Genomic DNA, 56,083 nt, shown 5'->3' on the forward strand with positions numbered 1-56,083 from the left:
TCGCCGATGGTAGTGTGGGGTTTCCCCATGTGAGAGTAGGTCATCGTCAAGATTCATTTCGCAAAACCCCTATCTGCGCAGGCAGGTAGGGGTTTTGTCTTTCTGGCGGAAAAAAATTTCAGCCCCACCCAGATCCCCTGTGGGAGCGGGTTCACCCGCGAACACCGGCGCAGCCGGTGCCATCCACCGCGTCGCCTGCTTCGCGGCTAAAGCCGCTTCCACAAGAACCGCATAGCTCTGACAAGCAATCATGAAATGTGCGTCATTTATGCCTGAAGAATCACAGGGCAATGCTACGCTCGCGGAAATACTCAGCACGGATACCCATCATGGAAATGAACTGGCACCAGGCCCTGCAAGAGAGCCTGAGCTGGCTGGCAATCGCCTCGTTCATCAGCCTTGTCTGCTTCACTGCAGCCGCCACACTGGCCGTACGTTGTACGCGCTGGGGCAGCCAGTTCTGGCAGCTTGCCGGGCCTTATTTCAGTTTCAGGCGCAGTTGGCGGCCGTTGCTGGTGTTCGCCCTGCTGCTGGTATTGACGCTTTTCTCGGTGCGCCTGAACGTGCTGTTCTCGTTCTGGTACAACGGTTTCTACAGCGCCTTGCAGGGCCTTGACCAAGCCGCCTTCTGGTACCTGCTCGGCGTCTTTGCAGTATTGGCCACCATCCATGTGCTGCGTTCGCTGTTCACCTTCTATGTAAGCCAGGCGTTCAGCATCCAGTGGCGGGTCTGGCTGACCGAGCGCCTGACCCACGACTGGATGCACGGTGATGCCTACTACCGTGGTCAGTTCCTTGCCGAGCCGGTGGACAACCCCGACCAGCGTATCGAACTGGACGTCAACGCCTTTGTCAGCAACTCGGTGACCCTCGCCCTGGGCGCGGTCAGCGCGCTGGTGTCGCTGGTGGCGTTTACCGGGATCCTCTGGGGGCTGTCGGCACCGCTGGCTGTAGCCGGTGTGGAGATCCCCCGGGCAATGGTGTTTGCCGTGTACCTGTATGTCATCGTCGCCACCTGGATCGCCTTCCGTCTCGGGCGACCGCTGATCCGCCTGAACTTCCTCAACGAAAAACTCACCGCCAACTTCCGTTATGCGCTGATGCGCCTGCGCGAGAACGCCGAAAACATCGCCTTCTACCAGGGCGCGCAGGTCGAGCGTGGCACCTTGCTGGGCCGCTTTGGGGCGTTGATCGTGAATGCCTGGGCGCTGGTGTTCCGAAACCTGAAATTCAGTGGTTTCAACCTGGGCGTGAGCCAGGTTGCGGTGGTGTTCCCGTTCATTCTCCAGGCGCCGCGCTTCTTCAGTGGGGCGATCAAGCTGGGCGATGTCATGCAGACCTCCCAGGCCTTTGGCCAGGTGCAGGATTCGTTATCGTTCTTCCGCGAGTCGTATGATGCGTTTGCCCAGTACCGGGCCACTCTTGACCGTCTGACCGGGTTCCTCGATGCCAATCAGCAGGCGAGCGCTCTGCCGCGTGTCATCACCGACGAGCAGGCAAATGCCTTGGCGATCAGCCGCCTGCAGGTGCTGCGCCCTGACGGGCATGCCCTTATCGCCGATCTGGACCTTGACCTGCGCGCCGGCGAGGCGCTGTTGATCAAGGGGCCGTCGGGCAGTGGCAAAACCACGCTGCTACGTGCGCTGGCGGGCCTCTGGCCGTACGCCGAGGGTGAGGTCAGGCGACCGCTGGGCCACCAGGCGCTGTTCCTGTCGCAACGGCCGTACCTGCCGCTGGGCGATCTGCGCACCGTTATCGCCTATCCGGCGGCCAGCAAGCCTGAAGACGAAACTCGGATGCAGCAGGCCTTGCGCCAGGTCAACCTGGCCCACCTGGCCGAGCGGCTGGACGTCAGTTGCGACTGGTCACACATTCTCTCGGTCGGTGAACAGCAGCGTCTGGCGTTTGCCCGGGTGCTGTTCAATCGGCCTCAGGTGGTGTTCCTCGACGAGTCCACCTCGGCCATGGACGAAGGGCTCGAGCATGCTCTGTATTCGCTGTTGCGCACGGAAATGCCGGGGGCGTTGCTGGTCAGTGTCGGGCACCGCAGCACGCTGGCAGGGTTCCATACCCATCGGCTGGAGGTGGATGGGCATGGCGGCTGGTCGTTACTGGAACAGCAGCCAGCGCTGGCCTAGTTCGGCTTGCCGGTGATCGGGCCTGATCTGAGCAATGCGACCCCGACCAAGGTGCCGCCGGCACACGTTGCGCCAAGCAGGAATGTCGCCTGAAAGCCGACCCCGTCCCACAACAGCCCGGCCACCACGCTGGCCACCAGCAGCGCTACCCCGGTCAGCAGGTTGAACAGGCCGAAGGCCGTACCGCGCAGGTCGACGGGGGCGCTGTCGGCGATCATGGCGGCAAAGATGCCTTGGCTGAAGCCCAGGTGCAGACCCCAGGCGGCCACCCCCATGGCCAGCCCGGGCCAGCCCGGCAGCAGGGCCAGCAGCAGGTCGGCGACGACCAGCAGCCCCAGCCCGGTCATCAGCACGCCGCGGCGGCCTACGCGGTCCGAGAGCACCCCGGCGGGGTAGGCCGACAGCGAGTAGGCCAGGGCCATGAGCACCAGCACTGCCGGTGCCCACAGCGGCGCCAGGCCCATGTCCTGGGCGCGCAGCAGCAGAAACGCCTCGCTGAAGCGGGCGAGGGTGAACAGCGTGGCCAGGCCGATCAGCCGCCAGTAGGCCGGGCCCAGGCGAGCCAGCTCGTGCACTGCCAGCGGTGAGCGCACTGGCCGGGTGGTGGCCGGCGTTTCAGGTTCGCGCACGAAGGCGATGAGGATGTACACCGCCACGAACGCCGGGATCACCGCCACCCAGAACACCGTCTGGAAATGGCTCGCGGTCAGCCACATCAACAGGATCGCCAGCAACGGCCCAAGGAAGGCACCCACGGTGTCCAGCGCCTGGCGCAGGCCGAAGGCTGCACCACGCAGTTCAGCGGGCGTGACATCGGCCACCAGTGCGTCGCGCGGCGCCCCACGAATGCCTTTGCCGACCCGGTCGACGAAGCGTGCCGCGGTCAGCCACTCCAGCCCGGAGGCCATGGGGAACACTGGCTTGGTCAGCGCCCCCAGGCCATAGCCCAGCACCGTAAGCAGCTTGCGTTTGCCCAGCCGGTCGCTGAGGGCGCCGGAGCATACCTTGGTGATCGAGGCGGTCGCCTCGGCGATACCTTCGATAAAGCCCACCGCCACTACCGAGGTGCCGAGCACGGTGACCATGTACAGCGGCAGCAGGGCGTGAATCATTTCCGAGGAAATGTCCATGAACATCGACACGAAGCCCAGCGCCCAGACACTGTGAGGGATCTTCGCCAGGGGCCGGGGGGTGTTCGCGGGGCGGCTTTCTTCGTGGCTGCGCATCGGGGGGCTCGGCAGAGGGGCTACGTTCGAAACTGTAGGAGCCCTCAGGCAGGATGCAAATCGGACAGGTGGAGAGAGGCAGCCTCGACAACTCCATCATTGCAGCAAATGTCGTTGCAAACACACCGGCGACCCGGACATCGGTGGAGGCGACGTCGAGTTCGTGACGGGTTCGTCGCTTCAGCTCCCACCTCGAGCGCATCGACCTCAAGCCGTGCGGCTATCCCTGTGGGAGATGGCCCAGCCCTTTGGGCTGCGCTGTCGCATAGAGAACTGAATTCGCAAGCGGTCCGTGTATCCTGTGGGAGCGGCTTTAGCCGCGAAGAATCCAACGCGGTGCATGGCACCGGCTGCGCCGGTGTTCGCGGCTAAAGCCGCTCCCACAGGGACCCTGCTAATTCAACGAGTTATGTGCAGTTCTATGAGAGCTGGCTTGCCCGCGAACACCGGCGCAGTCGGTGCCATATTGTTGCGGCAAAAAGTGCCGCAGCATGCTAAACCTAGCGCCCCAACCCGCCCCGAGAGACACCCGGTGAAAGTCGTCCGCCTGACCCTGATCTGCCACGCCCTTACCCAGGCCCAGAAGACGGGGCGCCTGCACCGTGCCGACGACGGCATCCTGCCGTTGGGCCAGCAGCCTTTCGCCGACCTTTCCGGTGTGCCGGTGCTGACTGCACCAGAGCGGCGAGCCTGCGAGACGGCGGCGTGGTTTTCGGGGCCGGTGCAGGTCGAGCCGGCCTTGGCCGATTGCGACCTGGGGCGTTGGCAAGGGCTGACGCTGAAGCAATTGCAGGCCGAGCAACCGCAGGCGATGGCCGAATGGCTGCAGGCCCCGGCCAGTGATGTGCACGGCGGCGAGTCGTTCGCCGTGCTTTGCCAGCGCATCGCCGCCTGGTTGGCGGCCTTCGACAGGCCGGGGGAATGGCTGGCGGTTACCCACCCGATGGTCATGCGCGCCGCGCTGGTGCACGTACTTGGCTGCCCGATGAGCGCCAGTCAGCGGGTCGACGTGTTGCCGCTGTCGCGCCTGGAGCTGAGCTTTACCGGGCAGTGGCGCCTGCGCCTGGGCTGAAGGTCAGAACGCCAGCTTGTAGCCGATCAGCAGCAGCATCGCCGCCAGGCACGGACGCAGCACGCGGTCGGAAATCCGCCCGGTGAGGTGGCTGCCCAGGTAGATGCCTGGCAGCGAGCCCAGCAGCAGGTAGCCCAGCAGCGACCAGTCCATGTTGCCCATGCCGGCATGGCCCAGGCCCGCCACCAGGGTCAGTGGCACGGCGTGGGCGATTTCGGTACCGACCAGGCGGCGGGTGACCAGGAACGGGTACAGCAGGAACAGCGCCACGGTACCCAATGCGCCAGCGCCGATGGAGGTAAGGGTGACCATCACCCCCAGCACCACGCCGGTGAGCACGGTAAGGGTGTTCAGGCTGCGGTCGCTGAGGTGGTAGTGATCACCAGCATGGCGGCTGGCGAAGGCCTGCAGGCGCGATTTGAACAGGATGGCCAGCGCGGTCAGGATCAGTACCACCGCCAGGCCTTGCTTGATGACGGCGTTAAGCGCCGAGGTGTCGGTGTGCAGGGTGCTGAGGAACCACAGGGTCAGCGCCGCTGCGGGCACGCTGCCCAGGCTGAGCAGGCCGGTGATCTTCCAGTCGACGTTCTTGTTGCGCGCATGCACCCAGACGCCACTGGCCTTGGTGATGGCGGCATAGAGCAGGTCGGTGCCGACGGCCGTTGCCGGGCTGATGCCGAACCACAACAGGATCGGGGTCATCAGCGAGCCGCCACCGACGCCGGTCATGCCGACGATGAAACCCACGACCAGGCCTGCAATGGTGAAACCGAAAGAACCTACATCCATACGCTACTCGACTGCCCAACTTTGCCCGTTATCGGATGCAGCCAGCATATAGATTTTTTTATAGCCAAATAGACTTGTTCGTTATTAGGTTATAACCGGGTGCCGCCTGTCAGGGCCCTGTCGCCGGCAAGCCAGCCCACAGGGGCTGCACAGGCCTTGAGGTTGATGCGGTCGGGGTGGGAGCCGGCTTGCCGGCGATAGGGCCCTGGCAGGCAGCCCCGGTCAACGATCAGTCATCACCACCATCACATGCGCATCGCCGCCGTCGTCACTTTCCGACAGGTAGATATGCCCCACCTGGCTGTCGAAATACGCCGTCTCCTGCGGGCCGATGCTCACCGCTTCGCCGGTTTCGAACTCGATTCGGACGCGCCCGCTCAGCACCAACGCGAACTCTTGCCCGGGGTGGCGGATAAAATCGTCGAACTGGCCGCGTTCGCGAGCAATGATGCGAGCATAAGCCGGGGTCATGCGCCGTTCGGGGAAGTCGCCGGCGATTGGGTGATAGTCATAAGTGCCGGTCGAGTAGCCCGCCGCCGCCGGCAGTGAATCGACCACCACGGTCACCGGCACAGGCGCGGTGACCGTGCCGCTGGCGCGCAACAGCTGGGCAATGTCGACATTCAGCGCGCGGGCGGCGGCGGCGAGTTTTTCATAGCTGACCGAGACTTGCGCCAGCTCCATCTTCGACAAGGTGGACAGCGGTACGCCACTGGTTTCGGACAATTGCTTGAGGGTCATCTGGCGCGCCTTGCGCACCTGGCGCAGGCGCTGGCCGACTACGGCACGGTCCAGCAGGGGTAGGGCAGCGGGCATTCGGGGATCTCGGCATGCGGCGTTGGTCGGGCATCTTACCTTGGACCCTTGCGTATTGATAAATTCTCATATATTAGAATTCTCACAAATGATAATTTGCCAGGTAGGAGCGTGCATGACCCCGATCTACGACACCCTGATCATCGGCGCCGGCATTGCCGGTGCATCCCTGGGCTATCGCCTGGCCGGCCAGCAGACGGTGCTGCTGCTCGAGCGCGAGGCGCAGCCTGGCTACCATTCCACCGGGCGTTCGGCAGCCATGTTCATGGAGGCCTACGGCACCCCGCAGATCCAGGCGCTGACCCGCGCCAGCCGGGCTTTCTACGAAGCACCACCGCAGGGTTTCTGCGAGCACCCGCTGCTGGAACCGCGCGGCTGCCTGTACGTCGCCAGCCTGGAGCAGCGCGCGCTGCTCGAGCAGACCCATGCGCAGAACCTGGCCAATGGCACCGAGGTCAGCCTGCTCGACCGCGACGCTGCCCTGGCCCTGGTGCCGAGCCTGCGTAGCGAGACCCTGGCCGGCGCGGTGCTCGAAGCGGGCGCCATGGACCTGGACGTGCATGCCCTGCACCAGGGCTTCCTGCGCGGCTATCGCGCCGCTGGCGGTGAACTGCGCTGCAACGCCGAGCTGATCCAGGCCCGGTACCTGGATAACCTGTGGCAGGTGGAGCTGGGCGATGGCAGCCGCGTGCAGGCGCGCCAGCTGGTCAATGCCGCAGGCGCCTGGGCCGACCGCGTGGCCGAGCAGTGCGGTGTGGCGCGTATCGGCCTGCAACCCTGCCGGCGCAGTGCCTTTACCTTCCCCGGCCCGGCAGACCAGGACTTCGCCCGCTGGCCGGCGGTGATCGGCGTTGACGAAAGCTTCTATTTCAAGCCCGACGCCGGCCAACTGCTGGGGTCGCCGGCCAATGCCGACCCGGTCGAACCCCAGGATGCCGCGCCCGAAGAGCTCGACGTGGCGTTGGGCATCTACAACATCGAAGCCATGACCACCCTGGCGATCCGTCGGCCGAGCCACACCTGGGCCGGGCTGCGTTCGTTCGTCGCCGACGGCGACCTGGTGATCGGTTTCGATGCACACGCGCCAGCGTTCTTCTGGTTGGCGGCACAAGGTGGCTATGGCATCCAGTCGGCTGCGGGCGCCTCGCGCCTGGCCGCCGACCTGCTACTGGGCCAAACCCTGTGTTCCAGCCTTGTCAGTCAGGGGGTGGCGCCCGAGCGCCTGTCCCCGGCCCGTTTCCAGCAACCCTGAAAGGAGCATTCCATGAGCAATGATATCCAGCGTTTCCCCAGCAGCCTGCCATTCCCGTTCTCCCGCGCGGTGAAAGCCGGCGGCTTCCTGTTCCTCTCCGGCCAGGTGCCGATGAGTGCCGGCGGCGAAGTGGTGCGCGGTGACATCCAGACCCAGACCCGTGCCGCCTGCGAGCGCATCGCCGAAAGCCTGGCGGCCTGTGGCGCGCGTTTCGATCAGGTGGTCAAGGCCACGGTGTGGCTGTCGGACATGAGCCACTTCGCCGGCTTCAACGAGGTGTACAAGGAATTCTTCGGCGCAGCGCTGCCGGTGCGCTCGACCGTGGCCTCGGCATTGGCGCTGGGGGTGGATGTGGAGATCGAAGTGCAGGCGTTTGTCGGCGATTTGTGACCGAACAAAGAGCCCATGTGGGAGCGGCCCTGTGTTGCGAAAGGCCGCCCCTGAAAAAGCAATGCGATGCCAGTGACACAACAACAATAAATCCAGAGGTTCACATGCAAGAGCAGCTGAAGATTGCCGGCGCGTTTGTCGGCGTGATCGTGGGGGCGGGGTTCGCTTCGGGGCGGGAACTGTTGTTGTTCTTTGTCGATTTCGGTGTGTGGGGGCTGGTCGGTGCGCTGGTCAGTGCGGCCTTGTTCACCTTCCTCGGCATGGCCCTGGCGGGGCTGGGCAATCGCCAGCAGGCTACCTCGCACAAGGATGTGATCCAGGCCATCTGCGGCCGTCACCTGGGCCGGTTCGTCGACTGGCTGATCACCTTTTTCATGTTCGCCGTTACCGTGGTCATGCTGGCCGGTGGTGGCGCCTTGCTGGAGCAGCAGTTCGGCATCCCGGCGCTGTCGGGCAGCGTGCTGGTGACGCTGGTGGTGGTGGGCATCGTGTGCCTGGACGTGCGTAAGGTGATCCTCGCCATTGGCGCCATCACGCCGCTGCTGATTCTGGTGGCGTCGGCGATTGCTCTGTACGCAGTGTTCACCCGTGAGCAGAGTTTCGCCCAGCTTGACCAGCTGGCCAGCCAGCAACAGGCCGGCACCCGTCACTGGCTGCTGGGGGCGTTCTTGTACGTGTCGTACAACATCGTTGCCGGTGCGCCGATCCTGGCCATTCTGGGCGGTTCGGCCAAGGGTGAGAAAGCTGCGGTATGGGGTGGGCTGCTCGGTGGTGCAGCACTGGGTGGCCTGATGCTGGTGATGAGTGCCGGGCTGTTGTCGCGTCTGGACAGCGTGGCTGACCTGCCGATGCCGATGCTGTCGATTGCCAACGAAGTGTCACCGCTGCTGGGGCTGGTGATGTGCCTGGTCATCTTCGGCATGATCGTCAACACCGCGGTGGGTACGTTGTTTTCGTTCCTTTCACGGCTGATGCCAGCGGGCACGGCACAGTTTCGCTGGGGCTCGGTGGTGACCGGGGTGGTGGCGTTCGGCTGCAGCCTGGTGGGGTTCATCAGCCTGGTGGGCGAGGTGTACCCGTTGTTCGGCTATCTGGGCTTCGTGCTGATGGCGGCGGTGCTGCTGGCCTGGGTGCGGCGGGGCAGGGCGGTTAAAGCGGCGGTGGCATAGGGGCTGCTGTGCAGCCCAATCGCCGGCAAGCCAGCTCCCACAGGAATATCACATGGCTCAAGGGCATTGCTGTACTTGTGGACGCTGGCTTGCCGTTGATTGGGCCGCTACAGGCGGCAACGGGGATTGGCCGTTACCGCCTGTTTCCAGTGCTTAGATCCTGAAGCTGCCCACCAGCTGTTTCAGGCGCCCGGCCTGCTGGGCCAGTTGGTCGCAATGGCGCAGGGTCTCGTTGAGGTTCTCCACCCCTTGCTGGTTCAGGGCGTTGATCTGGGTGATGTCCAGGTTGAGGCTCTCGACCACGGCGGTCTGCTCTTCGGTAGCGGTAGCCACCGACTGGTTCATGCCATCGATCTCGCCAATGCGCTGGGTCACGCTGGCCAGGCGCTCGCCGGCCTGGTTGGCCACCTGCACGGTCTGCTCGCTGGAAACCTGGCTGGTGTTCATGGTGTGCACCGCTTCGCGCGAGCCCACCTGCAGGCTGGTGATCATGCGGTGGATTTCTTCCGCCGATTCCTGGGTACGGTGCGCCAGGTTGCGTACCTCGTCGGCCACCACGGCAAAGCCACGGCCGGCTTCACCGGCCCGGGCCGCTTCGATGGCGGCGTTCAGCGCCAGCAGGTTGGTCTGCTGCGAGATGCCCTTGATCACGTCGAGGATCTTGCCGATTTCGTCAGTGCTGGCGTTGAGCGTTTCGATTTGCGCGCAGGACTCGCTGATGCGCTGCGACAGGGCGGTCATGGCGCTGATCGCTTCTTCGACCACTTCACGGCCGCCGTGGGCCTGCTCGCTGGCACCGCTGGCATGCTGCGAGGCATCGGCAGCGTTGCGGGCAATTTCCTGGGTGGCGGCACCCAGCTCGTTGATCGCTGCGGCCACGCTGTTGGTGCGCATGCTCTGCTCTTCAGAGCCGATGATCGAGGCGTTCGAGGCGTGGATCACTTTCTCCGACAGGTCGTGCACCTGGCGAGTGGCCGAGGACACTTCGCTGATCGAGGCGTGAATGCGCTCGACGAAGCGGTTGAACGAACTGGCCAGCTCTCCGAACTCGTCCTTGTTCTGCACGGCCAGGCGACGGGTCAGGTCGCCTTCGCCCTCGGCAATGTCACGCATGGCGCGGCCCATGGTGGTCAGCGGGCTCATCAGCACCGGAATCAGCAGGCCAAGCAGGCCGGCGATAACGGCCACGGCGATCAGCATGGCGATGATCGCCGAGGTGCGGAACTGGCTGAGCGCGGCGTAGGCCTTGTCCTTGTCGATCGACAGGCCGATGTACCACTGTGCCGAAGGCAGGCCGGCCACCGGGGCGAAGGAGATGATGCGGTCCTGGCCATTGAGGGTGACATCCTGCATGCCGGCGGCGACCCGCAGGTTGCTGCCGGGGTAGATGTCCTTGAGGTTCTTCATTACCTGGTCTTTGTCGGGGCTGACGATCACCTGGCCATTGCTGTCGGCCAGGAAGGCGTGGCCGATGCCGCCGAAATCGACCGAGTTGATGATCTCGACCAGGGTGTCGAGGGTGACGTCACCGCCGACCACACCCATCAGTTCGCCATTGCCCTTGCTTTTCACAGGCGTGGCGATGGTTACCATCAGGCCACCGACAGCGCCTTGGTACGGGGCAGTCAGCACGGACTGCCCGGCGCTGGCCGCGGCGCCGTACCACGGGCGCTGACGTGGGTCGTAACCGGCGGGCATCTGCGCATTGGGGCGCTGGGTGAACGCACCGTTGGCCTGGCCCAGGTAGGTGAACAGGAAATTACGCGTGTAGGACGGCTGCTCGATCAGCCCGGCCAGGGTGTCGCCAGCGCCTTGCTGGGCGATGTCCTGGGCCAGGTTTTCCAGGACCAGAATGCGCCCGCTCATCCAGTTCTGCACACTGCTGGCGGTCAGTGCACCGGACTGCTGCACCGAAGCTTCGATGTTCTGGCGGATGGTGTTGCGTTGCAGGTAGTCGTTGTAGAGCGTGAACAGGGCAAATGCCAGGACCACGACGCCGCAGGCGCTGAGCAGGATCTTGTGGCGAAATTTCAGGTTCATGTTTCGAGACCTTGGGCCAATGAGGGGAGGGCGCAGCGCGCTCATGACGCATTGCGGAACCTATCGACCGGGATATCGGCTCAAGGGGTAAAAGATTGATGCTCTTACAGAAAATTCTTACGGTCGTTTCGACAGACGGTATTCACGGGCTACACAGCTGCTCTATCAATAGGCGTGCAGCCTGCTGCAACGGTTGTTGCTTGCGCCACAAGATGTGTACCGGCAACTGCAGTTCGTTGCGGGTGTTGCGAAAATCCAGGCGCACCAGGCGCCCGTTGGCCAGTAGTGGCGCGACCCGCGACAGCGGCAAGTCACCCCAGCCCAGGCCGGCTTCCACCATCTGCAGGGCGAGGTCGAAGCTGTCGGTAGACCAGTGCGTGGCGCCGATCAGCGGGCGTGGGTCGGCCAGCGGCAAATCACGGCTGCGCACCAGGATCTGGCGCACCCGGGTCAGGTCTTCGAGGTAGTGGATACGCCCCTCGCGCAAGGCCGGGTGGGCGGGAGACAGGGTGGCTACCAGCGACTCCATGCCGATGTGCTGGAAGCCGCGACGGGCATCGACCTGCAGCCCGGCAAAGGCCACGCAGAGGTCGGCGTGGCCGCTGTCCAGCAAGTGCACGGCCTCTTCCTGTGGGGCGCTGAGCAGGGCGATGTCCAGCAGTGGGTGGCGCTCACCGAGGCGAGCGATGGCCGCCAGCAGCGGGCGGTGGTCGATGTCCGGCACCACGGCCAGGGTCAGGCAGCTCTCCAGCCCCTGGGACAGTTCCAGGGCATGCACCTGCAGCAGCCCCAGTTGCTCGGCGATCAGCCGGGCATGGGGTTCCAGCGCCATGGCCTGCGCGGTCGGGCGGACTTCGCGCGGGCCGCGCTCGAACAAGGTGTAGCCCAGTTCGGCTTCGAGGTTGCCGATGGCCATGCTCACGGCCGAAGGTACCCGCTGCAGGGCGCGCGCGGCGGCGGAAAACGAACCGCGGTCGAGCACGGCGAGAAACAACTGGATATTGTCGCTGGAAAAGTTCATGGCAGCCTCCTGTCAGTGAATCTGACAGCTGCTGACTTTTTCTGTCAAGAAAGATGAAGCATGCTCGCGCCCCTTCGCTTTTGTCATTGGAGGTAACCCCGGGTGCAGGGACTCAAACGCAAACTGGTCTACGTGACTTTCTATGAACTGATCGGGCTGTGCATGTCGACCCTCGGGCTGGCCTACCTGTCGGACACCCAAGCGTCGCATACCGGGCCTTTGGCGGTGATGATCACCACCATCGCCATGCTCTGGAACCTGATCTACAACACCCTGTTCGAGTGCTGGGAGAGCCGCCAGGCCAAACGCGGGCGCAGCGTGGCGCGGCGGGTGGCGCATGCCATCGGTTTCCAGCTGACCCTGGTGGTATACCTGATCCCACTGATTGCCTGGTGGCTGGACATGACACTGCTGGAGGCGTTGCTGGTGGACATGGCGTTCATCGTGCTGGTGCCGTGCTACACCTTTGCCTACAACTGGGCGTTCGACCGGGTGTTCGGGTTGCCCTGCTCGGCAATGGCGACAGCCTGATTCAGCCTGTACCGGCCTCTTCGCGGGCTCGCCCGCTCTCATAGAACTGCACATAACTCGTTGAATTAGCAGGGCCCCTGTGGGAGCGGCTTTAGCCGCGAACACCGGCGCAGCCGGTGCCATGCACCGCGTTGGATTCTTCGCGGCTAAAGCCCCCACAGGATTTCCATAGTAATCAAGACCTGTGATACCCCTGCGGGCGAGCCCGCGAAGAGGCCGGTACAGAAAATAGCTAAGGCGGCAGGCGAATGATCAGAGGCTCCTGCTGTTGCTTCACCTGCGGCTCAACCGGTTGCTCCGACGGTCGCGGCGCACTGGCCAGCAAACTGTCCTCGACCTGCCCTGACAGGTAATACACCCCCGCCATGGCCCCACTCTGGCGATTCTCCATCAGCTCCTGCCATTCCTGGCTCAGCGCCACGTTGAGGATCACCCGCAACTGCTCGACCATCTGCGGGTGTTCGCGGTCGTGGGTCATGATCCCGTAACCGGCCGCCGCGATCGAAATCATCGCTCCCGCCACCTTGCCCACCGCCGACGCCACGGCACTGGCGACGCCGCGCGGGGCCAGGGTGGCGCCGAGCTTTTCGCTGGCCTGGTTGGCCACCGAATTCAGCCCGACATCGGTTTTGCCGGGGCCTTTGCTGGCCTGCTGGTGCAGGTGTTGGCGCATGGCTTGCCAGGCCGGTTGTTGGGCCAGCGATTTGGCCCGCAGCAGTTGATACAGGCTGGCATTGCGCGCATCCGGTGGCCCCAGGGCGATGGCGGGAATGCGGTTGAGGCGCTGGCTGAACTGCTCGGGGGGCGCGTTGTAGCGGCTGATGATGGCCGGCAGCTGCTGGCCGAGCAGTTGCAGGTACAGCTCGCAGGCACGGTCGCGGATGCCTTCGGGGTTGATCTGTTCGGCCACCGGTTCGATCACCCGTTTGTGGTACTGCTCCTGCAGGTACAGCGCCAGGCGTTTCTCCGCCGGCTCCCGGCCTTCGCCGCTGTCGATCTTGTACCAGGCCACCTTGAGGGTCAGCCACTGCTGGGTCCAGTAGCCGGTGAACCAGGGGATGAAGTCGCTTTCGGTGCGCTGCTGCACCTGTTCCTTCCACACCCGCATGGAGCGCCGGGCATAGTCGTTGGCCGAGCTGGCGGCGCCGACCGAGGCGTCGATCAGTTCCTGGTCGATGCGTTGCCAGGTGGCGGTGGTGAGCACCACGGGTGGCGGCGGGACAGGTGGGGGCTTGCCTGCGCAGCCGGCCAGGGCCAGCAGCAGGCACAGCAGCAGGAGGACTCGAGTGCTCACGCAACCGCCTCCCTGATAGAGGCTGGGGTGGTTCTCGGAGTATAGGGTGGGGTTGAGGGGGCTGCCGTGCAGCCCATCGACGCGGTTCGTCGCCACGACAAGCCAGCTCCCACAGGGACCGCGGTGACCTCAAGAGCAGCGCAGTATCTGTGGGCGCTGGCTTGCCGGCGATGGGCCGCGCAGCGGCCCTGGTCATTCCAGCTCGAGCTTTTCTTCCAGGCGGTCGAGGTGCTTGTGCATCAGCCCCAGCGCCGCCTCGGCATCACCGTGCTCCACGGCATCGATGATCGCCGCATGTTCCTCCCACGCGCAGTGGTCGCAGCACGGCGACTCGTAGCGGGCGATGATCAGCGAGGTCATCGGCACCAGGCCATTGAGAAACCGCGCCAGTGGCGCATTGGCGGCCACCTGTGCCAGTTTCAGGTGAAACTCGCCGCCCAGGCGGATCGCCGCACAACGCTCGCCGTTTTCATGGTGCTGGCGCTCACGCTCCACCAGTTGCCGCAACTGGCGAATCTGCACCGGCCGGGCGCGTTGCGCGGCCAGGGTGATCAGCGTGGTTTCGGCCAGACGCCGGGCGCTGAGCACCTGGCGTGCCTGCTCCGGGTCGGGCGCGGCCAAATGCGCAGTGTGGCTGGGGCGCTGCACCACCACCTGCTGGTCGGACAGGCGCCCGAGCACGCGGCGGATCACTGTACGGCTGACACCAAAGGCATGGCCCAGCGCCTGTTCGGGCAACAGGCTGCCAGGTGGCAGGCGCTGTTCGAGGATGGCATCGAACAGCCGCGGGTAGATCTGCTCGGCCGACAGGCGGGTTTCGCCGGCCGCGAGCAGGGCCGGCAAGTGAGGGGCGGCGTTCATGGTCGCTCTCCTGGGGTCATGGATGCGGGTGTTCGTCCGGGATGTTCAACGGGATGCCCATGCGCAAGCCTTCGGCGAGGATGTGCTGGCGCATCTGGGCACTGGCCTGGGCGCTGCTGCGTTCACGTATGGCGCGCACCACCGCTTCGTTTTCCTTCAGCCGTGCGGCCAGGTGCTCTGGCGAATTGCGCAGCATGTCGGCGCTCTGCTTGAGGGCATTGCCGGTCTGTTGCACCACGCTCTGGAAGATCGGGTTGGTGGTCAGGGCGAACAGCGCTTCATGGAAGGCGATGTAGGCCCTGACTCCGGCTTCGCTGTCATCTGCCTCCAGCGCTTCACGCATGTCCATCAGGGTCAGGCGCAACTGGCCGATGTCCTGGCTGTTGGCCGACTGCGCCACCAGGCCGACGATGAAGGGTTCAAGGGTGTAGCGCAGCTCCAGCACATCGGCCAGGCTGGCTGCGGCGCCGGTGTCCAGGCCCGGCTCCTGGCCGGCGGCATCGGCGTCCAGCACCAGTACGCCCTTGCCCGGCAGCGAGCGCACCAGGCCCAGGGTTTCCAGCACGGTCATCGCTTCGCGCAGGCTGGGGCGGCTGATGCCCAGCTGTTCGGCCAGCTCGCGCTGGCCTGGCAGCATGTCGCCGGTACGCCATTGGCCGCGGGCGAGGGCCTGGCGCAGTTTTTCCACCACTGAGTTGACGACGGTCGATGAGCTGATCACGGTGCGCTCCTGGAAGGGCCGGCATCAGTGCCGGCCACGTTCGCTCAGAATTCCTGTTGATGGGGGTTGGGCTGCTTGCGTGGCGTGGGGGCGAAGCCGGGCTTGCCGTCGAGCACGTTGTGCGCACGCTCCAGGTCGATGTCCTTCTCCCAGCGGGCGATGGCCACGGTGGCCACGCAGTTGCCGATCAGGTTGGTCAGCGCCCGGCCGATGCCCATGAACCAGTCCACCGCCAATACCAGCACCAGGCCGACCACCGGGATCGCCGGTACGGCGGTCAGGGTAGCGGCGAGGATCACCAGCGCCGAGCCTGGGATGCCGTGAGCGCCCTTGGAAGTCACCAGCGACACCAGCAGGATGGTCAGCAGGTCGGTCATTGCCAGTGGCGTGCCGGTGGCGTTGGCAATGAACACGATGGCCAGGGTCAGGTAGATGGAGAAACCATCGAGGTTGAACGAATAGCCGGTGGGGATCACCAGGCCGACGGTGGAACTGCCGATGCCCAGGTGCTCCAGCTTGCGCATGATCTGTGGCAGCACGGCGTCGGACGAGGCGGTGCCCAGCACGATGGTCAGCTCTTCACGCAGGTACTTGATCAGCGGCAGCAGCTTCAGGCCCGACAGGCGCATGACCGTACCCAGCACGATCAGTACGAAGCCGGCGCAGGTCAGGTAGAACAGCGCCACCAGCCCGCCCAGGTGTTGCAGCGATTCCAGGCCGTACTTGCTGGTGGTAAAGGCGATGGCGCCGAACACGCCGATGGGGGCCAGGCGCACGATCATGCCCATGATGCGGAAAATCACGTGGCTCAGTTCGTTGATCAGCCGCGAGATGCCGGCTGCGGAGTCACCCACCAGGTTCAGTGCGCTGCCGAACAGTACCGAGAACAGCAGCACCTGGAGAATGTTGTTGTCGGCGAAGGCGCCGATTACCGAGGTGGGGATCAGGTCCATGAAGAACGCCGTGGCGCCATGGATGTGCTGGCCGCGCTCGGCCAGGCTGCTGGCGTCGGCGCTGGACAGTTGGTCCAGGTGGATGTTGGCGCCGCTGCCGATGCCGCTGGTGAAGGCGAATACCAGGCCGATCACCAGCGCCAGGGTGGTCAGCACTTCGAAGTAGATCACCGACTTCAGGCCGATGCGCCCGACCTTTTTCAGGTCGCCGGCGCCCGAGATGCCGCTGACCACCACGCAGAACACGATCAGGCCGATGAGCATCTTGATCAGCTTGATGAAGCCATCGCCAAGGGGTTTGAGTTGCAGGGAAAGGTCGGGGAAGCTGAGACCGCAGGCGATGCCGAGGGCAAGGCCGAGCACGACTTGCAGGAAGATCGAACGCGAGCACCATTTGAGCATGGGAGGGATCTCTGATCGGTGTCCTTGCTTCGGTAGCCGCACGGGGCGAAAGAGCGCAGGACTTAATTATTGTGGTCTTACCGGTTTGTTCAGCGCCAAGCCATGAAAGCGCGGAAAATCCGACATTGCAAGGTTTTTTGGCCTTACCGGTCTGACCAGTTGTGGGGCAATCCGGCCGCCCGGGCTCTAGTTCGGTGCATGCGGCTGGATCGGCCGTTCGTAGGCGAACCGCCGCTGCCACAGGGACTGCGCACAAGAATCAGAACAGGCTTTGGCCAGTGCCTGGGGGAGCGCTGCAATCAGCTTGCCAAACGCCAAGCCGACTTCGATTTTTCGATAACGCCATGATTCATAAGGTTTATTTGCATTATATGGCTGACCTCGTAGAATCCGCGCCCGACCGGGAAGTCACTAAAGGGGCGATTGCAGGGTATTCACCCAGCAATCGCCCACAAGCAGGCTCCTGGCGTTTAAACGAATGGAGTCTCATAGTGCGTCTCAACCTTCCGGTCACCCCGGTCGAGCAACGTTTCCCACCTGATCAACGGCTGATTTCCGCTACCGACACCGCCAGCCTGATCACCTACTGCAACCCCGAGTTCGCCGCCATCAGCGGCTACAGCGAGGCCGAACTGATCGGCAGCCCGCACAATCTGGTGCGCCACCCGGACATGCCGCCGGCGGTGTACGAGTTGATGTGGCGCTACCTGAAGGCCGGCAGGAGCTGGATGGGCATCGTCAAGAACCGCTGCCGTAACGGTGACTACTACTGGGTCAATGCCTATGTCACGCCCATCCTCGAAGCCGGGCGGGTGGTTGGCTATGAGTCGGTGCGGGTCTGCCCCACGCTTGAGCAGGTGGCCCGCGCCGAAGCCCTGTATGCGCGCCTGCGCAATGGCCAGGCTGTGTTGTCGTGGCCACATCGATTGACGTTGCTGGCACAGGCCCTGGTCTTGCCGCTGGCGAGCGGGTTGCTGGCGCTGGGCGCCAACCTGCTGTGGCCAGGCCTGGTGGGGCAGGGGCTGACCGTGGGGCTGTTCGTGGCCTATGGCCTGTGGGCGCGCGATGCCGTCGGGCGGCAGATGCAGCAGGTTGTGCGGGGCGCCGCCAGCACATTCGCCGACCCGATCGCGGCCTTGACCTACAGCGACCTGCCCGGTACCGCCGGGCAACTGCAACTGATGCTGATCAGTGAGGAGGCGCGGCTGAAAACCGCGCTGACCCGGTTGAGTGACCTCGCGGCGCAAATGGCCGTGGCCGCCTATGATGCCGGGCAGTTGTCACGCAGTACCGAGGCGGCCTTGCTGGAGCAGCGTGTGGAAACCGACCTCAGCGCCACCGCCATGAACCAGATGGCAGCGTCCATCGGCGAAGTGGCCAGGCATGTCCAGCTAACCGCCGCCGAGGCCCATACCGCGCATCTGCTGGCCGAGCAGGGTCGCCAGGTGGCCGATGCCAGTGGCGCGGCGATTCGCACCCTGGCCGGTACCGTGGCCCAGATCAACCAGGCGGTCAGCCACCTGGCTGGTCAGACCGGTGCTATCGCCGAGGCCACCGGGATGATCCGCGGCATTGCCGAGCAGACCAACCTTTTGGCCCTCAACGCGGCCATCGAGGCGGCCCGCGCGGGCGAGCAGGGCCGCGGCTTTGCCGTGGTCGCCGACGAAGTGCGGGCACTGGCCGACAAGACCCGGCAGTCGACCTTGCACATCCAGGCCATCATCGATGCCCTGCGCAGTGGTGCCGAGGAAGCCGTGGCGATCGCCAGCCAGGGCATCGACGGCGCCGAACAGGGCGTTGCCCAGGTGCAGGAAGCCCGGCAGGCGCTGCATGGCATTCGTGACGCGGTGCAGCGCATCAGCGACATGAGCCAGCAGATGGCCACGGCCTCGCAGCAGCAGTCGGCAGTGGCCGCAGACGTTTCCCGGCAGATCAACGGCGTGGCCGGCATTGCCCAGCACAGCGCCCACAGCGCCAACGCTGCCGCTTCGCGCGGCGCCGAACTGGAAGAGGTGTGCGCCGGATTGCGCGCCCTTGTGGAGCGCTTCAACCGCTAAGGCAGGATGCTTTATGGATGATATCTATCGTGCGGCCGTGGACGCGGCCGCGATTTTTTCCGAAACCGACCTGCGTGGGACCATCACCTACGTCAACCAGCAGTTCTGCAGCATTTCGGGCTACAGCCGCGAGGAGCTGCTGGGCGCCAACCATCGCATCCTCAACTCCGGCCTGCACGAGCCGGAGTTTTTCGTCGGCATGTGGCGGGCGCTGGCCGCCGGCCGGGTATGGAAGGGCGAGATCTGCAACCGCGCCAAGGACGGCTCGCTGTACTGGGTCGACAGCACCATGGTGCCGCTGGTCGATCCGCTTACCGGCCTGGTGCGCAAGTACGTGTCGATCCGTTTCGACGTCACCGAAAAGCGCCAGTTGCTGCATACTTTGCAATGGCGGGTGGGTCACGACGTGCTCACCGGCCTGCCCAATCGCGCCTACTTGTCCGACCTGCTGAACCAGGCCCTGGCCTACTCGCGCCGTGAAGACATTCCGCTGGCGGTGTGCATGCTCGACCTGGATGGCTTCAAGGCGGTCAACGACGGCTACGGGCATGCCATGGGCGACCTGCTGCTGGTCGAGGTGGCGCAGCGGCTGAAGCACATCCTGCGCGATGGCGACGCGGTGGCCCGGCTCTCGGGAGACGAATTCGTGCTGATCCTGCGCGACGTCGACGAAGACCGCCAGGTGCATGCGGCGCTGCGCCGGGTGCTGCGGGCACTGGCGGCGCCCTACGTGGTGCGCGAACACCGTCTGTCGCTTAGCGCCAGTATCGGCGTGACCCTGTACCCGCAGGACGACGAAGACGCCGACACCCTGGTGCGCCATGCCGACCAGGCCATGTACGTGGCCAAGCAGCGTGGGCGCAACCGCTATCACCTGTTCGACGTGTCCCAGGAACAGGAGCTCAAGGCTACCCACCAGACCGTGGCGCGGGTGCGCCGGGCCCTGCGCAACGGTGAGCTGTGCCTGTATTACCAGCCCAAGGTCAACCTGCGCAGCGGCCAGGTGCTGGGTTTCGAGGGCTTGTTGCGCTGGCAGCGGCCAGGCCGTGGTCTGGTGCCGCCTGGTGATTTCCTGCCCTGGGTGGAGCAGACCGACCTGATCGTGGAAATTGGTGAGTGGGTGCTCGACCAGGCGCTGAACCAGCTGCAGGTGTGGCAGCGTCAGGGGCGGCCCTGGTCACTGAGCGTGAACATCGCCGCGCGGCATTTGCAGCGCAGTGACTTTGCCGAACGCCTGCAGCTGTTGCTGGCGGCGCACCCGGAGGTGGACCCGGCGCGGCTGGACCTGGAAATCGTCGAGTCGGTGGCCATCGACAACCTGCAGCATGTCAGCCGCTGCCTCGATGCCTGCCGCGCGCTGGGTGTGCGTTTCTCCCTGGACGACTTCGGCACCGGCTATTCGTCGCTGAGCTACCTGAAGCGCTTGCCGACCCAGACGATCAAGATCGACCAGTCGTTCGTGCGCGACATCCTGCATGACCAGGACGACCTGGCGCTGACCCGGGCGGTGATCGGCCTGGCGCGGGCGTTTGGCCGCGAGGTGATTGCCGAAGGGCTGGAGAGCGTCGAGCACGGCCGGGTGCTGATGGGCCTGGGCTGCGAGCTGGCGCAGGGTTACTGCATCGCCCGGCCTATGCCGGCCAGTGCGGTGGAAGCCTGGGCGCAGGCCTACCGGCAACCGGCGCAATGGCGCGACCCTTGATAGCGGTCCCACAGGTGCGCGAATGGCTTGTGAGCTCGGTTCTTTGCGTTGTCGCGCAGCTGAGGCCAGTACCGCCCAGGGCGATCATCGTTCACGCAGTCGCTTGTACAGCGTGGTGCGGCTGATCCCAAGCTCGCGCGCCACCGCCGAAAGGTTGCCGTTGGCTTGCTCCACCAGCGCGTGCAGGTCGGCCTCTTCGGGCGCGACCGGCACGGGCACTTGCGACTCGGCGAGAAATCCCGCAGGCAAGTGTTCCAGGCCGACAGGGCCATTACCCGCCAAGGTCAGCGCCACCTGCAGCACACTCACCAGTTCGCGCACATTACCTGGCCAAGGGTGCTGATCGAAAAGCTCGATAATGGCCGCAGGCAGCCGTGCAGGTTGCCCGGCTTCGCGGTAGCGCGCATGCACCTGCTCGATCAGTTGCCGGCGGTCACTGCGCTCGCGCAGCGGCGGCAACACCAGCGCCAGCCCGGCGATGCGGTAATACAGGTCCTGGCGAAAGCGCCCGGCACGCACCTCTTCAGCCAGGTCACGGTTGCTCGCCGACACCACGCGGATATCCACCGCCACCGGTTCGCCGCTGCCCAATGGCTGGATACTGCGCGACTGCAGCACGCGCAGCAGACGGGCCTGGGTGGGCAACGGCATGTCGCCGATTTCATCGAGGAACAGGATGCCGTGATGGGCCTTGCGGATCAGCCCCGGGTTGCCCTTGTGGTGGGCGCCGGTGAACGCGCCCTTGTCGTAGCCGAACAGCTCCGACTCCACCAGCTCGGCCGGGATCGCCGCGCAGTTGACCGCGACCAGCGGCTGGCTGGCGCGGCTGCTGGCTCGGTGCAGGGTGTCGACGAATACCTCCTTGCCGACGCCGGTTTCACCTTGCACCAGCACCGGGATGTCCTTTTCCAGCAGCAGGCCGGCCTGTGCCAGGGCCTTCTCCAGGCGTGGCTCAGCGCTGTTGGCGGCGCGGCGGCTGGAAGCCTCGCGTGGCGGCTGCCACTGGCAATGAAAGCGGTTGCGCCCGGTGGCTTGCAGGGCGAAGGGCTGTTGCCGGGGATGGCTGAGCAGCTGTTGCAGGGGCAACTGGAACAGTTGCTCGATATTCTGCCGCAGCGGATTGCCGCCGAGCAGGCTGTCGGCCCGGTGATTGGCGGCCAGCACCTGCCCGTGCTCATCGAACACCAGCAGGCCGGCCCATGGGCTGTCGAGGTTGTCGGAGGCGCTGTTGAAGATCAGCTGCGCGTGCTGGTCGGCATGCTCGGCAAGGATCAGGCGGTTCTCCAGGCTCTGGCTCATCATGCGCACCAGGCCTAGCGTCTGGCTGGCGGGCAGATAGCCGTCGCTGGCGACGTCGAGCACCCCGACCAGCTGCCGCGCAGCGTCGAACAGTGGCGCGGCGGCGCTGGACATATAGCGGTTCTGGCGCAGGAAGTGCTCGTCCTGGCCCACGTGGATCGCCTCGGCGCAGACCAGCGCGGTGCCAAGGGCATTGGTGCCGACACCGCGCTCGTGCCAGTGGGCACCGGCGCTGAAGCCATGCTGCTGGCGCGGCTCGATGAAACGCCGCGAGCCCCAGCTGTCGAGCAGGCAGCCGCTGGCATCGGCCAGCATCACCAGGTAGCTGGCATTGCCCAGCAGGTGCGCATGTTGCGGCAGCACCACTTCACCGGTCAGGCGCAGCAGGGCCTGGCGCCGCTCCAGCAGGGCGCTCAGTTCGGCACGGGTCAGGCAGTCGAAGTCCGGGGCGTGCTGGGGTTGCAGGCCGTGGTCGCGGCAGCGGGCCCAGGAGGCCTGGATCACTTGGGCATGCGTCGAAGCGGTTGCGGCCATGGGTCTGTCCTGTGTGATTGTTGTCATGGGGCCGACCGCTGTTCAGTGTTGTGCACGGTTGTTCAATGTCAAACCGGCAAGTGTTCAGTTGTTCAGTGCTTGTGTTCACTGGTGAACCTGCGCTTGGCCGGGGCTTCCTGCCAGGCCCCGGACCAGACAGTCGCGGTGCAACTGGCACGAAACTGGCTGTGCCCGGCAGACAATAACCACAAGAAGGCCACGCCATGACCCTGGTGCTGGAACAGGTCAGTCGCAGCGTCGACAACCAGGCCTGGATCGTCGATGCCTCACTGCGTTTCGAGCCGGGCTCGTTCAACGTACTGCTGGGCCGCACCCTGGCCGGCAAGACCAGCCTGATGCGCCTGATGGCCGGGCTCGATCGCCCGGACCGGGGGCGGGTGCTGATGGATGGCCAGGACGTGACTGGCGTACCGGTGCGCCAGCGCAATGTGTCGATGGTGTATCAGCAGTTCATCAATTACCCGACCCTCAGCGTTTACGAGAATATTGCGTCGCCGCTGCGCCAGGCACGCATGGCCGAGCCCCAGATTCGCCGGCGGGTGCAGGAAACCGCCGAGATGCTGCGCATCGAAGCCTACCTGCAGCGCCTGCCGCTGGAGCTGTCCGGTGGCCAGCAGCAACGCACGGCGATGGCTCGGGCGCTGGTCAAGGATGCCTCACTGATCCTGTTCGACGAGCCACTGGTCAACCTCGACTACAAGCTGCGCGAGGGCCTGCGCCAGGAACTGCGCGAACTGTTCGCGAAGCGCCACTGCATTGCCGTGTATGCCACCACCGAGCCCAACGAGGCACTGGCACTGGGCGGCACCACCACCCTCGTGCATGAGGGCCGTATCGTCCAGAGCGGGCCCACCGCCGAGGTCTACCAGCGCCCGGGCAGTGTGCTGGCTGCCGAGCTGTTTTCCGAACCACCGATCAACCTGGTACCTGGCCGTATCAGCGGCAACGACGTGAGCCTGGCCCAGGCCGTGCACTTTGCCCGCAATGCCGACTTGCAGCCGCTTGCCGAGGGTGACTACCGCTTTGGCGTACGGCCCAGCCACATCAGCCTGGTGCCGGCCCACGACGATGACCTGGAATTGTCGGTAATGGTGGAGCTCGCCGAGATCAGTGGTTCAGAGACCTTCCTGCATGTGCGCAACGAACACTGGCGCATGATCCTGCACCTGCCCGGGGTGCACGAATACCAGGTGGATACGCCGATCCGCGTGTTCATCCCCACCCACAAGCTGTTCGTGTTCGACAGCACCGGGGCGCTGGTGCAGGCCCCGGGGCTGCGCCAGGCAAGGAGAGGGTGATGGCCGAAATCCGCCTGCGCCAACTGGCGCACAGCTACAGCCGCCAGCCTGCCAGTGAGGCGGACTATGCCCTGCAGGCGCTGGAGCATGTGTGGGAGCAGGGCGGTGCCTACGCCTTGCTCGGGCCGTCGGGCTGCGGCAAGTCGACCTTGCTCAACATCATTTCCGGGCTGCTGACACCATCCCATGGCGAGGTGCTGTTCGACGGCAAGCCGGTCAACCAGCTGTCACCACAGGCGCGCAACATCGCCCAGGTGTTCCAGTTCCCGGTGGTGTACGACACCATGACGGTGTTCGACAACCTGGCGTTTCCCTTGCGCAACCAGGGGCTGGACGAAGCCCGGGTGCTGGCCCGGGTGGAGGAAATTGCCGAGGTGCTCGACCTGTCGGCAGTGCTGCGCAAGAAGGCGCGCAACCTCAGTGCCGACGAAAAGCAGAAGGTCTCCATGGGGCGTGGCCTGGTGCGCGATGATGTGTCGGCGATCCTGTTCGACGAGCCGCTGACGGTGATCGACCCGCACCTGAAGTGGAAGCTGCGGCGCAAGCTCAAGCAGATCCATGAGCAGTTCAACATCACCATGATCTACGTCACCCACGACCAGCTGGAGGCCTCGACGTTCGCCGACAAGATCGCGGTGATGCACGGCGGGCGCATTGTCCAGTTCGGTACCCCGCGCGAACTGTTCGAGCGGCCGCGGCATACCTTCGTCGGTTACTTCATCGGTAGCCCGGGGATGAACCTGATCGAGGTGCGCGCTGAAGCGCACGGGGTGGTGTTCGGCGATATTCACCTGGTGCTGCCCGGGTATCTGCGAGAGCACCTGCGCGAGCGTCTGGCGGCGACAGGCGGTGGTCGCCTGCAGGTGGGCATCCGCCCGGAATTCGTGCAGCTGTGGGACAGCCCGCTCGATGACGCCTACCCGGCACGGGTACTGGACGTCGAGGACCTGGGCACCTACCGCATCGTCACCCTCGAACTGGGCGGTGTCGCGCTCAAGGCGCGCCTGGGCGAGGACCGCCCGCTGCCGGTGGGCCAGGCCTGGGTCAGCCTGCCGGCGCAGTGGTTAATGCTGTACCTCGACGATGTGCTGCTGGAGGCCGGGCCATGAACAAGGTGCCGAACAACAAGGCCTGGTGGCTGGTGCTGCCGGTGTTCCTGCTGGTGGCATTCAGTGCGGTGGTGCCGATGATGACGGTGGTCAATTACTCGGTGCAGGACATTTTCGACCAGTCCAACCGCTACTTCGTCGGCGCCGACTGGTACCGCCAGGTGCTGCGCGACCCGGCGCTGCACGATGCGCTGCTGCGCCAGTTCATCTATTCCGCCTGCGTGCTGCTGATCGAGATTCCGCTGGGCATCGCCATTGCCCTGACCATGCCGACCAAGGGGCGCATAGCCTCGGTGTGCCTGATCGTCATGGCCATCCCCTTGCTGATTCCGTGGAACGTGGTCGGCACCATCTGGCAAATTTTCGGCCGTGCCGACATCGGCCTGCTCGGCGCCACCCTGGCCAAGCTCGGGGTCAGCTACAACTACGCCGGCGACCCGTTCGACGCTTGGCTGACCGTGCTGGTGATGGATGTGTGGCACTGGACGTCACTGGTGGCGCTGCTCTGTTATTCGGGGCTGCGCGCCATCCCCGATGTGTACTACCAGGCCGCGCGCATCGACCGCGCCTCGGGCTGGGCGGTGTTCCGCCATATCCAGTTGCCCAAGCTGAAGAACGTGCTGCTGATTGCGGTGATGCTGCGCTTCATGGACAGCTTCATGATCTACACCGAGCCTTTCGTGCTGACCGGTGGCGGGCCCGGCAACGCCACCACCTTCCTCAGCCAGACCCTCACGCGCATGGCCGTGGGGCAGTTCGACCTGGGCCCGGCGGCGGCGTTCTCGCTGGTGTACTTCCTGATCATTTTGCTGGTGTCGTGGCTGTTCTACACAGCCATGACCCACGCCGACAAGGACTAGGCCATGAGCACGCGCAAATCGCTGGCCCTGCTGTTGTACTTCTTCTTCCTGCTGGTGCCGATCTACTGGCTGCTGAACATGTCGTTCAAGAGCAATACCGAGATCCTCGGCGGCCTGACCCTGTGGCCACAGGCATTTACCCTCGACAACTACCGGGTGATCTTCACCGATGCCAGCTGGTACAGCGGCTACATCAATTCGCTGTACTACGTGTGCCTGAACACGCTGATTTCGCTGCTGGTGGCGCTGCCCGCGGCGTATGCCTTCTCGCGCTACCGCTTTCTCGGTGACCGGCACCTGTTCTTCTGGCTGCTGACCAACCGCATGGCGCCACCGGCGGTGTTCCTGCTGCCGTTCTTCCAGCTGTATTCATCGATCGGCCTGTTCGATACCCATATTGCCGTGGCCCTGGCCCACTGCCTGTTCAACGTACCGCTGGCGGTGTGGATCCTCGAAGGGTTCATGTCCGGTGTGCCGAAGGAAATCGACGAAACGGCTTACATCGACGGTTACAGCTTCCCGCGCTTCTTCGTGAAGATCTTCATTCCGCTGATTGGCTCCGGCATCGGCGTGACGGCATTTTTCTGTTTCATGTTCTCCTGGGTCGAGCTGCTGCTGGCGCGCACCCTGACCTCGGTGAATGCCAAGCCGATCGCCGCGGTGATGACCCGTACCGTATCGGCCTCGGGCATCGATTGGGGCGTGCTGGCGGCGGCGGGGGTACTGACCATCTTGCCGGGCATGCTGGTGATCTGGTTCGTGCGCAACCATGTGGCCAAGGGCTTCGCCCTGGGCCGGGTGTGAGGAGGGCAAGGCATGGAGTGGATGGCCTGGACCTTGCCGACGGCGCTGTTCTTCGCCGCCGTTGGCGTGCTGCTGCTGGGCATGACCCTGCTGGAATTGCGTCGCCCCTGCGTGGAACGACGCGGCTTCTTGCCACTGGTCACCAGCCGTGGCGACCGCTTGTTCATCGGCCTGCTGGCCAGCGCCTACCTGCATTTGCTGGTGGTTGGCGTCAGCGAGTGGCCATTGTCGGTGGCCTCGCTGCTGTCGCTGGCGTGGCTGGTGGTGGTGTTGCGCTGGGGCTGAGCGAGCGGCCCTGTGGGATAACTGAAACGGGAGATCACAATGTTCGACAACAAGTACAACAGGCGACATTTGACCCTGGCCGCGTTGCTGGTACTGGCCAGTGTGCAGGGCACCGCCTGGGCCGACCAGTACGAGGACGCGGCAAAGAAGTGGCTCGGCAGTGAGTTCAAGCCTTCGACCCTTACCCCTGAACAGCAGCTGGCCGAGTTGAAGTGGTTCATCAAGGCTGCCGAGCCGTTCCGTGGCATGAAGATCAACGTGGTGTCGGAAACCATCACCACCCATGAATACGAGTCCAAGGTGCTGGCCAAGGCCTTCAGCGAGATCACCGGTATCCAGCTGACCCACGACTTGCTACAGGAAGGCGACGTGGTGGAAAAGCTGCAGACACAGATGCAGTCGGACAAGAACATCTATGACGGCTGGGTCAACGACTCCGACCTGATCGGTACGCACTTTCGCTACGGCAAGGTGGAGTCGATCACCGACCTGATGGCCAATGAAGGCAAGGACTACACCTCACCGACCCTGGACCTGAAGGACTTCATCGGCATTTCCTTCACCACCGCGCCGGATGGCAAGGTCTACCAACTGCCTGATCAGCAGTTCGCCAACCTCTACTGGTTCCGTGCCGACTGGTTCGAGCGACCCGAGCTGAAGGCCAGGTTCAAGGAAAAGTACGGCTATGAGCTGGGCGTGCCGGTGAATTGGTCGGCCTACGAGGACATTGCCAAATTCTTCACCGAAGACGTCAAGGAGATCGACGGCAAGCGCGTCTATGGCCACATGGACTACGGCAAGAAAGACCCATCGCTGGGCTGGCGTTTCACCGACGCCTGGTTCTCCATGGCTGGCGGCGGCGACAAAGGCCTGCCCAATGGTTTGCCGGTGGACGAATGGGGCATCCGTGTGGAGGACTGCCACCCGGTGGGCTCCAGCGTGACCCGAGGCGGCGACACCAACGGCCCGGCCGCCGTCTATGCCACGCAGAAGTACGTCGACTGGATGCGTGCCTATGCACCCAAGGAAGCCCAGGGCATGACCTTCTCCGAAGCCGGCCCGGTGCCGGCCCAGGGCAACATTGCCCAGCAGATCTTCTGGTACACCGCGTTTACCGCCGACATGACCAAGCCGGGTTTGCCAGTGGTTAATGCCGACGGCACGCCGAAGTGGCGCATGGCGCCTTCGCCGAAGGGGCCGTACTGGGAGGAGGGAATGAAGCTGGGCTACCAGGACACCGGCTCGTGGACCTTCTTCAAGTCCACCCCCGAGAAGCAACGCCTGGCGGCCTGGCTGTACGCCCAGTTCGTCACCTCCAAGACCGTGTCGCTGAAAAAGACCATCGTCGGCCTTACGCCGATTCGTGAGTCGGACATCAACTCCCAGGCCATGACCGAGCTGGCGCCCAAGCTGGGCGGGCTGGTGGAGTTCTACCGCAGCCCGGCGCGGGTACAGTGGACGCCGACCGGTACCAACGTGCCGGACTACCCGCGGTTGGCGCAGTTGTGGTGGAGCCACATCGCCGAAGTGGCCAGTGGCGAGAAGACCCCACAGGAAGCGCTGGACGGCCTGGCCCGCGACCAGGACCGGATGATGGAGCGCTTGCAACGGTCCAACGCCCAGGCCACCTGCGCACCGAAGCTGAACCCGGAGAAGGACGCCCAGTACTGGTTCGACCAACCCGGGGCGCCGAAACCGAAACTGGCCAACGAAAAGCCCAGGGGCGAGACGGTCAGCTACAGCGAACTGCTGAAGTCGTGGGAGGCGGCCAGGAAGTGATCGGCTGAGCACCGCGCTGGCTTCTTCGCGGGTAAACCCGCTCCCACAGAGCGATCGCCATCTTCCGGGGCGGCGTGCATCCTGTGGGAGCGGGTTCACCCGCGAAGAGGCCGGGTCAGCCATCGACAAGATTCAGGTAAAAAAAACGGCACCTGCCAGAGGTGCCGTTTTCATGTCACGCGGTATTACTTGTGCAGCTCTTCCGCCGCATACAGCGTGTTTTCCAACAGGCATGCCCGGGTCATCGGCCCGACGCCGCCCGGCACCGGCGTGATCCAGCCGGCGCGCGGCAGGGCGGTCTCGTAGACCACGTCGCCGACCAGCTTGCCGTCTTCCTGACGGTTGATGCCCACGTCGATGACGATGGCACCTTCCTTGATCCACTCACCCTTGACCAGGCCTGGCTTGCCTGCGGCTACTACCACCAGGTCGGCGCGGCCGACGTGGCCGGCGAGGTCCTTGGTGAAGCGGTGGCAGACGGTCACGGTGCAGCCGGCCAGCAGCAGCTCCATGGCCATCGGGCGGCCAACGATGTTGGAGGCACCGACGATGACCGCGTTCATGCCGTACAGGTCCTGGCCGGTGCTTTCCAGCAGGGTCATGATGCCCTTCGGTGTGCACGGGCGCAGCAGCGGAATGCGCTGGGCCAGGCGGCCGATGTTGTAAGGGTGGAAGCCGTCCACGTCCTTGTCCGGGCGGATGCGCTCGAGCAGCAGCGAGGCGTCCAGGTGCGCCGGCAGCGGCAGTTGCAGCAGGATACCGTCGACGGCCGGATCGTCATTGAGGCGATCGATCAGCTCGGTCAGGGCCTGCTGCGAGGTTTCGCTGGGCAGGTCGAACGCCTGCGAAATGAAGCCGACCTCTTCGCAGTCCTTGCGCTTGTGCGAGACATAGACTTGGGAGGCGGGGTCGGTACCGACCAGGATCACTGCCAGGCCCGGCGTACGTAGGCCCTGCTGGCGACGCTCCACGACACGTTGAGCGATCTGCTGGCGCAGGCTGGCGGCGATCGCCTTGCCATCGATTAGGTGTGCAGTCATAGACGCGTGATTAACCATCGAGAAGGAAACAATTAAAGAGGGCGCATTCTCGCACGACACGGGCCAAGGGCAAAGGCGGGTGGTCGGGCAAATCCCCTAAGCCCTTAAATAATTTAAATTTTTTTGAGAAAGGTGTTGACGACTATCAGGCTCGCCTATAAGATTCGCCGCACTTGTCGGGCACAGCCTAGCACTGGTTGGCGAAGTCGGGCAGAATGAGTGGTTTGGCAGTTATCTGTTAACATCTCGTTCGGTTAGGCTTCAAGCTTAAGCGCCCGTAGCTCAGCTGGATAGAGCATCCGCCTTCTAAGCGGATGGTCGCAGGTTCGAGTCCTGCCGGGTGCGCCATTAGGCAGCTTTGGCAAGCAAGTAGGTTGTAATGCAATATGGTGGGCGTAGCTCAGTTGGTAGAGCGCTGGATTGTGATTCCAGTTGTCGTGGGTTCGATTCCCATCGTCCACCCCATATTCTTCAAAGGCGCCTCGATAGCATCTGGCGCCTTTGTTTTAAGCGTTACGCGGACGTGGTGAAATTGGTAGACACACTGGATTTAGGTTCCAGCGGCGCAAGCTGTAAGAGTTCGAGTCTCTTCGTCCGCACCATGCTTCTGTAGGGTTGTACCGCAACATCGCAAGACCGCAATATGGTGGGCGTAGCTCAGTTGGTAGAGCGCTGGATTGTGATTCCAGTTGTCGTGGGTTCGATTCCCATCGTCCACCCCATATTCTTGAAAGGCGCCTTGGTCGTGAGATCGGGCGCCTTTTTGTTTTTGGGGTTGTGTGGCTGCGGTGCGCATGCCTTGAGTGCTCTGCGCCTGGGAGATCGAGCGCCGCCCGCGCGGCGCTCGATTTCACAGCCGCTGAAAATGTCGTGGCTACCACCTGCCCGTCAAATCGTGCCCGTCGCCTTGCAATCCTCTGGTGACACCCCAATAAAAGCTGTTAGATTTCAGCTGGTTGAAACACTGGCCCATTTGGCCGGCAGAGGAACCGCCCGATGATCGCAAAAGAATCCCGTCAGGCCCTGGCGCTACAGCGCTTTGCCGAGGCCAGCCCGCAGCTGCTCGAAGAGATCCGCGAGCTGGATGCGCGCGAGCAGGCCCAGCAGATCGAATGGGCGTTCGAGGATGCGGCCGAGGAGCAGGGTATCCAGCCTTGGGAGCTGGCCCTGCAACTGATCGCCGAAACCCCGGAGCAGCTGCAGGCCATGCGCCTGGAGACGCACCGCGAGGTAGCCGAGGCGCTGGGGATGGCGTGGGAGGAGTACTGCCAGTTCAACGAGATCGACCCTGAATAAAGGAAGCGAGTTCGTGGCAGTTGTTTGACAAGGTATTTCGGCTGCAGGTCGCCCCGGGCGTCCTGCGGCCCCCATTGAAGCAGGCCCGGCGCTATGTCGTGCGGGCCTTGAAAGTTAATCGACCGGCGTGGTTTCCCGTCGTCCCGAGTGGGGTGACTTCTGCTGCGCGACTCACTAGAATGCTTGCCCTTGATTCTGGAGTCGGGCTAACGCCGGCTAACGTCTGTGCAACGAGGAATATCCATGCAAGTTTCTGTTGAAAACACTTCCGCTCTTGAGCGCCGCATGACCATCGCCGTTCCGGCCGAGCGCGTCGAGAACGAAGTCAACAAGCGTCTGCAGCAGACTGCCAAGCGCGCCAAGGTTGCCGGCTTCCGCCCAGGCAAAGTGCCGATGAGCGTGATCCGTCAGCGCTTCGAGGCCGATGCCCGTCAAGAGGCTTTCGGTGACCTGGTCCAGGCTTCCTTCTACGAAGCCATCGTCGAGCAGAAGCTGAACCCGGCTGGCGCCCCTGCGGTAGAGCCCAAGTCCTTCGAAAAGGGCAAGGACCTGGAATTCGTCGCCATCTTCGAAGTGTTCCCGGAGTTCACCGTTGGCGGTCTCGAGTCGATCAACGTCGAGCGCCTGAGCGCCGAAGTGGCTGACGCCGACCTGGACAACATGCTGGAAGTGCTGCGCAAGCAGAACACCCGCTTCGAGGCTGTCGAGCGTGCTGCGCAGAACGACGACCAGGTCAACATCGACTTCGTCGGCAAGGTCGACGGTGAAGTGTTCGCCGGTGGTTCGGCCAAGGGCACCCAGCTGGTACTGGGCTCCGGCCGCATGATCCCGGGCTTCGAAGACGGCCTGGTTGGCGCCAAGGCTGGCGAAGAGCGCGTTGTCAACGTGACCTTCCCAGAGGACTACCAGAACCTGGACCTGGCTGGCAAAGCCGCCGAGTTCACCATCACCGTCAACAGCGTTGCCGCTCCTGTGCTGCCAGAGCTGAACGAAGAGTTCTTCGCCCAGTTCGGTATCAAGGAATCGACTCTGGAAGGCTTCCGCGCCGAGGTTCGCAAGAACATGGAGCGTGAACTGCGCCAGGCCATCAAGGCCAAGGTGAAGAACCAGGTCATGGACGGTCTGCTGGCCGCCAACCCGATCGAAGTGCCGAAAGCCCTGCTGGAAAACGAAGTCAACCGTCTGCGCGTGCAGGCTGTTCAGCAGTTCGGTGGCAACATCAAGCCTGAGCAACTGCCGGCCGAACTGTTCGAAGAACAAGCCAAGCGCCGTGTGGTCCTGGGTCTGATCGTGGCCGAAGTGGTCAAGCAGTTCGAACTGAAGCCGGACGAAGGCAAGGTTCGCGAAATGATCGAAGAAATGGCTTCGGCTTACCAGGAGCCCGAGCAGGTCATCGGCTGGTACTACAAGAACGACCAGCAACTGAACGAAGTCCGTTCGGTTGTGCTGGAAGAACAAGTTGTAGATACTGTTCTGCAGAAAGCGACTGTGACCGACAAGTCGGTCTCGTACGAAGATGCCGTTAAACCAGCACAGGCTCCAGCCGCCGCTGAGTAACAGGCTTCTCTCGTAGGAAACCCCCACAAGCCAGCCTTCGAGCTGGCTTGTGCGTATTCAAGCCATGACTATTTGGGAGTGAGCGCAGGACATGTCCCGCAATTCTTATATTCAGCAGAGTTCTGACATCCAGGCCGCAGGCGGCCTGGTCCCGATGGTTATCGAGCAGTCCGCCCGTGGCGAACGTGCTTACGACATCTACTCGCGCCTGTTGAAGGAGCGTGTGATCTTCCTGGTTGGCCCGGTAGAGGACTACATGGCCAACCTCGTCGTGGCGCAACTGCTGTTCCTTGAAGCGGAAAACCCGGACAAGGATATCCATCTGTACATCAACTCGCCGGGCGGTTCCGTCACCGCCGGCATGTCGATCTACGACACCATGCAGTTCATCAAGCCGGACGTCTCGACCATCTGCATCGGCCAAGCCTGCAGCATGGGCGCCTTCCTGCTGGCTGCAGGTGCCAAGGGCAAGCGTCACTGCCTGCCGAACTCGCGCGTGATGATCCACCAGCCACTGGGCGGCTTCCAGGGTCAGGCCACCGATATCGAGATTCACGCCCAGGAAATCCTCAATATCAAGGCTCGTCTGAACGAACTGTTGGCCTACCACACCGGTCAGGAGCTCGAGACCATCAAGCGCGACACCGAACGTGACAACTTCATGAGCGCCTCGCGCGCGGCCGAGTACGGCCTGATCGACTCGGTCTACGACAAGCGGCAACTGGCCTCCTGAACCGGGGTGCCAGAGCAGGCGGGCGCGGAAAGCGCCTACCTGCGGACTTGAAAAAGCCCGCAATTGCCTTCATCTTGTGTTGCAAGCCTACCGGATTGGATCGATCGAATGACTGACACCCGTAACGGCGAGGACAGCGGCAAATTGCTTTATTGCTCCTTCTGCGGCAAAAGCCAGCACGAAGTGCGCAAACTGATTGCCGGGCCCTCGGTATTTATCTGCGACGAGTGCGTCGACCTGTGCAATGACATCATCCGTGAGGAGGTGCAGGAAGCCCAGGCCGAGAGCAGCGCGCACAAATTACCTTCGCCGAAAGAAATCAGCGGTATCCTGGACCAGTACGTCATTGGTCAGGAACGCGCGAAGAAGGTGCTTGCCGTAGCGGTGTACAACCACTACAAGCGCCTGAACCAGCGTGACAAGAAGGGTGACGAAGTCGAACTCGGCAAGAGCAACATCCTGCTCATCGGGCCGACCGGCTCGGGCAAGACCCTGCTCGCCGAAACCCTTGCACGCCTGTTGAACGTACCGTTCACCATTGCTGACGCCACCACCCTGACCGAAGCCGGTTACGTGGGTGAGGATGTCGAGAACATCATCCAGAAGCTGTTGCAGAAGTGCGACTACGACGTGGAAAAGGCCCAGATGGGCATCGTCTACATCGACGAGATCGACAAGATCTCGCGCAAGTCGGACAACCCGTCCATCACCCGTGATGTCTCGGGCGAGGGCGTGCAGCAGGCACTGCTGAAGCTGATCGAAGGCACCGTGGCCTCGGTTCCGCCGCAAGGCGGCCGCAAGCACCCGCAACAGGAATTCCTGCAGGTCGATACCCGCAACATCCTGTTCATCTGCGGTGGCGCCTTCTCGGGCCTGGAAAAGGTCATCCAGAACCGCTCCACCAAGGGGGGCATCGGTTTTGGCGCCGAAGTACGCAGCAAGGAAGAGGGCAAGAAGGTTGGCGAGTCCCTGCGTGAGGTCGAGCCGGACGATCTGGTCAAGTTTGGCCTGATCCCGGAATTCGTCGGCCGGCTGCCGGTACTGGCAACCCTCGACGAGCTGGACGAGGCTGCGCTGATGCAGATCCTCACCGAGCCGAAGAATGCCCTGACCAAGCAGTATGCCAAGCTGTTCGAAATGGAAAGCGTCGACCTCGAGTTCCGCAGCGATGCGCTCAAGGCCGTAGCGCGCAAGGCCCTGGAGCGCAAGACCGGCGCCCGTGGCCTGCGTTCGATCCTCGAAGGCGTGCTGCTCGACACCATGTACGAGATTCCTTCGAAGAAGGATGTCAGCAAGGTGGTGATCGACGAGAGCGTCATCGATGGCACCTCGCAGCCGCTGATGATCTACGAGAACAGCGAGCCGCAAGCCAAGGCCGCGCCGGACGCCTGATCCAGGCCATGGCCGGTTACGGTTGCAAGCAAGAAGGGGCCTACGGGCCCCTTTCTGCTTTTCCTGCGCTAGCGCTTGTAATTTCCCAAGCGTGCCCCCACATTAGGTCCAAGCATCATTTCCACCGGTTTCCGGCCATAAGGCCGCTGTAGAGGCGAAATCATGAAGACCACCCTCGACTTGCCTCTTTTGCCATTGCGCGATGTCGTTGTTTACCCGCACATGGTCATCCCGCTGTTCGTGGGGCGCGAAAAGTCCATCGAAGCCCTTGAGGCGGCGATGACGGGCGAAAAGCAGATCCTCCTGCTGGCCCAGAAAAACCCGGCCGACGATGACCCGGGCGAGGACGCCCTGTACCGCGTCGGTACCGTTGCCACCGTGCTGCAATTGCTGAAACTGCCCGATGGCACCGTCAAGGTGCTGGTCGAGGGCGAGCAGCGCGGCGCTGTCGAGCGTTTCAGCGAAGTAGAAGGGCACATCCGTGCCGAAGTTTCCCTGATCGACGAAGTCGAAGCCGCCGAGCGCGAGTCGGAAGTGTTCGTGCGCACGCTGCTGTCGCAGTTCGAGCAGTACGTGCAGTTGGGCAAGAAGGTCCCTGCCGAAGTGCTGTCTTCGCTAAACAGCATCGAAGAGCCAGGGCGCCTGGTCGATACCATGGCCGCACACATGGCCCTGAAGATCGAGCAGAAACAGGAAATTCTCGAAATCGTCGACCTGCCGGCCCGTGTCGAGCACGTACTGGCGCTGCTGGATGCCGAAATCGACCTGCTGCAGGTCGAAAAGCGCATTCGCGGTCGGGTCAAGAAGCAGATGGAGCGCAGCCAGCGCGAGTACTACCTGAATGAGCAGATGAAGGCCATTCAGAAAGAACTCGGCGATGGCGACGAAGGCCATAACGAAGTCGAAGAGCTGAAAAAGCGCATCGAAGCCGCTGGCCTACCCAAGGACGCGCTGGCCAAGGCCCAGGCCGAGCTGAACAAGCTCAAGCAGATGTCGCCGATGTCGGCCGAGGCCACCGTGGTCCGTTCCTACCTCGACTGGCTGGTGCAGGTGCCGTGGAAGGCCCAGAGCAAGGTGCGGCTGGACCTGGCCAAGGCCGAGGAAATCCTCGATGCCGACCACTATGGCCTGGAAGAGGTCAAGGAACGCATCCTCGAGTACCTTGCCGTGCAAAAGCGCGTCAAGAAAATCCGCGGCCCGGTACTGTGCCTGGTCGGCCCGCCCGGCGTCGGCAAGACCTCGCTGGCCGAGTCGATCGCCGCTGCCACCAACCGCAAGTTCGTGCGCATGGCCCTGGGTGGCGTGCGTGACGAGGCCGAGATCCGTGGTCACCGCCGTACCTACATCGGTTCCATGCCCGGCCGCCTGATCCAGAAGATGACCAAGGTGGGGGTGCGCAACCCGCTGTTCCTGCTGGACGAAATCGACAAGATGGGCAGCGACATGCGGGGTGACCCGGCCTCGGCACTGCTCGAAGTGCTCGACCCGGAGCAGAACCACAACTTCAACGATCACTACCTGGAGGTCGACTACGACCTCTCGGACGTGATGTTCCTGTGCACCTCGAACTCGATGAACATCCCGCCGGCGCTGCTCGACCGGATGGAAGTCATCCGCCTGCCGGGCTACACCGAGGACGAGAAGATCAACATCGCGGTCAAGTACCTGGTGCCCAAGCAGGTCAAGGCCAACGGTTTGAAGAAGGACGAGCTGGAAGTCGACGTCTCGGCGATCCGCGACATCATCCGCTTCTACACCCGCGAAGCCGGTGTGCGTGGCCTGGAGCGGCAAATCGCCAAGGTCTGCCGCAAGGTGGTCAAGGAGCATACCGGGCAGAAGCAGGTCAAGGTCAAGGTGGCCAGCGAGCAGTTGGAGCACCTGCTGGGCGTGCGCAAGTTCCGCTACGGCCTGGCCGAGCAGCAGGACCAGATCGGCCAGGTTACCGGCCTGGCCTGGACCCAGGTGGGCGGCGAACTGCTGACCATCGAAGCCGTGGTCATCCCCGGCAAGGGCCAGCTGATCAAGACCGGCTCGCTGGGCGATGTCATGGTCGAGTCGATCACCGCCGCGCAGACCGTGGTGCGCAGCCGTGCCCGCAGCCTGGGGATTGCCGCCGACTTCCATGAGAAGCACGACGTGCATATCCACATGCCTGAAGGCGCCACGCCAAAGGACGGCCCAAGTGCCGGTATCGGCATGTGCACCGCGCTGGTATCGGCGCTGACGCAGATTCCGGTGCGTGCCGACGTGGCCATGACCGGCGAAATCACCCTGCGTGGCCAGGTGTTGGCCATTGGCGGGTTGAAGGAAAAACTGCTGGCGGCACACCGTGGCGGGATCAAGACGGTGATCATTCCCGAGGAGAATGTTCGCGATCTGAAGGAGATTCCGGAAAATATCAAACAGGATCTGCAGATCAAACCGGTCAAATGGATTGACGAAGTCCTGCAAATTGCGCTGCAATACGCCCCGGAGCCCTTGCCAGATGTGGCTCCGGAGATTGTCGCGAAAGATGAAAAGCGCGACGGCGATGCTAAGGAAAGAATCAGCACGCACTAGTAGTTTTTGGCTGGGGGGCTTTCCTTGACAGTTTTTTCGGGGCCTTGCTATAAAGCGGCACGCTATTGTCATCAGGCCACCCAGCGCACGTTTCATAAGCTTTTCATTACATACTTAGAAACAAACTCAATTGAGAAATAAGGGGACTTAGAGTGAACAAGTCGGAACTGATTGACGCTATCGCCGCATCTGCTGACATCCCGAAAGCTGTAGCCGGCCGTGCGCTGGACGCAGTCATCGAATCCGTCACCGGCGCCCTGAAGCAAGGTGACGATGTGGTACTGGTCGGCTTCGGTACCTTCTCGGTCAAGGAGCGTGCAGAGCGCACCGGCCGCAACCCGCAAACCGGTAACGCGATCAAGATCGCTGCCGCCAAGGTTCCAGGCTTCAAGGCTGGCAAAGGCCTGAAAGACGCCGTCAACTAAGTCGTCTCTTTCAGCCGGACCCGGCCTGGCCAGGTCCGAGCACGGTGATGGCGGGGCGCAAACGTTCCCGCCTGACACGTTTGCTAAGAAAAGGCGCATCCTCGGATGCGCCTTTCTTTTATCAGGTTTCTACCCACGCTCCGCGGTTGTCGACGCAGTGGTACAGCCGTTTCTGGGGGACGCATGCTGCAAAATATCAGGGACAATTCACAAGGTTGGATTGCCAAGACCATCATCGGCCTTATCGTCGTGTTGATGGCGTTGACCGGCTTTGAAGCCATTTTCCAGGCCGCCACCCATAGCCAGGACGCCGCCAAGGTGAACGGCCAGACCATCAGCCAGAACGAGCTGAGCCAGGCGGCCGACATGCAGCGCCGTCAGCTGATGCAACAGTTGGGCAAGGATTTCGACCCGGCGCTGCTGGATGACAAATTGCTGCGCGAAGAGGCGCTGAAGGGCCTGATCAGCCGCAAGCTGCTGCTGCAAGGTGCCGAAGATGCCAAGTTCGCCTTCTCCGAGGCTGCACTGGATCAGGTGATCCTGCAGACGCCGGAATTCCAGGTGGATGGCAAGTTCAGTGCCGACCGTTTCGACCAGGTCATTCGCCAGATGGGCTATGGCCGCATGCAGTTCCGCGACATGCTCGCCGAGGAAATGCTCATTGGCCAGCTGCGCACCGGCCTGGCCGGCAGCAGCTTCGTCACCGACCCGCAGGTCGATGCCTTTGCCCGCCTTGAGAAACAGACCCGAGACTTCGCTTCCCTGACTTTCAAGGCCGACCCGGCCGCGGTCCAGGTCAGCGATGAAGAGGTCAAGGCGCACTACGAGCAGCATGCCAAGGAGTTCATGTCGCCAGACCAGGTGGTGATCGACTACATCGAGCTGAAGAAGTCGGTGTTCTTCGACCAGGTCAAGGTGACCGACGAAGAGCTCAAGGCTCAGTACGAGAAGGAAATCGCCAACCTCGCCGAGCAGCGCCATGCCGCGCACATCCTCATCGAGGTCAACGGCAAGGTCACCGACGCCCAGGCCAAGGCCCGCGCCGAAGAGATCGAGCAGCGCCTGGCCAAGGGTGAAGACTTCGCCGCGCTGGCCAAGGAGTTCTCCCAGGATCCGGGTTCGGCCAAAAGCGGTGGTGACCTTGGCTTCGCCGGCCCGGGCGTTTACGACCCGGCGTTCGAGGATGCGTTGTACAAGTTGCAGGATGGCCAGGTCTCGGCGCCGGTGCGCACCGAGTTCGGCTACCACCTGATCAAGCTGCTGGGTGTGCAGGCGCCGGAAGTGCCGAGCTTCGCCAGCCTGAAGGACAAGCTGACCCGTGACCTGAAGATCCCGCTGGTCGAGCAGCGTTACGTTGACGCCAGCAAGCAGCTGCAGGATGCCGCCTACGAGGCTTCCGACCTGGCCCAGCCGGCCCAGGACCTGAACCTGAAGGTGCAAACCTCCGTAGCCTTCGGCCGCGAGGGTGGTGAAGGCATCACAGCCAACCGTTCGGTAGTGCAGGCCGCATTCTCCGAAGAAGTGCTGGAGGGGGGGGCCAACAGCACCGCCATCGAGCTCGACCCGGAAACCACCGTGGTACTGCGCGTCAAGGAGCACCGCAAGCCAGAACAACTGCCGCTGGAAGCCGTGGCCAAGAACATCAGCGAACACCTGGCCAAAGAGAAGGCAACTGCCGAGCTCAAGGCCAAGGCGGACAAGCTGATTGCCGGTCTGCGCGACGGTTCCATCGCAGCAGGCAGCGTGCACGAAGGGCAGGGCTGGCAGGCCTATGAAGCAGTCACCCGTGGTGAGGACGGTATCGACCCGGCCGAGCTGCAGGCGCTGTTCCGTCTGGGCAAGCCGCAAGCCAAGGACAAGCCGGTATATGGTAGCGTGGTGCTGCGCGACGGTAGCCTCGTGGTACTGCAGCTCAAGGGTGTCAACGAAGGCGCTACTGCCACCGACGAAGAGAAGCAGCAGATCCGCCGCTACCTCGCGTCGCGTGCTGGCCAGCAGGACTTCGCGGCGTACCGCAAGCAGCTGGAAGCCAATGCGGACATCACCCGTTACTAAGGTGATTGCCGCATGAGAAACAGGCCGCTTTGAGCGGCCTGTTTCGTTTTTGTTGTCTGTGCCGGCCCCTTCGCGGGTAAACCCGCTCCCACAGGTCCAACACAGGTTTCAAGTACTGTGGTGAACTCTGTGGGGGCGGGTTTACCCGCGAAGAGGCCAGTGCAGGCAGCACAAGGCCTAACGCTTCACCCCTTCATAGTTATCCAGCGTATCCCGCGCGATCTCCCGCCCCAGGGCAATCAGCTCCGGCGCCTTGTAGAACTCGAAAAAGCGACACACCCGCTTGGGCACGTTGATCAGCACATCCGGCGGATAGCCGGCGATCTTGTACTGCGCCAACGAAGTCTGCATGACCTCGAAACTCTGGTTGATCAGGTCCAGCAGCGAAGCGGGCCCCACGTTGTCGATGATGAACGAGCCGGTCGCCGACTTCGGCGCGCCCTCGTGCTCCGGCGCCGCCGCCGGTTGCTGGCCTTCCGGGTCGGCGGCATCGGCCAGCCACGGGTTCGGCGGCGCCAGCCCTTCGGCGACGATTTCCTGCTCGATGCGGATCAGCTCTTCCGCCGGCTTGCGCCGGAACGGCAAGCGCGACCCCAGCGAACTCAGCAGGGCATCGAAACGCATCTTGAACGCCGCCGGGCGTTCGATCACCGGCAATTGGTATTGCTTCTGGTTGGTGGCGTTGAGGTTGACCGCAATGATCAGGTCGCAGTGGCTGGACACCACCGGCACGATCGGCAGCGGGTTGAGGATGCCGCCGTCAACCAGCATGCGGTTGCCTTGCACCACCGGCGTGAACAGGCTGGGGATGGCCGCCGAGGCGCGCATGGCCTGGTGCAGGCAGCCCTCCTGGAACCAGATTTCCTGCTGGTTGGTGAGATCCGTTGCAACCGCCGTGTAGGGGATGCGTAATTGCTCGATGTTGACCTCGCCGACGATCTTGCGGATTTGCCCGAATACCTTGTCACCGCGAATCGCGCCGAGGCGAAAGCTGACATCGACCAGGCGCAACACATCCAGGTAGTCGAGGCTTTCGATCCAGTTGCGGTAGTCTTCCAGTTTGCCGGCGGCATAGATGCCGCCAATCACCGCGCCCATGGAGCAGCCGGCGATGCAGGCGATGTCGTAGCCGCGGCGCTCGATTTCCTCGATCACGCCGATGTGTGCATACCCCCGGGCTCCGCCCGATCCCAGTACCAGTGCCACGCGTTTGCTCATGAACATTCCCCGGCCAGTGCAACCATGGCCCTACAATGCACCCATCGCTGCCTGTGCTTCAATGTACATCGCGCTGAGCTACTGTAATAAAACTGGCCAGGCAAAGCTGGCTGGCAGGGCACTTTTCAGCTGCCGGGGCGTCGAACAGCCACCGTTTTTTCCATTGAGGTATTACCGATGAAAGCCTGGATCTGCCTTCCACTGATTGCCTTGGCCCTTGCTGGCTGCGCGGGCAAGACGGCCTACCGCGAGAGTTGTGCGACCCAACTGGATGCCGCCTGGAAGGAGCTGGACCTGGCCAAGGCCGAGGGCTTTGCCGGTGCCGTGAGTTACTCCAAGGCGTTATCGCTGCTGACCGGGGCCAAGACCCAGCAGCAGTTCGAAGGTTATGAAAGCTGTACCAACAAAGCCGAAAAGGCGCGTTTTTACATTCGTGAGTCTCGCGCCGGGCGCTGACCAGGGAGCGTCTTTCAATGTCTGCCATGCTCGATCATGTGGTTGCCCGGATAGTGGCCTTGCAGGTGCGCCTGCTGGCCTGCCGCGAACGCCTGGCTGCCGACACCGACAGCGAGGCCTTGCACGACCTGCGCACCACCCTGCGGCGCCTGCGCAGCCTGCTGCGGCCGCTGCGTGGGCTGCCGGGGGTGGAGCAACTGGAGGAGGCTGCCAAGTCGTTGGGTACCCTGACCACGCCGTTGCGTGACCGCGAGGTGCTGGCGGCCGAACTGATCGGGCGCGGTTTTGCCGAGGCCGGGCAGCAGCGTCTGGAAGGGCGTGCCAGGACCTTCGCCAGTGTTGCCGCCAGCCCGCAGCTGGCGCGGGTGCTGGCGATTGTCGACGCGTTTCCGCTATTCCTGCGTGCAGCCGGCCGCGAGGGCCTGGTCAAGGCGCTGGAAAAACGTATCGACAAACGCTTGGTCAAACAGTGGCGCAAGTTGCACCAGGCGCTGCAGGACCCGGCCCACGACCGCCATCGCCTGCGTTTGCTGATCAAGCGTGCGCGCTACGGTGACGAGGCCTACCCGCAGCTCGACCATGCGGGCAAGCAGTTGCGGCGCTTGCTGAAGCAGGCCCAGGGCGACCTGGGCGACTGGCATGATCGCCTGCAATGGTTGCTGCAGGCGCGCGATCATGTCGACCTGGAATCGTGCAAGGTCGCCTGGGAGCAGGAGTTGCACGAGGCCGAGCGCCAGTCGGATGTGACGCTGGATGCCCTGCAGCAGGCGCTGGCGCGGCGAAAGCCCGAAAAATGACCGATATGCGGGCTGATCGGCAAGGGTTTGCTGGCTAGGATGGGCAGACCTTTTTTGCTGTAGGCAGGAGCCGGCCAATGAATTTCAATCAACTGCTCGACGCCGTGCGGGCCAACCCCGATGCTGTCAGCATTCCGCCCAGCTGGGCCCAGGGCCGCGCCGCCTTTGGCGGGCTGATGGCGGCGATGGTGTATGAGGCCATGCGCCAGAAAATCTCCGATGACCGCCCTGTGCGTTCGTTGGCCATCAGCTTTGTGGCGCCGGCTGCGGCGGATGTGCCAATCCGCTTCGACGTGGAGGTGCTACGTGAAGGCAAGGCAGTCAGCACCTTGCTGGGCCGCGCCGTTCAAGACGGCCAGGTGGTGACCCTGGTGCAGGGCAATTTCGGCGCTGGGCGGCCGTCAGTGGTCGATGTGCCGGCGTTGCCGGCCATGGAAATGAAAGCGCTCGAAGAGGCGGCCCCCGAGCTGCCCCATATCAAAGGCGTTACCCCGGCGTTCATGCAACATGTGGCCTTGCGCTGGGCGGTGGGTGGGTTGCCGTTCAGTGGCAATCAGTCGCGCCAGATGGGCGGCTGGGTGCGTTTGCGTGGGTTGCCCGAAGAACCGGTCAACGAGGCGCACCTGCTGGCGTTGGTTGATGCCTGGCCACCGAGCCTGATGCCATTTCTCAAGCAGCCCGCTGCCGGCAGTACGTTGACCTGGACCATCGAATTCATGCAGCCCACGGCGCAGTTGTCGACCCTGGACTGGTGTCGTTACTGCGTGGAAACCGAACATGCGCGGGATGGTTATGGGCATGCCGCCGCTGCGTTGCGCACGGCAAGTGGCGAGTTATTGGCCCTCAGTCGCCAGACGGTTACCGTATTCGCCTGACCGATTCTGCGAGCGCTGTGCGCTCCTATCGCGACACAAGGCCATCACCGTCGATGCTTGTGCCGCTCTCGCCAGGCCCTCCACCAGGCCCCGCTCATCACGAAGCGCGGAAAGGTGATGAACTGCTCGGTCAGCAAGCGTTGCACGGCGTCCTTGCGGTTGGCGAAGGGTTCGGGTTGCTCGGCTTCCAGGCGATGGCCCTGGCGCTGCAGGCCCAGGCCGGCGATCAACGCAATGATGCCAACGGCAATCTGGCCCGGATCCAGGCCGAACAGGCCGGACAGAATCAGCAATGCGCCAATAATGAACAATGGCACGGCGATCAGGTGCAGCACCAGGTTGGTCGGGTGGCGGTGGTTATGGTGGTAGCCGCGCCATTGCCAGGTGGGCAGGTTGGGCAGACGTTTGCTCATGGGCATTTCCTCTCGGTCATGCCCAAAGCTTAGTGCGACCCCGGGGTGGGGGCCAATCGAGGCTGGCTATGGTGACTATAGCTTGAGCTGGCCAATGGCCTTGTTCAGTTCGCCGGCCAGGGTCGCCAGTTCGCTGCTGGTGGTCGCCGAGCCCACGGTCTGCTGCACGGTCTGTTCGGTGACATCGCGGATGCTCACCACGGCGCGGTTCATTTCCTCGGCCACCTGGCTTTGCTGCTCGGCAGCCACGGCAATCTGGGTGTTGCTTTCGCGCATCTGCGCCACGGCACCGGTAATCTCGGCCAGTGCTTCGCCGGCCTCCTGGGCCTGCCTGACGCAGTCATCGGCCTTGTACGAGCTTTCCTGCATGAACTCCACCGCATCGCGGGTGCCCGACTGCAGGGCCGAGACCATGGTGGTGATCTCGTCGGTGGAGGTTTGCACGCGCTTGGCCAGGTTGCGCACTTCGTCAGCCACCACGGCAAAGCCGCGGCCCAGGTCGCCGGCGCGCGCTGCTTCGATGGCGGCATTGAGCGCCAGCAGGTTGGTCTGCTCGGCGATGCTGTGGATCACACTGACCACGCCGTTGATCTTCTGGCTGTCTTCGGCCAGCTGACGAATCATCTCGGCGGTTTGCTGCACGCCACTGGACAGCCCGGAAATCGAATCCTGAACCCGGCTGACCACCTCCTGGCCGCTACCGGCCAAGGTGTCGGCGGTTTGTGAAAGGTCACGGGTGGCGCCGGCATGCTGGGCGATGTGGTGCACCGTCGCCGACATCTCATTGATGGCGGTAGCGGCCTGGTCGGTCTCGCTCTGCTGGCCGAGCATGCCGTGGCGCACGTCGCTCATGCTCGCTGCCAGGCGCGCGGCACCGGAGTCCAGTTGTGCAGCGGTGTGGGCGACGGTGCTGACCACGCGGTGATAAGTCGCCTGCATGGCGTTGAAGGCCCCGGCCATCTGGCCGACCTCGTCGCCACAGGCCAGCGGCACGCAGGCCGACAGGTCGCCGGTCTTTTCCACGTGGAGCATCACGTCCTTGAGGGTGTTGAGCTGGCTAAGCAGGAAGCGGATCAGCAGCTGCGAGGCGCCGAGCATGGCCAGCATCAGCACCAGTACGCACACCGCGTAGTTGCTGAAACGGTCGAAGAACACCTGGCGCAGGCTCGGCGACTGGGCCAGCACGGCCATTTGCTGATCGCCGTTGCGCAGCACCTGCGCGCCATGTAACGGGTTGTTGCCGAAGAGCCGGGCGGCGGGCAGTTCGACCCAGCCTTGGGCGTTGCGCAGGGCCTCGAGGGGCTCACCGGCGAAGGTCGGCGTTTGCCCGTCCGACCAGCTGATGACGTTGCCCGGGCGGGGTAGCGGCTGCCCGGCCGGCCAGGCAGCCAGCAGTTGGGCCTGCGCGGCCGCCTGGGCCTGCGCGGCCTCGGCGCGGGCGCGCTGCTCCAGGTGCACGGCATAGAGCACCAGCAGCAAAGTCGTGACAAAGGCCACCGCGTTGACGGCCCAGAACTTGTACTTCAAGGAAACATTGCTAAGCCAGGCACCCATGGGCAGGTCTTCTCTGAGTTGAGCGGAAACAATATCGGCAAGGTGCCATCATTGTGCCTGCATTCGTCAGGGCCTTTCTTGATGTGTATCAAGAAAATTCCGCTGCCTGTGATGGCCCTATCGCCGGCAATAGGGCCGTTACAGCTTCAGGATATCTGGAAAAACGCCCGCGCCGTTGCCGTGGTATGCGCGGCCGTATGCTCGGCCGACTCACCCCGGTGCAAGGCCACTTCGCGCAACACCTCCGGCAGGAACGCCGGCTCGTTGCGCCCGTTCTTCGGCTTGGGTCGCAGGCTGCGCGGCAGCAGGTAGGGCGCATCGCTCTCCAGCATCAGCCGCCCCTCGGCAATGTTGGCCACCAGCGGATGCAGGTGGGTGCCGCGGCGTTCGTCGCAGATCCAGCCGGTAATACCAATGTGCAGGTCCATGTCCAGGTAGGCGAACAGCGCGTCGCGCTCGCCGGTAAAGCAGTGCACCACCGCGCCGGCCAGATGGTCCCGGTAATCCTTGAGGATCGCCAGCAGGCGTTCGCTGGCGTCGCGTTCGTGCAGGAACACCGGCAGGCGCAGCTCGGCAGCCAATGCCAGCTGTGCCTCCAGGGCTTTTTCCTGCAGCGGGCGAGGGGAGAAGTCGCGGTTGAAGTCCAGGCCGCATTCGCCCACGGCACGCACCCGTGGTTCATTCAGCAACTGGCGCAACTGGCGCTCGCTGGCGGCAACCCAGGTCTTGGCATCATGGGGGTGTACGCCTGCTGTAGCGAACAGGTGCGCGCCGCTCGCATCCAGTTGCTGGCACAGCTGCAGCGCCTGTTCGCTGACCGCCAGGCTGGTGCCCGTCAGTATCATCTGCGTGACCCCGGCCTCGAGGGCGCGCTCGACGATTGCCGCCTGCTGGTCGTGGAAACTGCTGTTGGTCAGGTTGACGCCGATATCGATCAGTTGCATGGTGCTACCTCGTGCCGCGGGGCGGCCAGCATAGCAAAAGCCGTGCTTTTCTGAAAAAACCAAGAACTTCATGCTGTTGCCGTGGTCTTTTACCGTCATTTCTCTCTTGGCGGTGCAACCCATGGATGCCGCCCACCGACCACGGACACGTTTTCGCATGCTGCGATGCTGGCTCATTTTCCTGCTGACGCTTGGGCTGGCCTTGACAGGGCCTGCCCAAGCGCGCGTGCCAGGACCGCAGCAGAACATCCCGCCGGCCAAGGTCCGTGACCTGCAACAGATTCGCACCAGCCAGGTGCTGCGGGTGCTGGTCAACCAGAGCCGCAACAGCTCTGGTGAGGTCAAGGGCGAGCCGGTTGGCATCGAATACTATCGCCTGCGCGCCCTGGAACATTACCTCAATGCCCGCGCTGCCGACGGCCAGGAGATCCAGCTCAAACTGGTTCCGCGGGCCAAGGAGCAGTTGTTGGGCGCCCTGGCCCGTGGCGAGGGTGACCTGGCCGCGCCGGGCGAGCTGCTCGACCCCGGCGTGGTGCGCGGGGTCAGCAGCAGCGCACCGGTGCTCGACCAGGTGCCGCTGCTGCTGGTGGGGCGCAAGGGCGAACGCAGCTTCAGTCATGTCGAGCAGTTGTCCGGGCGTACCGTGGCCTTGACCAGCGCCAGTGCCGCCGGCCCTTTGATCCAGCAGGTCAACCAGCAACTGGCGCTACGCAAGCGCGCACCGATCAAGGTGGAGTGGGTCGACTCGACCCTGGCGGTGGAGGATGTGCTGGAAATGGTCCAGGCCGGCATCTATCACCTGACCGTGGTCGAGCAGCCGATTGCCCGGCGCTGGGCGCGGGTGATGCCGAGGCTGCGCCTGGACAGCCGCGTGAAGTTGGGGGCACCGCAAGCCATGCGTTGGTATGTGGGGCGCGACGCGCCGCAGTTGCTGGCCACGGTCGATCGCTTTCTGCAGGGCTATCGCGCGCCGGACAACCAGGACGCGGCGTTCGAGCGCATCTACCGCCGCCAATACCGGGTGCACAACCCGTTGGCCAACAAGAATCGCCAGCGCCTGAGCGCGCTGCGGGCGGTCTTGCAGAAACACGGTGAGGCGCAGGATATCGACTGGCTCAACCTGGCCGCGCTGGCCTTCAAGGAGTCCACGCTCAACCCGGTGGCGCGCGGTACCGGCGGTGCCCATGGCCTGATGCAGATCACCCCTTCGGCAGCGCAGCGCGTAGGGGTGAGCAACACCGCCACGGTGGATGGCAATGTCCAGGCCAGCGCCCGCTACCTGGCGCTGATCCGGCGCAAGTTCTTTGCCAGCGCCAAGATCAACGAGCGCGAGCGCATGGCCTTCGTACTGGCGGCCTACAACCTGGGCCCCGAGCGGGTCCAGGCCATGCGTGCCGAAGCGCGGCGGCGCGGGTTGAATGGCGACCAGTGGTTCTTCCAGACCGAACGCATCGCCATGGAGCAGGTGGGCATGGGGCCAGTCAACTTCGTCAACAGCGTCAACAAGTACTTTGTGGCGTTCAACCGGGAGCGTGCCGCGCTGGAGCGTGTGACGAAGCGCTAATAAATCGATTTTATCGATTGTTATGTTGGGTTTTTTGCGGTTTCAATATCTATTGAATTGATTATTATGGCGCCCATCCCAACCCAACTTCCCCCGCTTGAAGGACGCTTCCACATGAACAACACTACCCTCAACGCTCTGTTCTCCACCCGTGCCGGCGCTGGCCTCAGTGTCATCCGCATCCTGGTTGGCATCATCTTCATGGCGCATGGCGCGCAAAAGCTGTTCGGCCTGTTCGGTGGCTATGGCCTGGAAGGCACCGGCCAGTGGATGGAAAGCATCGGCCTGGCTCCGGGTTACCTGATGGCCCTGTTGTCCGGTAGCGCCGAGTTCTTCGGCGGCCTGGCCCTGGTGATCGGCTTGCTGGCCCGCCCCGCGGCCCTGGTTTTGACCGTGACCCTGGTGGTGGCGATCTTCTCGGTGCACATCGGCAACGGCCTGTTCATGTCCAACAACGGCTATGAGTTTGCCCTGGCCCTGCTGGCCGGTACCGTCGCGGTACTGATCGAAGGCGCTGGCCGCTTCTCGCTGGACCGCCTGATCGCCCGCTGATACACCGCAAGCGGCAAGATACAAGCCTCAGGCCGATCACTTTCGGGCTGAGGCTTGTATCTTGCCGCTTGTAGCTCTAGCATACCGTCTGCGCCGATTTAAACAGCTACTTGCGGGGCGCAGGAAAGCCCCTTTCCGGGTCATCCGAAATACCGCTAAAGCGCTGGTTCGGTGACGCCTCCCACCGCTGCCCAGCGGGATTCGCGAGGCGGAGAGAAGCTCCATGAGTTGCCCACGTACCAGTGTCTGTTTGAGCCCTTTGCCTGCCAGCCAGGCGTCCCGCACACCGCGCATCCTGCTCGGTGGCCAGCATCAACCCACTCTTTTACGTCACCTCGAAGGCATGTCCCGACGCAAAGGCCAGGCGCGTGCCTTTCTGATCCAGTTCGTCGATACCGCCTGCCACCTCGCGCAGTATGGCAATGACCGTTTCGACCTGGCTGTGATTCAGGCCCCGGCGCCGGACGAGGCCGCCGAAATCATCGGCCACCTCACCCGCATCGCGCGCCAAGGCCTTATTACCCGCCGCTGAGGAGCGCGCTGTTGAGCACCAACATCATCACCACGCAAGGCCATGAGGCGCTGAAGAAAGAACTCGACCACTTGTGGCGGGTGTACCGCCCGGAGATTACCCAGAAGGTTACCTGGGCGGCGTCGCTGGGCGACCGCAGCGAGAACGCCGACTACCAGTACAACAAGAAGCTGCTGCGCGAGATCGACCGTCGGGTGCGTTACCTGCGCAAGCGTCTTGAAGATGTGAAGGTGGTGGCTTACTCGCCGCAGCAGGAGGGCAAGGTGTTTTTCGGTGCCTGGGTAGAGATCGAGAACGATGAGGGTGAGACCATGAAGTTTCGCATTGTCGGCTATGACGAGATCTACGGGCGCAACGACTACATCTCGATCGACTCGCCCATGGCTCGTGCCTTGCTGAAGAAGGAGGTGGGTGATGAGGTGGTGGTGCACACGCCTACCGGTGAAGCGACCTGGTATGTGAACAGCATCACTTACGGCCAGTGAGTTGATATTGCCTGTGCCGGCCTCTTCGCGGGTAAACCCGCTCCCACAGGTCCGACACAGGTTTCAAGTTATGTGGTGAACCTGTGGGAGCGGGTTTACCCGCGAAGAGGCCGGCACAGGCTGTCATCAACCCTCGCGTAAAACCGCCAACGGGCTGGCATTCAACGCCCGCCGCGTCCCCAGTACCCCCGCACCGCCCACCAGCAATGCCCCTGCCAGTGGCAATACCAGCAACCACGCATGCGGGCTCCATTGCAGGTCGAAGGCATAGCGGTACAACACCAAGGTAATCAGTTCACACCCTACAGCGGCCAATAGCCCGCTCGCCGCCCCGAGCAAGCCGAACTCGATCCGCCGCGCCCTCACCAGCAATGGCCGCGCCGCGCCCAGTGCACGCAGCAAGGCGCCCTGGCGGATGCGCTCGTCCAGCGTTGCCTGCAAGCCAGCGAACAGCACCGCCAGCCCGGCCGCCAGCACGAACAGCAACACATACTCCACCGCCAGGGTGACCTGGGCGAGGATGCTGCGCAGTTGATCGAGCAAGGCGTCCACCTGCAGGATGGATACCGCCGGGAATGCCCGTGATAGCGCCACCACATCCAGGTCATGGCCAGGTGCCAGGTAGAAGCTGGTCAGGTATGTGGTCGGCAGCCCCTGCAGCGTGCCGGGTTGGAAGATCATGTAGAAGTTCGGCTGGAAGCTGTCCCAGTGCACGCTGCGCAGGCTGCTGACCCGGGCCTGGCGCTGCTGGCCGCCGATATCGAAGGTCAGCAGGTCGCCCAGTTGCAGCTTCAGGCTGCTGGCCAGTTCCGCCTCCACCGACACACCGGGGATTGCATCTTCGGCGGGCGACGCCTGCCACCAGTTGCCCGCCGTCAGAGCATTGCCTTCGGGCAGCTCGGCCGCCCAGGTCAGGCTAAGGTCGCGCTGCACGGCGCGCTCGCCTGCCGAGTCCTTGCTGACCACCTGCTGCACCGGTTGCTCATTGATTCGCACCAGGCGGCCGGGTGTCACCGGGTACAGCGGCGCCGAGGTGGCGTTGACCTGTTGCAGGCGTTGGGCGAAGGGCTCACGGTCATCCGGCAGGATGTTCAGGGCGAAATGGTTGGGCGCATCCTTGGGCAGTTGCGCTTGCCAGGTGTCGAGCAGTTCCGCGCGCAGCAGGGCGACCAGGGCCATGGCCAGCAGGATCAGGCCAAAGGCCAGGGCCTGACCAGCGGCGGCCATGGGGTGACGCAGCAGTTGGCCCAGCCCCAGGCGCCAGGTCAGTGGGGCCCCGGCCAGCAACTGGCGCAGGCTGCGCAAACCGAGCAGCAGCAGGCCACCGAGCAGCAGCGCGGCGACCAGGCCACCACCGAGCAGGGCGAAGGTGAGCAGCAGGTCGAGGCTCAGGCGCCACATGATCAGGCCCAGGGCGAACAGGGCCGCGCCGTACACCAGCCAGCTGCTGGGCGGTATCGGCAGCAGGTCGCGGCGTAGCACGCGCAGCGGCGGCACCTGGCCCAGGGCGGCTATTGGCGGCAGGGCGAAGCCGGCCAGGGCCACCAGCCCGGTAGCAATGCCGGCCAGCGCCGGGATGATGCCGCCTGCAGGCACCACGCTTGGCAGCAGGCCGTGCAGCAGGCGGAACAGGCCTAGCTGGGCCAGCCAGCCGAGCAGGGCGCCGGCCAGCGCGGCGACCAGGCCAAGCATGGCCAATTGCACGCAGTACAGGCCCAGAGCCTGACGGCGCGATAGGCCCAGGCAGCGCAGCAGGGCGCTGGCGTCCAGGCGGCGTGCGGCATAGCGGCTGGCCGACAGGGCCACGGCGACGCCGGCCAGCAGCACCGCCACCAGGCTAGCCATGTTCAAGTAGCGTTCGGCCTTGCCCAGGGCTCCGCCGATCTGCTGGTTGCCATCGCGGGTGTCGCGCAGGCGCTGGTTGGCGGCCAGGTTCTTTTTCAGTGCTTCGCGGTACTGGGCCAACGCTTCGGCATCGCCGCGCCACAGGTCGCGGTAGGTGACCCGGCTACCCGGCTGGACGACGCCGGTGGCTTGCAGGTCGGCCAGGTTCATCATTACCCGCGGGGTAAGGCTGTAGAAGTTGTTGGCGCGGTCCGGTTCGTAGGTCAGCACGCGGCTCATGCGCAGGCTTTTCATGCCCACGTCGATGCTGTCGCCAACCTTCAGCCCCAGTGCCGCCAGCAGGCGCGGTTCGACCCATGCCTCGCCAGGTGCCGGGCCACCGCCCGGGGTTTCTGCGGCATAGGGCGCCATGGCACTGCGCACTTGCCCGCGCAGCGGGTAGGCGCCATCAGCAGCCTTGACGCTGGACAGCTGGATGCCGTTGTCGCCGCCGACCACGCTGGTGAACTCGACCACCTGGGCGTGGCGCAAGCCAAGCGCCTTGCCAGCATCAATCTGCTGCTCGTGGGCCGGGGCGCTGCCCTGCAGCACCAGGTCGGCACCGAGGAACTCGCTGGCGCGCAGTTGCATGGCGCCGTTGAGGCGGGCGCCGAAATAGCCGATGGCAGTGCTGGCCGCGACTGCCACCAGCAGGGCGAAGAACAGTACGCGCACTTCGCTGGCGCGGATGTCGCGCAGCAACTGGCGCAGGGCCAGGCCACACAGGCGGGACAGCGGCATGTGGGTCATCAGGCCTCCACCGGGGCCATCAGGCGGCCCGCATCCAGGCGGATCTGGCGGCGACAGCGGCGGGCCAGGCGTTCGTCATGGGTAACCAGCACCAGGGTGGTGCCGCGCTCCTTGTTGAGTTCGAACAGCAGGTCGCTGATGCGCTCGCCGGTGTGGCTGTCGAGGTTGCCGGTGGGTTCGTCGGCGAACAGCACTGCCGGCTGCGCGGCGAAGGCACGGGCAATGGCCACCCGTTGCTGTTCGCCGCCCGACAGTTGGCGCGGGGTGTGGCTCAGGCGCTTGCCCAGGCCGACCCGCTCGAGCAGGGTGCGCGCGTGTTCGCGGGCATCGCGGCGGCCGTCCAGCTCCAGCGGCAGCATGACGTTTTCTAGAGCGTTGAGGCTGTCGAGCAGCTGGAACGACTGGAACACGAAGCCCACATGTTCGGCGCGTACCCGTGCGCGCTGGTCTTCATCCAGCGGCCCCAGGTCGTGGCCAGCGAGGATGACCTTGCCGGCACTGGGCTGGTCGAGGCCGGCGAGCAGGCCGAGCAGGGTCGACTTGCCCGAGCCCGAGGCGCCGACGATGGCCAGGCTGTCGCCCTGGGCCAGGTCGAGGGACAGCGCGTGCAGGATGGTCAGGTCACCTTCCGTGCTAGGGACGACTTTGCTAAGGTTCTGCGCAACGAGAATGCTGGGGCCCATGGAGAATCCGATGCGAGTGTGGTGGTTGAGTGCCGGTCTGGCCCTGTATTGCCTGGCCCAGAGCGCGGTGGCGGGAACACTGCTGGTTGTCGGCGATAGTATCAGTGCCGGTTTTGGCCTGGATAGCCGCCTGGGCTGGGTGTCCCTGTTGCAGGCCCGCCTGCGGGACGAAGGTTTCGACGACAAAGTGGTCAATGCATCGATCAGCGGCGACACCAGTGCCGGTGGCCAGGCGCGGCTGCCGGCGCTGCTTGCAGCGCACAAGCCGAGCCTGGTGGTGCTGGAACTGGGTGGTAACGATGGACTGCGCGGGCAGCCGCCCGCGCAATTGCAACAAAATCTTGCCTCGATGATCGAGAGTTCGCGCAAGGCCGGTGCCAAGGTGGTGCTGCTGGGCATGCGCCTGCCACCCAATTATGGCGTGCGTTACACCACCGCCTTCGCCCGGGTGTATGAACAGCTGGCGGCAGAAAAGCAGGTGCCGTTGGTGCCGTTTTTCCTCGAGGGGGTAGGGGGCGTGCCTGAGTTGATGCAGGCGGATGGTATTCACCCGGCCCAGGCCGCCCAGCAGCACCTGCTGGAAAATGCCTGGCCGGCGATAAAACCCTTGCTGTGACGCTTTAAACGGCGCCGGCTTTCGGCTAATGTTGCGCCCCCCGTTTCGAGTGCCACCGATGCCGCGCCCCGCCTGGTCCCTGTATGCCTACCAATTGATCGAGCCTGATGAGCAACTCGACCTGTTCGCTTGTCAGGAAATCCGCGTGCACCTGGTGGCGCGCCAGCTCGAGCTGGGTGTGCCGGCCGACCGTACCCTGTGCGGTGGCCTGTTGCCGGCGCAACCGCGCTGGTCGGGGGTGCCGCGCTCGATCTACCGCGACGGCCGCCTGTGCGACCTGTGCCGGGCCATCCTCGATGCCCAGCGGCGCGGCATGCGCCCGGTGTGGCCAGAGCTGCAGGGCGGCTGAACGCCGCACCTTTCATCATCTGAAACGCTTGCATGGCGCCAATGCCTCCCGCTTGCATCGGCGCGGGTGTACAATCGATTCTCTTGACCCACCTTTCGAAGGATTTACCGGATGTTGCCGCGCTTTCCTGCCGTCACCCGTAGCCTGTCCCTGGCCGCCCTGCTGGTAGCAGGCCCCGCTGCTGCGCTGGAGCTGCCACTGCCACCACCCGGTGAAGACATCATCGGCCAGGTGCAGGTGATCAAGGCAAAGTACGAGGACACGTTCGCCGATATCGGCACTGCCAACGACCTCGGCTACCTGGAAATGATCGCCGCCAACCCGGGCGTAGATCCATGGCTGCCAGGTGCGGGCACCGAGATTATCCTGCCGACCCGCTATATCCTGCCGCCGGGCCCGCGTGAAGGCATCGTCATCAACCTGGCCGAATACCGCATGTACTACTTCCCGAAAGGGCAGAACGTGGTGCATACCTTCCCGCTGGGCATTGGCCGTGAAGGCTGGGGTTCGCCGATCGCCAACACCAAGATCACCGCCAAGACGCCGAACCCGACCTGGACCCCGCCGGCATCGATCCGCGCCGAGCACGCGGCTGATGGCGACATCCTGCCGAGCGTGGTGCCGGCCGGCCCGGACAACCCGCTGGGGCCGTTCAAGTTCACCTTGGGCGTGCCGGGCTACCTGATCCACGGCTCGAACAAGAAGTTCGGCATTGGCATGCGTACCAGTCACGGTTGCTTCCGCATGCTCAACAACAACGTGCTGGAACTGTCGAAGTTGGTGCCGGTGGGGACGCCGGTGCGCATCATCAACGAGCCTTACAAGTTCGGTATCAGTGGTGGCAAGGTCTATCTGGAGGCGCACACGCCGCTGGACGACCAGGGTAATCCGTCGGTAGTCGATAAACACACCGCTGTTATCAACGCCTTGCTCAAGCGTGAAGACCTGGCCAATAACCTACGCATGAACTGGGATATGGTGCGTGACGTGGTGGCCGCGGAAGATGGCATGCCGGTGGAAATTGCCGTGCCGACCGAAAACCAGGGTGGCGCACCAATGGTTTCGAGCATTCCGCCCGAACTGCAGTAAGGTATTTGCGACACACACGGGCCTGCCTTAGTGCAGGCCTTTTCGTTTCTGCCCGGCGCGTTTGCCTTGTGCACAGGCAATAAAAAAGCCGACCCACAAGTGGGTCGGCTCCATAACAATCCGTGAGGATTATTACTTGCGGCTGGCTTTGTCCAGCATACGCAGAGCGCGCTCGTTGGCTTCGTCAGCGGTCTGCTGAGCCTTCTGAGCGGCTGCCAGTGCGTCGTCAGCCTTACGGTAGGCTTCGTCAGCACGAGCTTGAGCGCGAGCTGCTGCGTCTTCAGTCGCAGTCAGACGAGCTTCGGTTTCTTTGGATACGCTGCTGCAACCGGTAGCCAGAACTGCGGCCAGAGCCAGAGCAGAGAATTTCAGAACGTTGTTCATCGTGTTCCCCTTCAAGGACTTTCTATTAAATAGCCATCTCTCGGAAAAGAGAAACTGGCCGGCGTACATAGTACCCATTACTTGTAGTAAGTAAACTGACTAAGCGCAAGAACTGCAAAAAAAATGTTGCTTGACGCCTTTCCGACAAGATTTGCGACACGGCTGTGAAAAAAACGTACAGGGTTCGCAAGCGGTTGTAGCACAGGAACTTTTTTGTTGAACTAACGGTGACTTTAACTGTCCTTCAGCGTCTTAAGCCCTAGTACATCCGGTGGCTGCTGGCGTGCAAGCAAGAGTCGCTCTGGCTGCGTTTTCGCCATTTTTAACCGCCACCACCTTGAGCAATCCCGCCTGCGGCGCCTACTATCTTGTGAGTGCCAGAGGATCCGAACGATTGCAATCGTCCAGTGGTCCAAGGGGGCAACAGGTGGCATAGAGGATTCTGTGCCGGATAAACCACCATCGGTTAAGGTATGGGTCTGCCGAGAAGACCTGCGAGGAGTAGTGATGAGCGAAGCGCTGACCATCCACCATGACCAGGCCGGTCATCAGTTCGAGACCAGTGTGGACGGTCATCGTGCCTATCTGACGTACATGGATCTGGGTAAGCAGACGCTGGACATCTATCGCACCTTCGTACCCAACGCCCTGCGAGGCCGCGGGATTGCTGCCGCCCTGACCGAACGGGCCCTGGAGTACGCTGAACAGATGGGCTACACGGTGATTCCGTCCTGCTCGTATGTGGAGCGCTACATGGAGCGCCAGCAGCGGCATTCGAGCAAGGTTTAAGTTTCTGAATTAAAAAAAGCGGGGCCGCTGCGCGCCCCATCGCCGGCAAGCCAGCTCCCACATTCAAAGCATTACGCTGTACATGTGGGAGCTGGCTTGCCGGCGATGGGGCGCGCAGCGGCCCCGTTTTTTGGGATCAATCAGCCGCGCTTACGCTGCGGCAGAACATCCTTCAGCTTGGTGCGCATGCTGCGCAGGGTCTTCTCGGTAGCCGACCAGTCGATGCAGGCATCGGTGATCGACACGCCATACTGCAGCTCGTCCAGGTTCTTTGGAATCGACTGGCAGCCCCAATTCAGGTGGCTTTCGACCATCAGGCCGATGATCGACTGGTTGCCTTCGAGGATCTGGTTGGCGACGTTCTCCATCACCAGCGGTTGCAGGGCCGGGTCCTTGTTGGAGTTGGCGTGGCTGCAGTCGACCATGATGTTGGCCTTGATCTTGGCCTTGGCCAGGTCCTGCTCACAGAGGGCGACGCTGACCGAGTCGTAGTTCGGCTTGCCGTTGCCGCCGCGCAGTACCACGTGGCCGTACGGGTTGCCCTTGGTGGTGACGATCGACACGCCGCCTTCCTGGTTGATGCCGAGGAAGCGGTGCGGCTTGGACACCGACTGCAGGGCGTTGATGGCGACAGTCAGGCCGCCGTCGGTGCCGTTCTTGAAGCCGACT

51 protein-coding genes, 4 tRNA genes and 2 pseudogenes (1 of these 57 cut by a window edge) are annotated in these 56,083 nt (G+C 63.6%); 37 read left to right on the forward strand and 20 right to left on the reverse strand.

Features of this window, described 5'->3' with window-relative positions; all coding sequences use genetic code 11:
• Positions 1-329 precede the first annotated feature (329 nt).
• Positions 330-2,138, forward strand: coding sequence for an ABC transporter ATP-binding protein/permease (locus FQ664_RS11340; protein ID WP_144172003.1), 1,809 nt, complete (start codon positions 330-332; stop codon positions 2,136-2,138).
• Here FQ664_RS11340 and FQ664_RS11345 read toward each other — a convergent pair.
• Complete coding sequence (locus FQ664_RS11345; protein ID WP_144172004.1) at positions 2,135-3,364, reverse strand: MFS transporter; 1,230 nt, start codon at positions 3,362-3,364, stop codon at positions 2,135-2,137. The genes FQ664_RS11340 and FQ664_RS11345 overlap by 4 nt on opposite strands.
• 532 nt (positions 3,365-3,896) lie before the next feature.
• On the opposite strand from FQ664_RS11345, the gene FQ664_RS11350 reads away from it, so the two are divergent.
• Positions 3,897-4,436, forward strand: a complete 540-nt coding sequence (locus FQ664_RS11350; RefSeq protein WP_144172005.1) for a histidine phosphatase family protein — start codon at positions 3,897-3,899, stop codon at positions 4,434-4,436.
• A gap of 3 nt (positions 4,437-4,439) precedes the next feature.
• Here FQ664_RS11350 and FQ664_RS11355 read toward each other — a convergent pair whose 3' ends face one another.
• The gene (locus FQ664_RS11355) at positions 4,440-5,225 is read right to left on the reverse strand and encodes a sulfite exporter TauE/SafE family protein (RefSeq protein ID WP_013971855.1); all 786 of its coding nucleotides are present in this window, start codon (positions 5,223-5,225) and stop codon (positions 4,440-4,442) included.
• Between the two features lie 222 nt (positions 5,226-5,447).
• Complete coding sequence (locus FQ664_RS11360) at positions 5,448-6,041, reverse strand: helix-turn-helix domain-containing protein (protein ID WP_144172006.1); 594 nt, start codon at positions 6,039-6,041, stop codon at positions 5,448-5,450.
• 115 nt (positions 6,042-6,156) lie between these two features.
• Here FQ664_RS11360 and FQ664_RS11365 point away from each other — a divergent pair, with 115 nt between their 5' ends.
• From FQ664_RS11365 to FQ664_RS11375, 3 genes are all read left to right on the forward strand, one after another.
• Positions 6,157-7,293 (forward strand): NAD(P)/FAD-dependent oxidoreductase, encoded by a 1,137-nt coding sequence (locus FQ664_RS11365; RefSeq protein WP_144172007.1) that lies wholly within the window; start codon positions 6,157-6,159, stop codon positions 7,291-7,293.
• A 12-nt stretch (positions 7,294-7,305) separates the two neighbouring features.
• Positions 7,306-7,683 (forward strand): RidA family protein, encoded by a 378-nt coding sequence (locus FQ664_RS11370; protein ID WP_087501097.1) that lies wholly within the window; start codon positions 7,306-7,308, stop codon positions 7,681-7,683.
• Between the two features lie 104 nt (positions 7,684-7,787).
• Positions 7,788-8,852: a YkvI family membrane protein gene (locus FQ664_RS11375; protein ID WP_144172008.1), complete on the forward strand. Its 1,065-nt coding sequence runs from the start codon at positions 7,788-7,790 to the stop codon at positions 8,850-8,852.
• A 153-nt stretch (positions 8,853-9,005) separates the two neighbouring features.
• On the opposite strand, the gene FQ664_RS28245 is transcribed toward FQ664_RS11375, so the two are convergent.
• The 3 genes and pseudogenes from FQ664_RS28245 to FQ664_RS11385 all read right to left on the reverse strand — a co-directional run bounded on the left by FQ664_RS28245 (position 9,006) and on the right by FQ664_RS11385 (position 11,913).
• Positions 9,006-9,746: a methyl-accepting chemotaxis protein gene (locus FQ664_RS28245; RefSeq protein WP_370290711.1), complete on the reverse strand. Its 741-nt coding sequence runs from the start codon at positions 9,744-9,746 to the stop codon at positions 9,006-9,008.
• Positions 9,747-9,860: 114 nt separating this feature from the next.
• Positions 9,861-10,937: pseudogene (gene mcpA / locus FQ664_RS28250) on the reverse strand (methyl-accepting chemotaxis protein McpA); the annotation flags it as partial.
• Positions 10,938-11,034: 97 nt separating this feature from the next.
• Positions 11,035-11,913: a LysR family transcriptional regulator gene (locus FQ664_RS11385; RefSeq protein WP_144172010.1), complete on the reverse strand. Its 879-nt coding sequence runs from the start codon at positions 11,911-11,913 to the stop codon at positions 11,035-11,037.
• A gap of 102 nt (positions 11,914-12,015) precedes the next feature.
• Between FQ664_RS11385 and FQ664_RS11390 the strand changes: the two genes are divergently transcribed.
• Positions 12,016-12,444, forward strand: coding sequence for a PACE efflux transporter (locus FQ664_RS11390; protein ID WP_144172011.1), 429 nt, complete (start codon positions 12,016-12,018; stop codon positions 12,442-12,444).
• Positions 12,445-12,676: 232 nt separating this feature from the next.
• Here FQ664_RS11390 and FQ664_RS11395 read toward each other — a convergent pair whose 3' ends face one another.
• The 4 genes from FQ664_RS11395 to FQ664_RS11410 form a co-directional block, all read right to left on the reverse strand.
• A complete protein-coding gene (locus tag FQ664_RS11395; protein ID WP_144172012.1) occupies positions 12,677-13,738 on the reverse strand; it encodes a hypothetical protein in 1,062 nt (353 codons plus the stop codon).
• A 192-nt stretch (positions 13,739-13,930) separates the two neighbouring features.
• On the reverse strand, positions 13,931-14,599 hold the full coding sequence (locus FQ664_RS11400; RefSeq protein ID WP_144172013.1) for a GntR family transcriptional regulator: 669 nt from the start codon (positions 14,597-14,599) through the stop codon (positions 13,931-13,933).
• Positions 14,600-14,615: 16 nt separating this feature from the next.
• Positions 14,616-15,320, reverse strand: coding sequence for a FadR/GntR family transcriptional regulator (locus FQ664_RS11405; protein ID WP_144172014.1), 705 nt, complete (start codon positions 15,318-15,320; stop codon positions 14,616-14,618).
• Between the two features lie 44 nt (positions 15,321-15,364).
• The gene (locus FQ664_RS11410) at positions 15,365-16,675 is read right to left on the reverse strand and encodes a C4-dicarboxylate transporter DctA (protein WP_003260726.1); all 1,311 of its coding nucleotides are present in this window, start codon (positions 16,673-16,675) and stop codon (positions 15,365-15,367) included.
• Between the two features lie 371 nt (positions 16,676-17,046).
• Here FQ664_RS11410 and FQ664_RS28255 point away from each other — a divergent pair.
• The 3 genes and pseudogenes from FQ664_RS28255 to FQ664_RS11420 form a co-directional block, all read left to right on the forward strand.
• Positions 17,047-17,448: pseudogene (locus FQ664_RS28255) on the forward strand (PAS domain-containing protein); the annotation flags it as partial.
• A gap of 255 nt (positions 17,449-17,703) precedes the next feature.
• Entirely contained in the window at positions 17,704-18,732 is a 1,029-nt protein-coding gene (locus tag FQ664_RS11415; RefSeq protein WP_474707143.1) for a methyl-accepting chemotaxis protein, read from the forward strand.
• A 13-nt stretch (positions 18,733-18,745) separates the two neighbouring features.
• Positions 18,746-20,434 (forward strand): putative bifunctional diguanylate cyclase/phosphodiesterase, encoded by a 1,689-nt coding sequence (locus tag FQ664_RS11420; RefSeq protein WP_144172016.1) that lies wholly within the window; start codon positions 18,746-18,748, stop codon positions 20,432-20,434.
• 84 nt (positions 20,435-20,518) lie between these two features.
• On the opposite strand, the gene FQ664_RS11425 is transcribed toward FQ664_RS11420, so the two are convergent.
• Entirely contained in the window at positions 20,519-22,267 is a 1,749-nt protein-coding gene (locus FQ664_RS11425; protein ID WP_144172017.1) for a sigma-54-dependent Fis family transcriptional regulator, read from the reverse strand.
• A gap of 224 nt (positions 22,268-22,491) precedes the next feature.
• On the opposite strand from FQ664_RS11425, the gene FQ664_RS11430 reads away from it, so the two are divergent.
• Genes FQ664_RS11430 through FQ664_RS11455 form a run of 6 tightly spaced genes read left to right on the forward strand, consistent with a single transcriptional unit; the run spans position 22,492 to position 28,423 of the window.
• The gene (locus FQ664_RS11430) at positions 22,492-23,586 is read left to right on the forward strand and encodes an ABC transporter ATP-binding protein (protein WP_144172018.1); all 1,095 of its coding nucleotides are present in this window, start codon (positions 22,492-22,494) and stop codon (positions 23,584-23,586) included.
• Complete coding sequence (locus FQ664_RS11435) at positions 23,586-24,695, forward strand: ABC transporter ATP-binding protein (RefSeq protein WP_144172019.1); 1,110 nt, start codon at positions 23,586-23,588, stop codon at positions 24,693-24,695. The genes FQ664_RS11430 and FQ664_RS11435 overlap by 1 nt, the downstream gene beginning before the upstream one ends.
• On the forward strand, positions 24,692-25,555 hold the full coding sequence (locus tag FQ664_RS11440) for a carbohydrate ABC transporter permease (RefSeq protein ID WP_144172020.1): 864 nt from the start codon (positions 24,692-24,694) through the stop codon (positions 25,553-25,555). Before FQ664_RS11435 ends, FQ664_RS11440 begins: the two co-directional genes overlap by 4 nt.
• 3 nt (positions 25,556-25,558) lie before the next feature.
• Positions 25,559-26,359 carry a carbohydrate ABC transporter permease gene (locus FQ664_RS11445; protein ID WP_013971876.1) on the forward strand — a complete coding sequence of 267 codons (801 nt, stop codon included), beginning with the start codon at positions 25,559-25,561 and terminating at the stop codon, positions 26,357-26,359.
• Between the two features lie 12 nt (positions 26,360-26,371).
• Complete coding sequence (locus tag FQ664_RS11450) at positions 26,372-26,644, forward strand: DUF2160 domain-containing protein (RefSeq protein ID WP_144172021.1); 273 nt, start codon at positions 26,372-26,374, stop codon at positions 26,642-26,644.
• A 39-nt stretch (positions 26,645-26,683) separates the two neighbouring features.
• Entirely contained in the window at positions 26,684-28,423 is a 1,740-nt protein-coding gene (locus FQ664_RS11455; RefSeq protein WP_144172022.1) for an ABC transporter substrate-binding protein, read from the forward strand.
• A gap of 185 nt (positions 28,424-28,608) precedes the next feature.
• Here FQ664_RS11455 and folD read toward each other — a convergent pair whose 3' ends face one another.
• On the reverse strand, positions 28,609-29,463 hold the full coding sequence (folD, locus tag FQ664_RS11460) for a bifunctional methylenetetrahydrofolate dehydrogenase/methenyltetrahydrofolate cyclohydrolase FolD (RefSeq protein WP_063914005.1): 855 nt from the start codon (positions 29,461-29,463) through the stop codon (positions 28,609-28,611).
• A gap of 271 nt (positions 29,464-29,734) precedes the next feature.
• On the opposite strand from folD, the gene FQ664_RS11465 reads away from it, so the two are divergent.
• From FQ664_RS11465 to FQ664_RS11515, 11 genes are all read left to right on the forward strand, one after another.
• Positions 29,735-29,811: transfer RNA gene (locus tag FQ664_RS11465), tRNA-Arg, on the forward strand.
• Positions 29,812-29,852: 41 nt separating this feature from the next.
• Positions 29,853-29,928 (forward strand) — tRNA-His (locus FQ664_RS11470).
• Between the two features lie 52 nt (positions 29,929-29,980).
• Positions 29,981-30,065, forward strand: a tRNA-Leu gene (locus tag FQ664_RS11475).
• Between the two features lie 44 nt (positions 30,066-30,109).
• Positions 30,110-30,185, forward strand: a tRNA-His gene (locus FQ664_RS11480).
• Positions 30,186-30,459: 274 nt separating this feature from the next.
• The gene (locus FQ664_RS11485; protein WP_144172023.1) at positions 30,460-30,759 is read left to right on the forward strand and encodes a DUF6388 family protein; all 300 of its coding nucleotides are present in this window, start codon (positions 30,460-30,462) and stop codon (positions 30,757-30,759) included.
• A 243-nt stretch (positions 30,760-31,002) separates the two neighbouring features.
• Positions 31,003-32,316 (forward strand): trigger factor, encoded by a 1,314-nt coding sequence (gene tig / locus FQ664_RS11490; protein WP_144172024.1) that lies wholly within the window; start codon positions 31,003-31,005, stop codon positions 32,314-32,316.
• Between the two features lie 91 nt (positions 32,317-32,407).
• Positions 32,408-33,049 carry an ATP-dependent Clp endopeptidase proteolytic subunit ClpP gene (clpP, locus tag FQ664_RS11495; protein WP_003250240.1) on the forward strand — a complete coding sequence of 214 codons (642 nt, stop codon included), beginning with the start codon at positions 32,408-32,410 and terminating at the stop codon, positions 33,047-33,049.
• 108 nt (positions 33,050-33,157) lie between these two features.
• Positions 33,158-34,441 carry an ATP-dependent Clp protease ATP-binding subunit ClpX gene (gene clpX, locus FQ664_RS11500; protein WP_025338419.1) on the forward strand — a complete coding sequence of 428 codons (1,284 nt, stop codon included), beginning with the start codon at positions 33,158-33,160 and terminating at the stop codon, positions 34,439-34,441.
• 162 nt (positions 34,442-34,603) lie between these two features.
• Positions 34,604-37,000 (forward strand): endopeptidase La, encoded by a 2,397-nt coding sequence (lon, locus tag FQ664_RS11505; protein WP_144172025.1) that lies wholly within the window; start codon positions 34,604-34,606, stop codon positions 36,998-37,000.
• A 152-nt stretch (positions 37,001-37,152) separates the two neighbouring features.
• A complete protein-coding gene (locus tag FQ664_RS11510; RefSeq protein ID WP_003259401.1) occupies positions 37,153-37,425 on the forward strand; it encodes an HU family DNA-binding protein in 273 nt (90 codons plus the stop codon).
• A 183-nt stretch (positions 37,426-37,608) separates the two neighbouring features.
• Complete coding sequence (locus FQ664_RS11515; RefSeq protein ID WP_144172026.1) at positions 37,609-39,480, forward strand: SurA N-terminal domain-containing protein; 1,872 nt, start codon at positions 37,609-37,611, stop codon at positions 39,478-39,480.
• A gap of 177 nt (positions 39,481-39,657) precedes the next feature.
• Here the strand turns inward: FQ664_RS11515 and FQ664_RS11520 are convergent, their stop codons facing one another.
• Positions 39,658-40,698 carry a patatin-like phospholipase family protein gene (locus tag FQ664_RS11520; protein ID WP_144172027.1) on the reverse strand — a complete coding sequence of 347 codons (1,041 nt, stop codon included), beginning with the start codon at positions 40,696-40,698 and terminating at the stop codon, positions 39,658-39,660.
• A 177-nt stretch (positions 40,699-40,875) separates the two neighbouring features.
• Between FQ664_RS11520 and FQ664_RS11525 the strand changes: the two genes are divergently transcribed.
• The 3 genes from FQ664_RS11525 (at position 40,876) to FQ664_RS11535 (ending at position 42,826) form a co-directional block, all read left to right on the forward strand.
• A complete protein-coding gene (locus FQ664_RS11525) occupies positions 40,876-41,154 on the forward strand; it encodes a hypothetical protein (RefSeq protein ID WP_056800193.1) in 279 nt (92 codons plus the stop codon).
• Between the two features lie 17 nt (positions 41,155-41,171).
• Entirely contained in the window at positions 41,172-41,951 is a 780-nt protein-coding gene (locus FQ664_RS11530) for a CHAD domain-containing protein (RefSeq protein WP_144172028.1), read from the forward strand.
• A gap of 77 nt (positions 41,952-42,028) precedes the next feature.
• The gene (locus FQ664_RS11535; RefSeq protein WP_144172029.1) at positions 42,029-42,826 is read left to right on the forward strand and encodes an acyl-CoA thioesterase; all 798 of its coding nucleotides are present in this window, start codon (positions 42,029-42,031) and stop codon (positions 42,824-42,826) included.
• 44 nt (positions 42,827-42,870) lie between these two features.
• On the opposite strand, the gene FQ664_RS11540 is transcribed toward FQ664_RS11535, so the two are convergent.
• From FQ664_RS11540 to FQ664_RS11550, 3 genes are all read right to left on the reverse strand, one after another.
• The gene (locus FQ664_RS11540) at positions 42,871-43,239 is read right to left on the reverse strand and encodes an Mpo1-like protein (RefSeq protein WP_144172030.1); all 369 of its coding nucleotides are present in this window, start codon (positions 43,237-43,239) and stop codon (positions 42,871-42,873) included.
• Positions 43,240-43,314: 75 nt separating this feature from the next.
• A complete protein-coding gene (locus FQ664_RS11545) occupies positions 43,315-44,793 on the reverse strand; it encodes a methyl-accepting chemotaxis protein (protein ID WP_144172031.1) in 1,479 nt (492 codons plus the stop codon).
• 146 nt (positions 44,794-44,939) lie between these two features.
• Complete coding sequence (locus FQ664_RS11550; RefSeq protein ID WP_144172032.1) at positions 44,940-45,737, reverse strand: TatD family hydrolase; 798 nt, start codon at positions 45,735-45,737, stop codon at positions 44,940-44,942.
• A gap of 157 nt (positions 45,738-45,894) precedes the next feature.
• On the opposite strand from FQ664_RS11550, the gene FQ664_RS11555 reads away from it, so the two are divergent.
• The 4 genes from FQ664_RS11555 (at position 45,895) to greB (ending at position 48,870) form a co-directional block, all read left to right on the forward strand.
• Complete coding sequence (locus tag FQ664_RS11555) at positions 45,895-47,301, forward strand: MltF family protein (protein ID WP_144172033.1); 1,407 nt, start codon at positions 45,895-45,897, stop codon at positions 47,299-47,301.
• Between the two features lie 114 nt (positions 47,302-47,415).
• Positions 47,416-47,853: a DoxX family protein gene (locus tag FQ664_RS11560; RefSeq protein ID WP_144172034.1), complete on the forward strand. Its 438-nt coding sequence runs from the start codon at positions 47,416-47,418 to the stop codon at positions 47,851-47,853.
• Between the two features lie 223 nt (positions 47,854-48,076).
• Complete coding sequence (locus FQ664_RS11565; protein WP_144172035.1) at positions 48,077-48,385, forward strand: hypothetical protein; 309 nt, start codon at positions 48,077-48,079, stop codon at positions 48,383-48,385.
• A gap of 11 nt (positions 48,386-48,396) precedes the next feature.
• Positions 48,397-48,870, forward strand: coding sequence for a transcription elongation factor GreB (greB, locus tag FQ664_RS11570; protein ID WP_144172036.1), 474 nt, complete (start codon positions 48,397-48,399; stop codon positions 48,868-48,870).
• A 126-nt stretch (positions 48,871-48,996) separates the two neighbouring features.
• Here greB and FQ664_RS11580 read toward each other — a convergent pair whose 3' ends face one another.
• Together FQ664_RS11580 and FQ664_RS11585 are read right to left on the reverse strand one after the other, a co-directional pair.
• Complete coding sequence (locus tag FQ664_RS11580) at positions 48,997-51,504, reverse strand: ABC transporter permease (protein WP_144172037.1); 2,508 nt, start codon at positions 51,502-51,504, stop codon at positions 48,997-48,999.
• A complete protein-coding gene (locus tag FQ664_RS11585) occupies positions 51,504-52,187 on the reverse strand; it encodes an ABC transporter ATP-binding protein (RefSeq protein WP_144172038.1) in 684 nt (227 codons plus the stop codon). The genes FQ664_RS11580 and FQ664_RS11585 overlap by 1 nt, the downstream gene beginning before the upstream one ends.
• Before the next feature lie 10 nt (positions 52,188-52,197).
• Here FQ664_RS11585 and FQ664_RS11590 point away from each other — a divergent pair, with 10 nt between their 5' ends.
• From FQ664_RS11590 to FQ664_RS11600, 3 genes are all read left to right on the forward strand, one after another.
• Entirely contained in the window at positions 52,198-52,803 is a 606-nt protein-coding gene (locus FQ664_RS11590; protein ID WP_178090982.1) for an arylesterase, read from the forward strand.
• Positions 52,804-52,861: 58 nt separating this feature from the next.
• Positions 52,862-53,152, forward strand: a complete 291-nt coding sequence (locus FQ664_RS11595; RefSeq protein WP_013971899.1) for a hypothetical protein — start codon at positions 52,862-52,864, stop codon at positions 53,150-53,152.
• A gap of 111 nt (positions 53,153-53,263) precedes the next feature.
• A complete protein-coding gene (locus FQ664_RS11600) occupies positions 53,264-54,241 on the forward strand; it encodes a L,D-transpeptidase family protein (RefSeq protein WP_144172040.1) in 978 nt (325 codons plus the stop codon).
• Between the two features lie 132 nt (positions 54,242-54,373).
• On the opposite strand, the gene oprI is transcribed toward FQ664_RS11600, so the two are convergent.
• Positions 54,374-54,625: an outer membrane lipoprotei OprI gene (gene oprI / locus FQ664_RS11605; RefSeq protein WP_003259780.1), complete on the reverse strand. Its 252-nt coding sequence runs from the start codon at positions 54,623-54,625 to the stop codon at positions 54,374-54,376.
• Positions 54,626-55,132: 507 nt separating this feature from the next.
• Here oprI and FQ664_RS11610 point away from each other — a divergent pair.
• Complete coding sequence (locus tag FQ664_RS11610; RefSeq protein WP_003259781.1) at positions 55,133-55,414, forward strand: GNAT family N-acetyltransferase; 282 nt, start codon at positions 55,133-55,135, stop codon at positions 55,412-55,414.
• A 140-nt stretch (positions 55,415-55,554) separates the two neighbouring features.
• Here FQ664_RS11610 and FQ664_RS11615 read toward each other — a convergent pair whose 3' ends face one another.
• Positions 55,555-56,083: the end of a 3-deoxy-7-phosphoheptulonate synthase gene (locus tag FQ664_RS11615; protein ID WP_025338433.1), read on the reverse strand. 548 nt of this gene lie beyond the right edge of the window; 529 of the gene's 1,077 nt are visible here — the last part of the coding sequence; its start codon lies beyond the right edge, outside the window; the stop codon is at positions 55,555-55,557.

The sequence above is a fragment of the Pseudomonas persica genome (assembly GCF_900291015.1).
GTDB lineage: Bacteria > Pseudomonadota > Gammaproteobacteria > Pseudomonadales > Pseudomonadaceae > Aquipseudomonas.

Coding starts and splice junctions, on each gene's coding strand:
- FQ664_RS11340 (WP_144172003.1), top strand. CDS start 330: ATGGAAATGAACTGGCACCAGGCCCTGCAAGAGAGCCTGAGCTGGCTG.
- FQ664_RS11345 (WP_144172004.1), bottom strand. CDS start 3,364: ATGCGCAGCCACGAAGAAAGCCGCCCCGCGAACACCCCCCGGCCCCTG.
- FQ664_RS11355 (WP_013971855.1), bottom strand. CDS start 5,225: ATGGATGTAGGTTCTTTCGGTTTCACCATTGCAGGCCTGGTCGTGGGT.
- FQ664_RS11360 (WP_144172006.1), bottom strand. CDS start 6,041: ATGCCCGCTGCCCTACCCCTGCTGGACCGTGCCGTAGTCGGCCAGCGC.
- FQ664_RS11365 (WP_144172007.1), top strand. CDS start 6,157: ATGACCCCGATCTACGACACCCTGATCATCGGCGCCGGCATTGCCGGT.
- FQ664_RS11370 (WP_087501097.1), top strand. CDS start 7,306: ATGAGCAATGATATCCAGCGTTTCCCCAGCAGCCTGCCATTCCCGTTC.
- FQ664_RS11375 (WP_144172008.1), top strand. CDS start 7,788: ATGCAAGAGCAGCTGAAGATTGCCGGCGCGTTTGTCGGCGTGATCGTG.
- FQ664_RS28245 (WP_370290711.1), bottom strand. CDS start 9,746: ATGCGCACCAACAGCGTGGCCGCAGCGATCAACGAGCTGGGTGCCGCC.
- FQ664_RS11385 (WP_144172010.1), bottom strand. CDS start 11,913: ATGAACTTTTCCAGCGACAATATCCAGTTGTTTCTCGCCGTGCTCGAC.
- FQ664_RS11400 (WP_144172013.1), bottom strand. CDS start 14,599: ATGAACGCCGCCCCTCACTTGCCGGCCCTGCTCGCGGCCGGCGAAACC.
- FQ664_RS11410 (WP_003260726.1), bottom strand. CDS start 16,675: ATGCTCAAATGGTGCTCGCGTTCGATCTTCCTGCAAGTCGTGCTCGGC.
- FQ664_RS11420 (WP_144172016.1), top strand. CDS start 18,746: ATGGATGATATCTATCGTGCGGCCGTGGACGCGGCCGCGATTTTTTCC.
- FQ664_RS11425 (WP_144172017.1), bottom strand. CDS start 22,267: ATGGCCGCAACCGCTTCGACGCATGCCCAAGTGATCCAGGCCTCCTGG.
- FQ664_RS11430 (WP_144172018.1), top strand. CDS start 22,492: ATGACCCTGGTGCTGGAACAGGTCAGTCGCAGCGTCGACAACCAGGCC.
- FQ664_RS11435 (WP_144172019.1), top strand. CDS start 23,586: ATGGCCGAAATCCGCCTGCGCCAACTGGCGCACAGCTACAGCCGCCAG.
- FQ664_RS11440 (WP_144172020.1), top strand. CDS start 24,692: ATGAACAAGGTGCCGAACAACAAGGCCTGGTGGCTGGTGCTGCCGGTG.
- FQ664_RS11445 (WP_013971876.1), top strand. CDS start 25,559: ATGAGCACGCGCAAATCGCTGGCCCTGCTGTTGTACTTCTTCTTCCTG.
- FQ664_RS11450 (WP_144172021.1), top strand. CDS start 26,372: ATGGAGTGGATGGCCTGGACCTTGCCGACGGCGCTGTTCTTCGCCGCC.
- FQ664_RS11455 (WP_144172022.1), top strand. CDS start 26,684: ATGTTCGACAACAAGTACAACAGGCGACATTTGACCCTGGCCGCGTTG.
- folD (WP_063914005.1), bottom strand. CDS start 29,463: ATGACTGCACACCTAATCGATGGCAAGGCGATCGCCGCCAGCCTGCGC.
- FQ664_RS11485 (WP_144172023.1), top strand. CDS start 30,460: ATGATCGCAAAAGAATCCCGTCAGGCCCTGGCGCTACAGCGCTTTGCC.
- tig (WP_144172024.1), top strand. CDS start 31,003: ATGCAAGTTTCTGTTGAAAACACTTCCGCTCTTGAGCGCCGCATGACC.
- clpP (WP_003250240.1), top strand. CDS start 32,408: ATGTCCCGCAATTCTTATATTCAGCAGAGTTCTGACATCCAGGCCGCA.
- clpX (WP_025338419.1), top strand. CDS start 33,158: ATGACTGACACCCGTAACGGCGAGGACAGCGGCAAATTGCTTTATTGC.
- lon (WP_144172025.1), top strand. CDS start 34,604: ATGAAGACCACCCTCGACTTGCCTCTTTTGCCATTGCGCGATGTCGTT.
- FQ664_RS11515 (WP_144172026.1), top strand. CDS start 37,609: ATGCTGCAAAATATCAGGGACAATTCACAAGGTTGGATTGCCAAGACC.
- FQ664_RS11520 (WP_144172027.1), bottom strand. CDS start 40,698: ATGAGCAAACGCGTGGCACTGGTACTGGGATCGGGCGGAGCCCGGGGG.
- FQ664_RS11525 (WP_056800193.1), top strand. CDS start 40,876: ATGAAAGCCTGGATCTGCCTTCCACTGATTGCCTTGGCCCTTGCTGGC.
- FQ664_RS11530 (WP_144172028.1), top strand. CDS start 41,172: ATGTCTGCCATGCTCGATCATGTGGTTGCCCGGATAGTGGCCTTGCAG.
- FQ664_RS11535 (WP_144172029.1), top strand. CDS start 42,029: ATGAATTTCAATCAACTGCTCGACGCCGTGCGGGCCAACCCCGATGCT.
- FQ664_RS11540 (WP_144172030.1), bottom strand. CDS start 43,239: ATGAGCAAACGTCTGCCCAACCTGCCCACCTGGCAATGGCGCGGCTAC.
- FQ664_RS11545 (WP_144172031.1), bottom strand. CDS start 44,793: ATGGGTGCCTGGCTTAGCAATGTTTCCTTGAAGTACAAGTTCTGGGCC.
- FQ664_RS11550 (WP_144172032.1), bottom strand. CDS start 45,737: ATGCAACTGATCGATATCGGCGTCAACCTGACCAACAGCAGTTTCCAC.
- FQ664_RS11555 (WP_144172033.1), top strand. CDS start 45,895: ATGCTGCGATGCTGGCTCATTTTCCTGCTGACGCTTGGGCTGGCCTTG.
- FQ664_RS11560 (WP_144172034.1), top strand. CDS start 47,416: ATGAACAACACTACCCTCAACGCTCTGTTCTCCACCCGTGCCGGCGCT.
- FQ664_RS11565 (WP_144172035.1), top strand. CDS start 48,077: ATGAGTTGCCCACGTACCAGTGTCTGTTTGAGCCCTTTGCCTGCCAGC.
- FQ664_RS11580 (WP_144172037.1), bottom strand. CDS start 51,504: ATGACCCACATGCCGCTGTCCCGCCTGTGTGGCCTGGCCCTGCGCCAG.
- FQ664_RS11585 (WP_144172038.1), bottom strand. CDS start 52,187: ATGGGCCCCAGCATTCTCGTTGCGCAGAACCTTAGCAAAGTCGTCCCT.
- FQ664_RS11590 (WP_178090982.1), top strand. CDS start 52,198: ATGCGAGTGTGGTGGTTGAGTGCCGGTCTGGCCCTGTATTGCCTGGCC.
- FQ664_RS11595 (WP_013971899.1), top strand. CDS start 52,862: ATGCCGCGCCCCGCCTGGTCCCTGTATGCCTACCAATTGATCGAGCCT.
- FQ664_RS11600 (WP_144172040.1), top strand. CDS start 53,264: ATGTTGCCGCGCTTTCCTGCCGTCACCCGTAGCCTGTCCCTGGCCGCC.
- oprI (WP_003259780.1), bottom strand. CDS start 54,625: ATGAACAACGTTCTGAAATTCTCTGCTCTGGCTCTGGCCGCAGTTCTG.
- FQ664_RS11610 (WP_003259781.1), top strand. CDS start 55,133: ATGAGCGAAGCGCTGACCATCCACCATGACCAGGCCGGTCATCAGTTC.